Here is a 57,671-nt window from a genome sequence, read left to right on the forward strand (position 1 = left end):
TTTCTTTAATAATAAGCGGGTGTAGTTTAGTGGTAAAACTACAGCCTTCCAAGCTGTTGTCGCGAGTTCGATTCTCGTCACCCGCTTTGAACATTTGTTCATTACCAAGTTTTTAACTTGGGCGCGTAGCTCAGGTGGTTAGAGCGCACGCCTGATAAGCGTGAGGTCGGTGGTTCGAGTCCACTCGTGCCCATTTTGGAGAATTACTCAAGAGGCTGAAGAGGACGGTTTGCTAAATCGTTAGGTCGGGTAACTGGCGCGGGGGTTCGAATCCCCCATTCTCCGTACGGAATCAAGTTAGCTTTCTAGCTAACTTTTTTTGTTACTTTGATACATCAATAGAAATAAAATTGTAACAAAGGCGTAATATAAAATCTTTCATTTTCTGTTATACTAGTTAGTGTCTTATATGAAGGAGTCTTTTATTTTATGAAGAAAAAATTATTAACGACTATTTTACTTAGTACAGTTGCTTTATCACAAGTAGGTACAGTTATTTCTGTAGGAGCTGATTCTACTGATGATAAAATCGCAGTACAAGATAGTAAGATTGCTGATTTGAGTTCAAAAGAACAAAGTGCACAAGCAGAAGTTAATCAAATTCAATCTCAAGTTTCTGAAATCAAAAAACAACAAGAAAGTCTTAAAGCTGAGAATGAACGTTTGAATGAAGAGTCTGCTCGTCTTTCTGCTGAGATTGAAGAACTTTCTAAAAACATTGTAGCTCGTCAAGACTCATTGGCGAACCAAGCACGTAGTGCTCAAACAACAGGAACTGCTACAAGCTACATTAATGCTATTGTAAGTTCTGGTTCTTTGACTGAAGCTATTTCACGTGTTTCTGCAATGAACGAAATTGCTAGCGCCAACAACAAAATGTTGGAAGAGCAAAAACGCGATAAAGAAGCTATCGATGCGAAGCAAAAAGAAAACAACGATGCAATTAATACCGTTATTGCTAACCAACAACAGTTAAATGACGATGAACAAGCTTTGGCAACTAAGGAAGCTGAGTTGAAGGTTGCACAATTGAATTTGGCAGCTGAAAAATCAACTGCAGAAAATGAAAAGAATGCCTTACTTGCAGAAAAAGCGGCTGCAGAAAAAGCAGCAGCTGAAGCAGCAGCAGCTGAAGCAGCATATCGCGCACAACAAGAAGAGCAACGTAAGGCTGTAGAAGCATCTGCTAATACGAACTTGCAAGCACAAGTTCAGGCTGCTACTCAAACACCAGCAGCTGATCCAGCACAACCTCAAGCAACTGTTGCAACTCCTGCAGCACCAGCAGTTCAAACTCAAACTGTCGCTACACCTGCTGCAACTAGTCGTCCAACTTACAGCTCATCTGCAAGTTCATATCCAGTAGGTGAATGTACTTGGGGTGCCAAAGTATTGGCTCCTTGGGCTGGTGATTACTGGGGGAATGGAGCACAGTGGGCTGCAAGTGCAGCAGCTGCTGGATTCCGTACTGGTAGCCAACCACAAGTTGGAGCGATTGCTTGTTGGAATGATGGTGGATATGGACACGTAGCAGTTGTTACAGCTGTTCAGTCACCTACAAGTATTCAAGTATCTGAATCTAACTACTTAGGTATCCGTAGCATTGGGAACTACCGTGGATGGTTTAACCCAGTGAATGCACAAGGATCACTTACTTATATCTATCCAAACTAAGAATTTGAAACACCCGCTTTAGTGGGTGTTTTTTACTATAGTTACTATTTTAATTTTTGGTGGATTATGGATTGAAAAATCATGTAAAAAGGGTTACAATGGGTAAAGAGAAGATTTGTACAATTCGTACATTGTGGTTAAATTTATGTGGAGGAAATCATGTCGTTTTCGGATTTAATGCTGTTTGCTTTATCTTCTAACCAAGATTTGGCTGAACGTGTCTCTAAGGAGATGGGACTGCCACTTGGTAAGTCGACCGTACGTCAATTTTCAGATGGGGAAATCCAGGTCAATATTGAGGAGTCTATTCGTGGTAAAGAGGTTTATATTCTTCAATCTACGAGCTCTCCTGTTAATGATAATTTAATGGAAATTTTGATCATGGTAGACGCTCTAAAACGTGCCAGTGCTCAAACCATTAATGTTGTGATGCCCTATTATGGTTATGCTCGTCAAGACCGTAAAGCTCGTGCTCGTGAGCCGATTACATCCAAATTGGTTGCCAATATGTTAGAGATTGCGGGTGTGGATCGTCTCTTAACCATTGATTTGCATGCAGCTCAGATTCAAGGGTTCTTTGATATTCCAGTGGATCATTTGATGGGGGCTCCATTGATTGCAGACTACTTTGAACGTCGTGGCATGATTGGTTCTGACTATGTGGTAGTTAGTCCAGACCACGGTGGTGTGACTCGTGCTCGCAAGCTAGCTGAATTTTTGAAAACACCGATCGCCATCATTGATAAACGTCGGAGTGTTGATAAAATGAACACCAGCGAAGTCATGAATATCATTGGGAACGTTGAAGGGAAAACTTGTATCCTGATCGATGATATGATTGATACTGCGGGAACCATTTGCCACGCTGCGGATGCACTTGCTGAAGCAGGAGCAGTGGAAGTCTATGCAAGTTGTACGCACCCTGTATTGTCTGGTCCAGCTATGGACAATATTCAGAAATCAGCGATTAAGAAGTTGGTGGTGTTGGACACTATTTACCTACCTGAAGAGCGCTTAATCGATAAAATTGAACAAATCTCCATCGCAAAACTATTAGCAGAAGCGATTATCCGCATCCATGAAAAACGTCCTCTGTCTCCTCTATTTGAAATTGGAAATGCGAAAAAATCTTAAAAATATAAAAAGAGGTTATAAAAAACCTCTTTTTTGAAGAAAGGAAAGATATGTTTTTCAACTGGTTAAAAAAAGGAAGTAAGATCAATAATCAGAGGGAGGAGTTGCTGAAGGAAGCACAAAAAAATGAGGATAGATTGGATCCTTGTCTACCCAAAAAGGCCTTGCCAAAGAGTGGTGTAGTCAAATAGAGTAAGGAAAATGCCTTAGAAAATCAAATAGTTTGTTTCCTAAAAAAAAATTAAAAAAAGTTTTAAATTAGCTAAAAAATTTGTTGACAGATATATGATATAGTAGTATACTTAAACTAGTTACGAAGTAACGAAATATTTTTAAAATGAAAAAAGGAGATAAAACAATGAAAAAAGTTTTATTATCATCAGTAGCAGCACTTGCAGTATTTGCAGCAGCAGCACCAGTTTTCGCAGCAGACGATATCCCATTTGGTGGACCTAACGGCGTTCTTGCACCAGGTTATGTAGATACTGATAAACCAGCATCTCTTGAAGAAGCTAAAGCATTTGGTGATGTAGCTCAACAAGAAAACTCTAAAGCTAAAACAGGTGAAGCTAACAACGCAGTTGTAGAACCTAAGAAAGATGCAAAAGGAAACGTTATCGAAAACGAATTCGTACTTCGTGAAAAAGGTCCTAAAGCTGATAAAGCTGAAGGAAAGAAAGACGCTAAAAAAGAAGAAGGAAAAGCTCCAGCTGCTGGACAAAAAACTCTTCCAAAAACAAGCGCAGTTAAATAATTTAATTATTAATTAGCTCATAAAAATACACTGGGTCCTTGGGCTCAGTGTATTTTTTAGAAAAAATCGAATACTTATTAGGAGAATTCTAATTTATGAAACGAGCAGAGAAACAGACGACTTCAAAAGGAAAGGGATTGGGAATTCTTTTTGCCTTAGTAGCCGTTGTAGCACTTGTTCTTGGGTTTATTTTCTTCAATCCATTTGGTAAACAAAAATCCACATCAACACATCAGGAAACTGCGAAATCTACAAGCGGTTCGACTAGTTCTAAACAAGAGGTAAAATATACCCCTAGTCAAGAGGAGAAAGATTACTTAGCAAATCGTTTTGCTCAATTTACTGCAGTCAATCCAGAGACGATTGCTTATGTTTATGCTCCTGGTACGGAGTTAGATGAGCCAGTAGTTCAAACGGGTGATAATGCTACTTACTTGGATAAAACTTTTGATGGTGGCTATCAACCGTATTTAGGTACGGTCTTCATGGATACGGATAACAAAAAAGATTTTAGTGATCGGTTGACTTGGTTATTCGGTCATGCTCGTGGTAGCAAGGTTGCAGATCATCGGATGTTTAACGATGTTAACTTCTATGATAACCAAGAGTACTTTGACCAACATCCTTATGTAGTTATTGAAACACCTGAGCGTAAGTATTATTATGAAGCAATGTGTTTGGTCATTGTTCCTGAAACGACTGCTTTCTACCGTACAAGCTTTAAGGATGATGAAGATTTCACTACCCAATTGAAGCATAACTATGAAGGATCGCGGACAAAGAATCCAAATATTAAAATCAAAGCTTCTGATAAGTACTTAGTATTGTCTACTTGTCGTGAAGAAGATGAAACGATTCGTTCCAATCTCTACCTTCGTCAAATTCCGGATTCGGAAATGAAGGATTTCTTGGCGAAACATGGTGATCAGTTGAATTATGTTGCAACACGTGGTCAAGAATAGAAAAGATTTGGAAAATTTATTCAATGAGAGGATTTAGCATGTGCTAAGTCCTTTTTTGATGCGAAAGGTCATTATTGTATCAATTTAGTTGGGGCTAGCCCCTTTTTTGCGATGCTTTTCCATTTATAGTATAATGGTGATAGAACTTTTTTTGGAGGTGGCTATGGATTTAACAAAACGGTTTAATCAAAATTTGAATCGAATCGAGATTTCTTTGATTCGTCAGTTTGACCAAGCCATTTCTTCTATTCCAGGTGTCTTACGTTTGACCTTGGGTGAGCCAGACTTTACGACACCAGATCATGTAAAGGAAGCAGCAAAAGCGGCTATTGACGCCAACCAGAGCCATTATACGGGGATGAGTGGCTTGCTAGCTCTACGTGAAGCTGCTAGTCAGTTTGTAGCTGAAAAATATAACCTACAGTATCGACCAGAGGATGAAATTTTGGTCACGATTGGGGCAACGGAGGCCCTTTCTGCGACCTTGACGGCTATATTGGAACCGGGAGATGTAGTGCTATTACCAGCACCTGCTTATCCTGGTTACGAACCCATTATAAAACTGATGGGGGCTAGTGTCGTCGAAATCGATACGACAGACAATCGCTTTATCCTCAGCCCAGAGGCTTTAGAAAAGGCCTTAGAAGAGCAAGGGGATCGCGTCAAGGCGGTTATTCTCAACTACCCAGCTAATCCGACAGGTGTCACCTACTCTAAGGAGCAGATGCAGGATTTGGCTAGTGTTTTAAAGAAATATGAAGTTTTTGTCGTTTGTGACGAGGTCTATTCAGAATTAACTTACACAGGTCAGCCTCACGTTTCCTTGGGATCCTATCTACGGGACCAAGCCATTATTATCAATGGCTTATCTAAGTCTCATGCTATGACAGGCTGGAGACTTGGTTTTATCTTTGCGCCTGCTTCCTTGACAGCTCAATTAATCAAGAGTCATCAGTACTTGGTGACTGCGGCGGGGACCATGAACCAGTATGCAGCCATTGAAGCCTTAACGGTTGGTAAAGACGACGCAGAGCCGATGAAACGGGAATACATAGAGCGTCGAGATTATATCATCAAAGAAATGTCTGCCATGGGCTTTGATATTATCCGCCCGGATGGGGCCTTCTATATTTTTGCTAAGATCCCACAAGGATATAACCAAGACTCCTTCGATTTTTTGAAGCTCCTAGCCCAAGAAAAGGCTGTTGCCTTTATCCCAGGAATGGCTTTTGGCCCATATGGAGAAGGCTATGTGCGCTTGTCCTATGCAGCAAGTATGGAAGTGATCCAAGAAGCGATGAGTCGGTTGAAGGAGTTTATGAAAGAACATGCTGGAGAGCATTGAGAGTCGTGGCATCGTCCTCTACCATCGGGATTACCGAGAGGATGATAAGCTGGTTAAAATCTTTACAGAGCAAGCTGGCAAGCTCATGTTTTTCGTGAAACATGCCAATCGTTCTCGGTTGAATTCTATGATCCAACCTTTGACTTTAGCGGATATGTATCTGAAAATCAATGATGACGGACTCAGCTATATCGAAGATATTCATGAGGTTCAAAGTTTCCAAGTGATTAATCAAGATCTTTTTCGTCTTTCCTACGCAACCTATATACTGGCCTTGGCAGATGCTAGTATACAGGATCGTCAACCTGATCCAGCTTTATTTGCTTTTTTAGAGCAGACCTTGCAATTGATGGATCGGGGCTTGGATTATGAAATCTTGACCAATATTTTTGAAATGCAGATTTTATCCCGATTTGGTGTCGCCTTAAACGTCCATGAGTGTTGTGTCTGTCATCGAGTGGGGCTGCCTTTTGATTTTTCATTCCGCTTGGGTGGTGTCCTTTGCCCAGATCATTATGATCGTGACGAAAGACGGGCCCACTGGGATCCAAATGCCCTCTATTTGCTGGATCGTTTTCAAGCCGTGAAATTTAGTGAGTTAGAGACGATTTCCATCCATGATGCGATGAAGAAAGAGTTGAGAAAGTGCCTAGACCAACTCTATGATGAATATGTCGGCATTCATCTAAAAGCTAAGAAATTTATTGATTCCCTGGGAAGCTGGGGAGAGATCTTAAAAGATCAGTCTGGAGGTAAGAAATGAAAAAAATTGCAGTTGATGCAATGGGTGGAGATCATGCTCCACAGGCCCTAGTAGAAGGGGTCAATCAAGCCATACAAGAATTTAAGGATATTGAAGTCATTTTGTACGGAGATGAGGCTAAAATTAAGCAATACCTGACAGCAACTGAGCGGGTAACCATCGTCCATACGGATGAGAAAATCAACTCAGATGATGAGCCGACTCGTGCGATTCGTCGGAAAAAGCAAGCTAGCATGGTCTTAGCAGCTCATGCAGTTAAGAATGGGGAAGCGGATGCTATGCTTTCTGCAGGGAATACAGGTGCTCTTCTTGCCTCTGGTTACTTTATTGTTGGTCGGATCAAGGTCATCGATCGTCCAGGTTTGATGTCGACTCTTCCTACCCTTGATGGGAAGGGCTATGATATGTTGGATCTGGGGGCAAATGCTGAAAATACGCCAACACACTTGCACCAATATGCGATTATGGGAGCCTATTATGCAGAGAATGTCCGTGGCATTAAGCGGCCTCGTATCGGTCTCTTAAATAACGGAACAGAGGAAAGCAAAGGGGATCCCCTACGCAAGGAGACCTATCAACTATTAGCAGCGGATCCTTCTCTTAATTTTGTAGGAAATGTGGAAGCGCGTGACTTGATGGATGGAGTTGCTGACGTCATTGTGACAGATGGATTTACAGGTAATGCTGTCCTTAAGACTATGGAAGGAACTGCTCTGGGCCTATTTAAACAGTTGAAAACGGTCCTTAGTGGTGGTGGGTTGAAAGCTAAGATTGGAGCTTTCCTCTTGAAGAATGATCTACGAGGTTTGAAAAAGACCTTGGATTATTCAGATGTTGGAGGTGCGGTCTTGTTTGGCTTGCAAGCCCCTGTCGTGAAAACCCATGGTTCTAGTGATGCCAAGGCAGTCTATAGCACAATCCGCCAGATCCGGACCATGTTGGAAACAGATGTTATTCGTAAATCTGTGGTTGAATTATCAGAATTGGAGGAAGAGAAATGAGTCGTCATCAAGAAATTTTTAAACTAGTTGAAGGGTTGATTCAAGATAATAAGGGATCTGACTATGAGGTCTCTTTGGATTTGGATTTACGAAAAGACTTGGAAGTGGATTCCGTTGATCTCATGGAATACATTATTTATTTGGAAGAAGCCTATCAAATTAATATTCCAGACAAGGATATTGATGCCATGGCAACTGTTGGAGATATGGTAGACTACGTTTTGAAGAAAACAAGCAAATAAAGTTCGGATTTTACGAACAAACAAACATCTAAAAATAAGAGGTTGAATCTTTTTGATTCAATCTCTTATTATTTTTGTGTTACAAGCGAACAAGATACGGATTTAACTTGAAAAAACAACCTCTCTGTGATACACTGAAAGGGATAAAAGATGAAAGGCGAACAAGAAGATGTCCGATCAATTAATTTATACGGGGAAAGCAAAAGATATTTATAGTACAGAAGACGAACATGTGATTAAGTCCGTTTATAAGGACCAGGCCACCATGCTGAATGGAGCTCGCAAAGAGACCATTGAGGGGAAAGGTGTGCTGAATAATCAGATTTCGTCTCTTATTTTTGAAAAATTGAATGCTGCGGGTGTAGCGACTCACTTTATCGAGCGTATTTCTGATACCGAACAATTGAACAAGAAAGTGACCATCATTCCTTTGGAGGTTGTGCTTCGTAATGTGACTGCGGGTTCTTTCTCAAAACGTTTCGGTGTTGAAGAAGGTTTGGACTTGAAAACTCCAATCGTTGAATTTTACTACAAAAATGATGAGTTGGATGATCCATTCATCAATGATGAGCATGTGAAGTTTTTGGATATTGCCAATGATGAACAAATTGCTTATATCAAGGAAGAAACGCGTCGTATCAATGAGTTGCTGAAAGATTGGTTTGCACAAATTGGTCTGCGCTTGATTGACTTCAAATTGGAATTTGGTTTTGATAAGGATGGCAAGATTATCTTGGCAGACGAATTCTCACCAGACAACTGCCGCCTTTGGGATGCGGAAGGGCACCATATGGACAAGGATGTTTTCCGTAGGGACTTGGGCAGCCTAACGGATGTATATAAGGTTGTGTTAGAGAAGTTGCAAGACTTGAAATAATTTGGTTGAAACGGAAAACCTTCGTCTTCGATAACCTATTTGAATAGAAATAAAGGAAATAAAATGGATAAACGTATTTTCGTTGAGAAAAAAGCTGATTTTCGTGTGAAATCGGACTCTTTAGTAAAAGAATTACAGCATAATCTTCAGTTGAAAACCTTGAAGGATCTTCGGATTGTTCAGGTTTACGATGTCTTTGGTTTGGCAGAGGACTTGTTTGCGCGTGCGGAAAAACATATCTTCTCTGAGCAAGTGACCGATACTGTTTTGGATGAAGCTGAAGTTCAGGCTGATCTTGAGAAATATGCTTTCTTTGCGATCGAAAGTTTGCCTGGTCAATTTGACCAACGTGCAGCATCTTCACAAGAAGCTTTGCTTTTGCTTGGTAGTTCAAATGATGTAACAGTGAGCACAGCGCAATTATATTTAGTTAACAAGGATATTGATGCGAATGAGTTGGAAGCTGTCAAAAACTACCTTTTGAACCCAGTAGATTCTCGTTTCAAAGATATCACTGTTGGCATTGCGAAACAGGATTTCTCTGAGTCTGACAAGACCATTTCAACTTTGGATTTCTTTGAAACTTATACGGCAGAAGATTTTGCACAGTATAAGGCAGAGCAAGGATTGGCCATGGAAGTGGATGACCTTCTCTTCATTCAAGATTACTTCAAGTCTATTGGACGTGTGCCAACTGAGACGGAACTGAAGGTGTTGGATACTTACTGGTCTGACCACTGCCGTCACACCACTTTCGAGACTGAGTTGAAACACATCGACTTCTCAGCTTCTAAATTTGAAAAACAATTGCAGGCGACTTATGACAAGTATATTGCCATGCGTGATGAGTTGGGACGTACAGAAAAACCTCAAACTTTGATGGATATGGCGACTATTTTTGGCCGTTATGAGCGTGCTAATGGTCGTTTGGATGACATGGAAGTGTCTGATGAAATCAATGCCTGCTCAGTTGAAATTGAAGTGGATGTCAATGGTGTCAAAGAACCATGGCTTCTCATGTTCAAGAATGAAACCCACAACCACCCAACGGAAATTGAACCATTTGGTGGAGCGGCTACTTGTATCGGTGGTGCCATTCGTGACCCATTGTCAGGGCGTTCCTACGTTTACCAAGCCATGCGTATCTCAGGTGCTGGTGATATTACAGCTCCAATTTCAGCAACTCGTGCTGGTAAATTGCCACAACAAGTGATCTCTAAGACAGCAGCTCATGGTTATTCTTCATATGGGAACCAAATTGGTTTGGCGACAACTTATGTTCGTGAATACTTCCACCCAGGTTTCGTTGCAAAACGTATGGAGCTAGGTGCAGTTGTCGGTGCGGCTCCTAAGGGAAATGTTGTCCGTGAAAAACCTGAAGCAGGCGATGTGATCATTTTACTCGGTGGTAAGACTGGACGTGACGGTGTCGGTGGTGCGACAGGTTCATCTAAAGTTCAAACGGTTGAATCTGTTGAAACAGCTGGTGCTGAGGTTCAAAAAGGGAATGCCATCGAAGAACGTAAGATTCAACGTCTTTTCCGTAATGGGGAAGTAACACGTCTGATTAAGAAATCAAATGACTTTGGTGCTGGTGGTGTCTGTGTGGCTATCGGTGAATTGGCTGATGGTCTTGAAATTGATCTAGACAAAGTGCCATTGAAATACCAAGGCTTGAATGGTACAGAAATTGCTATCTCTGAATCTCAAGAGCGGATGGCTGTAGTGGTTCGTCCAGAAGATGTAGATGCTTTCGTTGCAGCATGTAACAAAGAAAATATTGATGCTGTTGTCGTTGCGACAGTGACGGAGAAACCAAATCTTGTCATGCACTGGAATGGTGAAACCATCGTTGATTTGGAACGTCGTTTCCTTGATACAAACGGTGTACGTGTGGTTGTAGATGCTAAGGTGGTTGACAAGGATGTCAAGCTTCCAGAAGAACGTCAAACATCTGCTGAAACCCTTGAAGCGGATACTCTTGAAGTCTTGGCTGACCTGAACCATGCCAGTCAAAAAGGGTTACAAACCATCTTTGATAGCTCGGTTGGACGTTCAACAGTCAATCACCCACTTGGTGGTCGCTATCAAATCACACCAACGGAAGCTTCTGTACAGAAATTGCCAGTCCAACATGGTGTGACTACAACTGCTTCTGTCATGGCGCAAGGGTTCAACCCTTATATCGCAGATTGGTCTCCATATCATGGTGCTGCTTATGCGGTCATCGAAGCAACTGCTCGTTTGGTTGCTGCTGGTGCCAACTGGTCTAAGGCTCGTTTCTCTTATCAAGAATACTTCGAGCGTATGGATAAACAAGCAGAGCGTTTTGGTCAACCAGTAGCTGCTCTTCTTGGATCCATCGAAGCTCAGATTCAACTTGGGTTGCCATCTATCGGTGGTAAAGACTCGATGTCTGGTACCTTTGAAGAATTAACCGTACCACCAACCTTGGTTGCTTTTGGGGTGACAACAGCAGATAGCCGTAAGGTTCTTTCTCCAGAATTCAAAGCTGCTGGTGAAAATATTTACTACATTCCTGGTCATGCTTTGGCACAAGAAATTGACTTTGGACTCATCAAGTCGAACTTTGCTCAATTTGAAGCTATCCAAGCTGACCACAAAGTGACAGCCGCATCAGCTGTTAAATATGGTGGTGTGGTTGAAGCTCTTGCCCTTGCAACATTTGGGAACCATATCGGAGCAAACGTCGAATTAGCTGACCTTGACACTAGCTTGACAGCCCAATTGGGTGGATTCGTCTTCACATCGACTGAAGAAATTGCAGGTGTTGCTAAGATCGGACAAACAGTAGCTGACTTTACACTTACTGTCAATGGTGTAACGCTTGATGGACACAAACTTGACAGTGCTTTCCAAGGTAAATTGGAAGAAGTTTACCCAACGGAATTTGCACAAGCAACTGAGTTGGAAGAAGTACCTGCTGTAGCAACAGATGCTGTGATTAAAGCTAAAGAAACAGTTGATACACCAGTGGTTTACATCCCAGTATTCCCAGGTACCAACTCTGAGTACGATTCAGCTAAGGCCTTTGAAAAAGAAGGCGCAAAAGTTAACTTGGTACCATTTGTCACACTGAATGAAGAGGTGATTGTCAAGTCTGTTGACACCATGGTTGACAACATTGAAAAAGCCAACATTATCTTCTTTGCAGGTGGCTTCTCAGCAGCGGATGAACCAGATGGATCAGCTAAATTTATCGTTAACATCTTGCTCAATGAAAAAGTTCGTTCGGCTATTGATAGCTTCATCGAACGCGGTGGCTTGATCATCGGTATCTGTAATGGATTCCAAGCTCTTGTCAAATCAGGTCTCCTTCCATACGGTAACTTTGAAGATGCAAGCAGTACCAGTCCAACCCTCTTCTACAATGATGCCAACCAACACGTGGCTAAGATGGTGGAAACACGGATTGCCAATACCAACTCACCATGGCTTGCGGGAGTAGAAGTTGGAGACATCCACGCTATCCCAGTATCACACGGTGAAGGGAAGTTTGTCGTGACAGCTGAGGAATTCGCAGAGCTTCGTGACAATGGTCAAATCTTTAGCCAATACGTTGATTTTGAGGGCCAACCAAGCATGGATTCTAAATACAATCCAAATGGTTCTGTCCATGCCATCGAAGGAATTACCAGCAAGAACGGTCAAATCATCGGGAAGATGGGTCACTCAGAACGTTTTGAAGACGGTCTCTTCCAAAATATTCCAGGAAATAAAGATCAACATCTTTTTGCATCAGCGGTTCAATACTTTACTGGAAAATAAAAGGTATACAACATGACATACGAAGTAAAATCTCTTAATGAAGAGTGTGGAGTCTTTGGGATTTGGGGACATCCAGACGCAGCAAAACTCACCTATTTTGGCCTTCACAGTCTCCAACACCGGGGACAAGAAGGGGCAGGCATCTTGGCCAATGACCAAGGAACCTTGAGACGCCATCGGGATACAGGTCTGCTTTCAGAAGTCTTTCGGAATCCTTTAAATCTTGAAAAATTGACAGGATCTTCTGCTATTGGACATGTTCGCTATGCGACAGCGGGGGAAGCGTCTGTGGATAACATCCAACCCTTCCTCTTCCGCTTTCACGATACGCAGTTTGGTCTGGCCCATAATGGGAATTTGACCAATGCCCAATCGCTCAAATCGGAATTAGAAAAAAATGGAGCCATCTTTAGCTCGACCTCTGACTCAGAAATTCTGGCCCACTTGATCCGTCGGAGCCACAACCCTTCCTTTATGGGGAAAATCAAGGAAGCACTCAATACGGTCAAAGGTGGGTTTGCTTATCTGATGCTGTTTGAAGATAAGCTGATCGCGGCGTTGGACCCAAATGGCTTCCGTCCTCTTTCTATCGGGAAAATGGCCAATGGTGCCTTGGTTGTTTCTTCGGAAACCTGTGCCTTTGAGGTGATTGGGGCAGAATGGATTCGAGATGTGCATCCTGGTGAGCTCGTGATTTTCGATGAAAATGGTATTACCTATGATCGCTATACGGATGATACTCAACTAGCGATTTGTTCTATGGAGTATATCTATTTTGCTCGTCCTGATTCCAATATCCAAGGAGTCAACGTCCATACGGCTCGCAAGCGGATGGGCGCTCAGTTAGCACGAGAATTTAAGAACCAAGCAGATATTGTAGTGGGGGTTCCCAACTCCTCTCTCAGTGCGGCCATGGGCTTTGCGGAAGAATCCGGTCTGCCAAATGAAATGGGCTTGATCAAGAATCAGTATGTCCAACGGACCTTTATCCAACCGACTCAGGAATTGCGGGAACAAGGAGTACGGATGAAGCTCTCTGCCGTATCTGGGGTCGTGAAAGGCAAACGGGTTGTCATGATTGATGATTCTATTGTACGTGGAACGACCTCTCGTCGGATTGTGAAATTGTTGAAAGAAGCAGGGGCTACTGAAGTCCATGTGGCAATTGCCAGTCCAGCTCTGGCTTATCCATGTTTCTACGGAATTGATATTCAGAGCCGCGAGGAGCTGATCGCAGCCAACCATACAGTAGAGGAAACTTGTGAGATTATTGGTGCGGATAGCTTGACCTACTTGTCCATTGATGGCTTGATTGATTCTATTGGTATTGATACCGATGCACCAAACGGTGGTCTTTGTGTAGCTTACTTCGATGGGAAATACCCAACACCTTTATATGACTACGAAGAACGCTATTTGGAAAGCTTGAATGAGCAGACCTCCTTTTATTAGGAATGTTTGCAAGTGAATCTGATCAATCACAGTAGACTCTAGGAAGAGAAAAAGGAATAAACAAATGACAAATAAGAATGCATACGCTCCACGTCTCACTACTGACTAAAAGCTAAAGCATTTGTCAGTAGACGCTTTGTCCTATGGGATCAAAGCTAGAGACCTGACTAGTATTTTTAGATAAAAAGATGGTTTATCTAAAAATACGTCGCAATCTTTCTCAAAAAAAGAAAAGGAATGAACAAATGACAAACAAAAATGCTTACGCGCAGTCTGGTGTAGATGTTGAAGCGGGTTATGAAGTTGTTGAACGGATCAAAAAACACGTGGCACGTACGGAACGTGCGGGTGTTATGGGAGCTCTTGGTGGTTTCGGTGGCATGTTTGACCTTTCAAAAACAGGTGTCAAAGAGCCTGTTTTGATCTCAGGTACGGACGGTGTCGGAACTAAGATCATGCTGGCCATCAAGTACGATAAGCACGATACAATCGGTCAGGACTGTGTGGCTATGTGTGTCAACGATATCATCGCTGCAGGTGCAGAGCCCCTCTACTTCTTGGACTACGTCGCAACTGGTAAAAATGAACCAGCTAAATTGGAACAAGTCGTTGCTGGTGTAGCTGAAGGGTGTGTGCAGGCTGGAGCAGCCCTCATCGGTGGGGAAACTGCTGAAATGCCTGGTATGTATGGCGAAGACGACTATGACTTGGCTGGGTTTGCTGTCGGTGTTGCAGAAAAATCTCAAATTATCGACGGTTCAAAAGTAGCTGAGGGGGATGTGATTCTTGGCCTTGCATCAAGTGGTATCCATTCAAATGGTTACTCACTCGTGCGTCGTGTCTTTGCGGATTACACAGGTGAAGAAGTATTACCTGAGTTAGAAGGCAAGAAACTTAAAGACGTTCTTCTTGAAGCAACTCGTATCTACGTTAAGGCTGTTATACCGCTCATCAAAGAAGAATTGGTCAACGGAATCGCCCATATCACAGGTGGTGGTTTCATCGAAAATGTACCACGTATGTTCTCAGATGACTTGGCTGCTGAAATTGATGAAAGCAAAGTGCCAGTTCTTCCGATTTTCAAAGCCCTTGAAAAATATGGCCAAATCAAACATGAAGAAATGTTTGAAATCTTCAACATGGGTATTGGTCTCATGCTTGCGGTCAAACTAGAAAATGTGGAACGTGTCAAAGAACTTCTTGACGAACCTGTTTATGAAATTGGTCGGATTGTCAAGAAGACAGATGCAAATGTGGTGATAAAATAATGGCTAAAAAAATTGCTGTTTTTGCTTCCGGAAATGGTTCAAACTTCCAGGTGATCGCGGAACAATTTCCAGTAGAATTTGTTTTTTCAGATCACCGGGATGCCTATGTCATAGAACGTGCCGAAAAGCTAGGGGTATTAACCTATGCCTTTGAACTCAAAGAGTTTGAGAACAAGGCAGACTATGAAGGAGCCATTGTCGAACTTTTGGATAAACATCAGATTGACTTGGTTTGCCTCGCAGGCTACATGAAAATCGTTGGCCCAACCTTACTAGCAGCTTATGAAGGTCGAATTATCAATATTCACCCAGCCTATCTTCCGGAATTTCCAGGTGCTCATGGTATTGAGGATGCTTGGAATGCAGGTGTAGCTGAGAGCGGTGTGACCATTCACTGGGTGGACTCTGGTGTTGATACCGGTAAGGTCATCAAACAAGTCCGTGTACCACGCCTTGAAGGGGATACCCTTGCTACTTTCGAAACGCGCATCCACGAAACAGAGTACAAGCTCTATCCGGAAGTCTTGGATAGTTTGGGAGTGGAGAGGAAGAAATGATTATGGACCAATACTATATGGAGTTAAAGAATAAGTTATCTAACAGACCAATCCTACTGGATAATACTAATGATTTTCTTTTTGTTTTAGTAAATACAGTGAAAGCTATGATAGAAAATACTGATAAAAGTCAGCTTTCAGTGTTAGATAAAATTTTAGACGGTGTCACAAGTCAAGAATTAAAACTTGCCTATGATTTTTGTCAAGGAAAATTCGGTCAAGCAGGTTTTTCTTATCGTCGGCACCCGAATTATTTTTATTTGTCCAGTTTAATTGCGACCTTTCCAGAATTTGAGTTGTCTAAAGCAGACCGAGATTACCTCAAAGGAATCATAAATTTTGATAACTACCTTTTATATGAGTTAGATTAGTCTTTAATCACCTCAAAATCCTATTTATTCAAAAGGAGAAAAATGATTAATCTGAAATTAGTAGATGAGAGCAGTTTTCAGGCAGTGCTGGATTTGAAAATATCTGATGCTGATGAACGAGCGCGTTTTGTAGCTCCCAATGTGCGTTCTTTAGCTGACGCATGGTTCTACCGAGAGAATGGGGATGTGTTTCCCATGGCAATCTATTGGAATGAGCTAGTAGTTGGTTTTCTACTGTTGGAAATAGATAAGGATGAGGCAGAATACTTTATCTGGCGGATAATGATTGGCCAGCAGTACCAAGGAAAAGGTTATGGACGAAAAGCCTTGGAAGTTCTGATCAAAGAGGCTCAGATGGATAGAGATTGCAATCATATTATCGCAGATTATGTGGTTGGAAATGAAAAAATGAAGTACCTGCTGACTAGTTTGGGTTTTCAGGAAACAGGATTTATAGAAGAAAATAACGAAGTCGCTATGCGGTTGGATCTAAAGAAAGAGGAATAGAATGACTAAACGCGCACTAATTAGTGTTTCAGATAAAGCGGGCATTGTTGAATTTGCCCAAGAACTCAAGAAACTTGGTTGGGACATCATCTCAACTGGTGGTACTAAAGTTGCCCTTGATAATGCTGGTGTTAATACCATTGCTATCGATGATGTGACTGGTTTCCCAGAAATGATGGATGGTCGTGTCAAGACTCTCCACCCAAATATCCATGGCGGTCTCCTCGCTCGTCGTGACCTCGATAGCCACCTAGAGGCTGCTAAGGACAACAAGATTGAGTTGATCGACCTTGTGGTGGTCAACCTTTACCCATTTAAGGAAACCATCCTCAAACCAGACGTGACTTACGCTGATGCAGTTGAAAACATCGATATCGGTGGTCCATCCATGCTTCGTTCAGCAGCGAAGAACCACGCTAGCGTCACAGTCGTGGTAGACCCTACTGACTATGCTGTTGTGCTTGACGAATTGGCAGCAAATGGCGAAACCTCTTATGAAACTCGCCAACGTTTGGCAGCAAAAGTATTCCGCCACACAGCAGCCTATGATGCTTTGATCGCAGAATACTTCACTGCTCAAGTGGGTGAAGAAAAACCTGAAAAACTTACTTTGACTTATGATCTCAAGCAAGCCATGCGTTACGGGGAAAACCCTCAACAAGACGCAGACTTCTACCAAAAGGCCTTGCCAACGGATTATTCGATTGCATCCGCGAAACAGCTCAACGGGAAAGAATTGTCCTTCAATAATATCCGCGATGCGGATGCTGCGATTCGGATCATCCGTGATTTCAAAGACCGTCCAACCGTTGTGGCTTTGAAACATATGAACCCATGTGGGATTGGTCAAGCTGATGATATTGAAACTGCTTGGGACTACGCTTATGAGTCTGACCCAGTATCCATCTTCGGTGGAATCGTCGTTCTCAACCGTGAGGTAGACGCTACGACGGCTCAAAAAATGCATGGAGTCTTCCTTGAAATCATCATTGCACCAAGCTACACAGATGAAGCGCTTGAAATCTTGACAACTAAGAAGAAAAACTTGCGGATTCTTGCGTTGCCGTTTGATGCTCAAGATGCTAGCGAAGTGGAAGCAGAATACACTGGTGTTGTTGGTGGTCTCCTCGTTCAAAATCAAGACGTTGTCAAAGAAAGTCCAGCTGACTGGCAAGTAGTGACCAAACGCCAACCAACGGAGACAGAAGCGACAGCTCTTGAGTTTGCTTGGAAGGCTATCAAGTACGTCAAATCAAATGGGATCATCGTGACCAACGACCACATGACACTTGGTGTTGGCCCTGGTCAAACCAATCGTGTGGCATCTGTCCGCATCGCTATTGACCAAGCTAAAGACCGCCTTGACGGTGCTGTCCTTGCTTCAGATGCCTTCTTCCCATTTGCAGATAACGTGGAAGAAATCGCCAAAGCAGGTATCAAAGCGATCATCCAACCAGGTGGTTCCGTCCGTGACCAAGAGTCGATCGAGGCTGCTGACAAATATGGCTTAACCATGATCTTTACAGGTGTTCGTCACTTCAGACATTAATCTAAAAAGGCTGGGCAAAAAATGTCCAGCCTTTGATGTTTGATAGGAATAGCTGCAAGACGCAGTGGTTGATTGGTATCTTTTTCGCTTTTTAAGCTCCAAAGATAACTTAATCAACTGTGCGGGGGTGGGAAGACGAACTCCTTTTAAATAGTCGGAGTTCTTTCCCACTCCCTTTCTACTGGTTAGGAATTCCTTAATTTGGATAGATATAGCTGACCGTTCCCCAGACAACATTCGTGGGGTCAAACCAGCCACGGAAATTGTTGATGGTCCGATTTCCATTGTAATTAGCTTCCTTCACTTGGATCTTTTGATCATGTTCGACCTCCGTCACGACTGCAACGTGGCCATAGCCTCCATTATCCCAACAGGCGATAGCGCCGACCTCTGGGGTATTTCCTGTCCGGAAGCCCGCAGCGCGTGCACTAGCTGCCCACATGCCACCGTTTCCCCACCAGTTTTGTGACCAAGGAGCTAGTTCTTTTGCCGCCCAGGTACATTCGCCGACGGGATAGTAATTATCCGATTGGGTGACCATTGGAGCAGGTTTAGCCCGCTCGACCTGAAATTCAGTGGCAAGTAAACCTTTTAAGTGCCCCTTGTCTTTTTGGTAGACGTGGAGATGAAAGGTTCCTTTCCCTGTATGTTTCTCGGCATTGAAGGATAATTGGTAGCGACCAGGTGCCGTCTTTTTTGCGGGATACCAGATCAAGTCGTCTTGGCCATCTTGTTCAGACCAGATGGGAAAGAAGACCTCCTCCACATCTTCAAAAAGCTGGAGTTGGATCTCAAATAGCTGTGTAGTGCTAGGTCGGACTGTAATCTTGGGTTGGGAAGAAGCCAGGTCTTTTTTTTCAACGATTGTCTGTAGAGGAAACAGTCCTTCAATATTTCCGTTAGAATGGATCCCGTAGACATGGATGTGATAAAGTCCTGCTTGATCCAAATGATTGGTCAGAGGCACTTGCAAATCAAATCCATTTTCACCTCGTTGAACAGGATACCAAATGAGGTCGTCCTGGCCATTTTGCTCGGACCAAATGGGGACGCTAACGCTTTGGAAGCGGTCTGGAACGGTCCCGAGGTGGACAACTAATTGTCCTTTTTCCTTGTAGATATAATTGACGTTTTGCTCTGCTCTTGCAACTTGTGAAGCCCCTGCCCAGAAAAGACAAGCTGCTAAGAGTAGTTTCTTTATTCTCTGCATAAAACTCCTTTTTAAAAAATATTAGAGGTCTCAATTATAATATTCGTAAAAAGGAGCAGAAATTTAAAAAATAATGAAAAAAGTTTGTTTTCTAATGAAAATCATCGGATATTCCTTGAAATATTAGAATAAAACGAACGATTATGATATAATTTAATAAAATAATTCGCAAAAGAGGTTCGAGATGAAACTTTTGGTTGTTGGATCTGGCGGTCGTGAGCATGCGATTGCCAAGAAGTTGTTGGAGTCTACAAACGTTGAGCAGGTTTTTGTGGCTCCTGGTAATGACGGGATGCGATTGGACGGTCTTGATTTGATCAATATCGGAATTTCCGAACATTCTAAGCTGATTGACTTCGCAAAAGTCAATGAGATTGCTTGGACCTTTATCGGTCCAGATGATGCCCTTGCGGCTGGAATCGTGGATGACTTCAATGCAGCTGGACTCAAAGCCTTTGGTCCGACTAAGGCTGCGGCTGAGCTGGAGTGGTCTAAGGATTTTGCCAAGGAAATCATGGTCAAATACGACGTTCCGACAGCAGCCTATGGGACCTTTTCAGATTTCGAGGAAGCCAAGGCCTACATCGAAGAAAAAGGCGCTCCAATCGTCGTCAAGGCAGACGGTTTGGCCCTTGGGAAAGGTGTCGTCGTTGCGGAGACAGTTGAGCAAGCCGTTGAAGCGACTCACGAGATGCTGTTGGACAATAAATTCGGTGATTCAGGTGCGCGTGTGGTCATCGAGGAATTCCTTGATGGAGAAGAGTTCTCTCTCTTTGCCTTTGTCAATGGGGACAAGTTCTACATTATGCCAACGGCTCAGGACCACAAACGTGCTTATGATGGCGACAAGGGTCCTAACACTGGTGGGATGGGGGCCTATGCACCAGTTCCTCACTTGCCACAAAGCGTGGTTGACACAGCGATTGACACCATTGTCAAGCCAGTTCTTGAAGGCATGATCAAAGAAGGGCGTCCGTATCTTGGTGTCCTTTACGCGGGGCTTATCTTGACAGCTGATGGACCGAAAGTTATCGAGTTCAACGCTCGTTTTGGTGATCCTGAAACGCAAATTATCTTGCCTCGTTTGACATCTGACTTTGCACAAAACATCACTGACATTTTGGATGGCAAAGAGCCGGCCATCACTTGGACGGACAAGGGGGTGACACTGGGCGTGGTTGTAGCATCCAACGGCTACCCACTCGCTTATGAGAAGGGTGTCAAGCTTCCAGCCAAGACAGATGGTGATATCATCACTTACTATGCCGGTGCCGAATTCGCTGAAAATGGACAAGAGCTTCTCTCAAACGGCGGACGCGTCTACATGCTGGTTACCACAGCAGACACCGTCAAAGACAGCCAAAACATTATCTACAACGAACTCAACAAACAAAACACAAAAGGCCTGTTCTACCGTAAGGATATCGGTAGCAAGGCGAATAAATAAAACTCTTTGAAAATCTTCGATTGACTGTGTTAAATCTCCTTGATGAACTTTAGTTCTATCTTCGTCGCTTTGCCTTGTCACTCTATGATTTTCTTCGAGTTTTCGAATATCAATGCTATATTAGGCGACGAAGTCGCCAAACACGATGATGGTCGCCGTGGTGAAAAGACCAGAACAGATCCTGTTCTGGTCGGGGGAAACTTTGAGACCTTAGGCTCAAAGTTTAGGAATGAAACCGAAGGTTTGCTTCCGTCCCCACCACCTAAGAACATTATCAAAAAAAGAAAAAGGAAAAATTATGACTAAACCAGTAATTTCCATCATCATGGGCTCAAAATCCGACTGGGCAACCATGCAAAAAGCTGCTGAAGTCCTCGATAACTTCGACGTCGCTTACGAAAAGAAAGTTGTTTCCGCACACCGTACACCGGACCTCATGTTCAAACATGCGGAAGAAGCACGTAGCCGTGGCATCAAGGTCATCATCGCGGGTGCAGGTGGCGCAGCTCACTTGCCAGGGATGGTTGCTGCCAAGACCACCCTTCCAGTTATTGGGGTACCCGTCAAATCACGTGCCCTTAGCGGTGTGGATTCACTTTATTCCATCGTTCAGATGCCAGGTGGGGTACCTGTCGCAACTATGGCGATCGGTGAAGCTGGAGCGACTAACGCGGCCCTCTTTGCCCTCCGCCTTCTTTCAGTAGAGGACCAGGATATCGCGACAGCCTTGGCGGATTTTGCAGAAGAACAAGGAAAAATCGCAGAGGAGTCGACAAATGAGCTCATCTAAAACAATCGGAATTATCGGTGGTGGTCAGCTGGGTCAGATGATGGCCATTTCTGCTATCTACATGGGGCACAAGGTTATCGCGCTGGATCCTGCGGCGGATTGCCCAGCCTCCCGTGTGGCGGAAATCATCGTGGCACCTTATAACGATGTGGACGCCCTCCGTCAGTTGGCGGAGCGTTGCGATGTTCTGACCTATGAATTTGAGAATGTAGATGCTGACGGTCTGGATGCTGTCATCAAGGATGGACAGCTCCCTCAAGGAACAGATCTACTTCGCATCTCCCAAAATCGCATTTTTGAGAAGGACTTTCTCGCAAATAAGGCCCAAGTCACTGTAGCACCATATAAGGTCGTAACTTCTAGCAAAGACTTGGCAGATATCGAACTGCCTAAAAACTATGTCCTCAAGACAGCGACTGGTGGCTACGATGGTCATGGACAAAAGGTTATTCGTTCAGAAGCAGACTTGGAAGAAGCCTATGCGCTAGCTGATTCAGCAGAATGTGTCTTGGAAGAATTTGTCAACTTCGACCTTGAAATCTCCATTATCGTGTCTGGAAATGGCAAGGACGTGACAGTTTTCCCAGTGCAGGAAAATATTCACCGTAACAACATTCTTTCTAAAACGATTGTGCCTGCTCGCATTTCTGATAAGTTAGCAGAAAAAGCAAAAACCATGGCAGTGCGAATTGCAGAACAACTTAACTTATCTGGAACGCTTTGCGTGGAAATGTTTGCGACCGCTGATGACATTATTGTCAACGAAATCGCCCCACGACCCCACAATTCAGGGCACTACTCGATTGAAGCTTGCGACTTCTCGCAATTCGACACGCATATCTTGGGTGTTCTGGGAGTACCACTTCCAGCAATCCACCTGCATGCCCCAGCTGTCATGCTCAACGTTCTCGGCCAACACGTCGAGGCTGCTGAAACATATGTGACAAAAAATCCAAGCGCACACCTCCACTTATATGGTAAACTAGAAGCAAAGCACAACCGCAAAATGGGACATGTGACTTTGTTTAGTATTGAACCAGATAAGGTTGAGGAGTTTGGGGAGTAAGACAGGACCCCAGCAATAAGGTCCGTCGTCTTACCCCTGCAAGGTTGACTAGGCTTGTCGCAGGTGAAAAATCGACAAGAGAAGCCAGACAACTACTGCTGGAAAGGAATTGATTTTTAAGTGAAAATAGCGATTCTAGGACTTGGAGTCATCGGGACCACTTATGCCTACGCCTTTCAAAAAGCAGGCCATCAAGTAGAGCACGTACTGAGAGATAGTAAGAAAAGCACTGCTCCGAAGGAATTGTCGGTTGATCTACTAGATGGTCGCTATCATTCCAAGGGTGAGAACAAACACGATACCTATGAGGTTCGTGTGGCAGAAGCTGATTCGGAATATGATTTTATTTTTCTGAGTGTGCGTCATGGGCTTGTCAAAGAGGCTGTGGAGACCTTGCTAAAAAATAATATCAAAGGCACCCTTGTTTTCTTCTGTAATTTTTGGGATACTCGAAAAGAGGTCCAAGAGTGGGCAGGAGATTATGACTATATTTTAGCTTTTCCAACAGCTGGAGGTCACATGCAGGAGGACCATTTGGATGGTGTCTTGTTCGACCATTTAATGCTAGAAGGTGAGCAAAAAGCACAGATTTCTAACTATGCTGATCTGACAACTTTACTGACTTCTGCAGATTTGAAGTGGGAAGTGCCTCATGATATGGTCGAGTGGATTTGGATTCACATGGCGATTAACGCAGGTGTTACTTCGACAGCCGCACGTTCGGGAAATCTGGAAAATCCAGAAGAATTGGCTTTGAACTTGATGAATAGTTCTTCGGAATTATCATTAGCCATCAAGGCCATTCGAGAGGCTTTGAAAGTTGTAGAAGCGCGTGGCGTGAATTTGAAGCTTTATAAAGCCGAGCTCTTGCCATACAAAATCCCTGCTTGGATAGCCGGAAAAGCCATGAAAATCATGTTTGCGAAAAATGAGCTGACTCGAAAAATTATGACCTTACACAATGATAAACAGGATATCTTCTATTGTTGTCAAAGTGTCTATCAGACTGGTCAGGAGTTAGGTGTGAAGATGCCTATTCTGGAAGCAAATATGAAGGGAATTTCGATTTAGGAGGTTTTATGATTCAACTCATCGTCAACGCATTTGTTGAAAAAGATAAGACTGGAGCAGTCGTCGAAGTCTTGTATGCTAGTAGTGATCATGAAAAAGTGAAAGCTAAGTATGAAGAGCTAGTTACACAATATCCTGAAAACTATTTAGCCATCTATGATCTACCGTTAGATACGGATTTGAATACACTGGATCATTATCCATCAGTGTGGATTGGGAAAGAAGAATTTTAATAAAACGACTTTTGTTCGTTAAACGGATGTTTCACGCCGTGGGGAAAGCGTAAGCGACGGAAATCTTGAGACTAGAGGCTCAAGATTTAGTCATGAGATTCCGGAGGAAGCTGCTGACGTCCGCCCCACATAAGTGAAACATCAAAAGAAAGGAAAATTAAACATGATTGATAGATATAGTCGCCCAGAAATGGCGAATATTTGGACTGAAGAAAATAAATACCGTGCTTGGCTTGAGGTGGAAATCTTGGCTGACGAAGCTTGGGCTGAATTGGGAGAAATCCCTAAGGAAGATGTGGCTTTGATTCGTGAAAAAGCAGACTTTGACATCGACCGTATTTTGGAAATCGAGCAGGAGACTCGCCACGATGTGGTTGCCTTCACACGTGCGGTTTCTGAAACGCTTGGTGAAGAGCGCAAGTGGGTCCACTATGGGTTGACTTCTACCGACGTGGTGGATACGGCCTATGGTTACCTCTACAAACAAGCCAACGATATCATCCGTAAGGATCTTGAAAACTTCCTTAACATCATCGCTGACAAAGCGAAAGAACACAAGTTCACTATCATGATGGGTCGTACCCACGGGGTGCACGCTGAGCCGACAACTTTTGGTTTGAAATTGGCAACTTGGTACAGCGAAATGAAACGGAACATCGAACGTTTCGAGCATGCGGCTGCTGGTGTGGAAGCTGGTAAGATTTCGGGTGCGGTTGGTAACTTTGCCAACATCCCACCATTCGTTGAAAAATACGTCTGTGATAAGCTTGGTATCCGTGCTCAAGAAATCTCGACACAGGTCCTTCCTCGTGACCTTCACGCTGAGTACTTTGCAGTTCTCGCTAGCATCGCAACATCGATCGAGCGTATGGCGACTGAAATCCGTGGTCTTCAAAAATCTGAACAACGTGAAGTAGAAGAGTTCTTTGCCAAAGGTCAAAAAGGATCTTCAGCAATGCCTCACAAACGCAATCCAATCGGTTCTGAAAACATGACAGGTCTTGCACGTGTGATCCGTGGTCACATGGTCACAGCTTATGAAAACGTAGCCCTTTGGCACGAACGCGATATCTCTCACTCATCAGCTGAGCGGATCATCGCACCAGATACAACCATCTTGATCGACTACATGCTCAACCGTTTCGGAAACATCGTTAAGAACTTGACAGTCTTCCCTGAAAACATGATCCGCAACATGAACTCTACATTTGGTTTGATCTTCAGCCAACGTGCGATGTTGACTTTGATTGAAAAAGGTATGACACGTGAGCAAGCTTACGACCTTGTTCAACCAAAGACAGCTCAATCATGGGATAACCAAGTAGATTTCAAACCACTTCTTGAAGCAGATCCAGAAGTGACATCACGTCTTACTCAAGAAGAAATCGATGAAATCTTCAACCCAACTTACTACACTAAACGGGTGGATGAAATCTTCGAACGCATCGGTTTAGGTGACTAAGCCCCTCATAAATTTGATAAAAAAAGAGGCTGGGACAAAAGTCCTAGCCTCTTAATTGTTTTTGGATTGTCGAGCAAGACGCAGTGGTTGAGTGGGCTCTACTACGCTGATTTCATCAGCTTTTACAGCCCTACTCAACTGTGCGGAGGTGGGACGACGAAATCGAATTCTAACGAATTACCGATTTCTGTCCCACTCTCTTTTTCTTTGCCGATATTAGGTGCTCTAGACACGGAATTTATCATAATAAATTTTGACTGATTAAACTATTTATAGGAAGTCTATCACTAATTATAGATTATTCGTTTTACATGTTTTAGGAACTATTTTTTCATGCTATAATTTGTATCATAAAAGTCTGAGGCCAAACCCCAGACTTTGAATGATCAATGATCACGATCACAAGAGATAAATTTGATTTTATAGTAGTCGCCGCGTTTATAGGTTTCGCTATATTCGAGAATTTGACCGGTCGCTTCCAATTTTGTCGTCTTCACTTGACGAACAGTTGGGAAGTTTTCATCGATATTCAACACAGAAGCGATTTTGCTTGGTGTTGGAAATACAATATCATTGATTTCTTCAAAGTGTTCATCATTCATATGGATATGATAATCTTCTTTAAAGCGATCATAAATCGAACTATAGTAATCTAAGCTCGGATAATTTGGGTTAATATATTGCTCTGGGACATAAGTCTGGTGGTAGATATAAGTATCTTCACCAATATGACGGGTCCGATCAATCTTATAATAGAATTGAGTTGGAGCAAGTCCTAGTTTATCCAAGATGTTCAGTGCGTTGCCACGCTTGATAGAGAGAACTTTTACGGTCGCTTTTTGGATAGGGAAGGTTTCAACGTCTGAAAACTCAACCAGCTTGTGTTTTCTAGCGCGCGAAACAAAGGTTCCTTTTCCTTGTTGGCGGACGATGTATCCATCACTAGCCAAATCGTTCAAAGCACGAACAACAGTAATCGAGCTAACATTATAAATCTTAATCAACTCGGCTTCTGTGTAAAATTTATCTCCATTTTCAAATTTACCTGAGATAATTTGTTGCTTCAAATCATCTTTGATGTGTTGGTATTTTGGGATTGCCATGTACTTCACCTCTTTTTTCGATATCTCTTGTTAATATTATTTTAACATATTTTTTTGAAAGTGGTTGACATTTTTTCGTTAATATATTATATTAATAAATGAAAAGGGTTTCTTAGAAGGAGGTTCTCAGTATGGGGGCATTTGAAATCCGTGAAGATTTTTATTTAAATGATCAACCTTTTAAGATTTTATCTGGTGCAATTCATTATTTTCGGATCGATCGTGAGGATTGGTATCATTCCTTATATAACCTAAAAGCTCTAGGTTTCAATACTGTTGAAACCTATGTTCCATGGAATGCTCATGAGCCGCAAAGAGGCCATTTTCACTTTGAAGGGAATTTGGACCTGGAGCACTTTATCCAAGTGGCTCAAGAGTTGGATCTGTATGTGATCCTCCGTCCATCACCGTTTATTTGTTCGGAGTGGGAATTTGGGGGCTTGCCAGCCTGGTTAATCGAAGAAGACCTTCGGATTCGTTCATCAGATTCGGCCTTTCTCGAGGAAGTGGCTCGCTATTACGACGAACTCCTGCCACGTGTGGCCAAGTACCAATTGGATCGTGGGGGCAATATCCTCATGATGCAGGTAGAAAATGAATACGGCTCTTACGGCGAAGACAAAGCCTATCTTCGGGCGATCAGAGATCTAATGATCGAGCGGGACATTACCTGTCCACTCTTTACTTCTGATGGACCTTGGAGGGCGACTCTTCGAGCAGGGACTTTGATTGAGGATGGACTCTTTGTAACCGGTAATTTTGGTTCGCGAGCAAATTACAATTTCTCTCAGATGAAAGAGTTCTTTGCGGAGCATGACAAAAAGTGGCCACTCATGTGTATGGAATTTTGGGATGGCTGGTTCAATCGTTGGAAAGAACCCATCATCAAGCGAGATCCAGAAGAGTTGGCAGAAGCAGTCCATGAGGTCTTACAAGAAGGCTCTATCAATCTCTACATGTTTCATGGTGGGACCAACTTCGGATTTATGAACGGTTGCTCAGCGCGAGGGACCGTGGATTTACCTCAAGTAACATCTTATGACTATGACGCTCTCTTAGATGAGCAGGGCAACCCGACTCCTAAGTACGATGCAGTCAAAAAGATGATGAAGACCTACTATCCAGAGTATCCACAGTCAGAACCACTTGTGAAGTCGAGTTTATCTGAACGAACATTGGAGTTGACCCAAAAGACTAGTTTGTTCGGCAATTTAAACGAGATTGCTCAAGTCACAGAAAGTCTTTACCCACAGACCATGGAAGAAATCGACCACCCATTAGGCTATCTGCTCTATGAGACAGAAGTGGAAATGGATGCGGAAGAAGAGCGCTTGCGTATCATCGATGCGCGTGATCGGGTGCAGGTTTATGCCAATGATCAGTTGATTGCCACTCAATACCAAGAAGAAATCGGTCAAGATCTTTTTTTAAACGGAGAAAAGAAAACGATTACAAACCTAAAATTCTTGATCGAAAACATGGGAAGAGTCAATTATGGGCACAAACTCTTAGCGGACACCCAACGAAAAGGAATCCGAACAGGAGTTTGTATCGATCTTCATTTCAAGCTTCATTGGAAACAATATGCGCTTGATTTTAGCCAGCTGGATCGCTTGGATTTTTCGAAAGAATGGCAAGAAGGTCAACCAGCTTTTTATCAATTTGCTTTTCATCTAGATCAGGTTGAGGATACCTTCCTTGATATGACTGGATTTGGAAAAGGGATCGTTCTTGTAAATGGCCACCATATCGGTCGTTTCTGGGAAGTCGGTCCAACACTCTCCCTCTACATCCCTCATGGTTTTCTCAAAGATGGGGAAAATGAGATCCTCGTCTTTGAGACAGAGGGCACTTGGAAGGAGACCTTAAAACTTGTTTCACAACCTACATTCAAAGAAGTAAAGGGGGAAAACTTATGACTATTGTAGGATGCCGTATCGATGGACGTTTGATCCACGGGCAGGTAGCCAACCTATGGACTACCAAACTTAATATTTCACGTATCATGGTGATCGATGATGAAGTCGCTCAAAATGATATCGAAAAAAGTGGCTTGAAATTAGCGACACCACCTGGTGTTAAGCTTAGTATCTTGCCAGTGGCAAAGGCTGCAGAAAATATCTTGGCTGGAAAATATGACAGCCAACGTCTCTTCATCGTAGCCCGCAAGCCAGACCGCTTCCTTGGTTTGGTAGAAGCAGGTGTACCACTTGAAACCTTAAACGTAGGGAACATGTCTCAATCAGATGAGACTCGTCCGATTACTCGTTCGATCAACGTAGTGGATGCCGATGTGGAAGCTTTCCACAAGCTAGCTGAAAAAGGAGTTAAGTTAACTGCTCAAATGGTTCCAAATGATCCAGTTGAAGACTTCTTGAAGTTGCTCAAATAGTTTATAAATAAAAAAGAAAAATTTTAGGAGGAAATTGTCATGATACAATGGTGGCAAATTTTACTACTTACTTTGTACTCAGCTTATCAAATCTGTGATGAGTTGACGATTGTTTCATCAGCAGGATCACCAGTCTTTGCTGGTTTCATTACTGGACTTGTCATGGGAGATTTAAAGACAGGTCTCTTTATCGGAGCTTCTCTTCAATTGACAGTACTCGGTGTTGGTACTTTTGGTGGAGCTTCTCGTATTGACGCGACTTCTGGTGCCGTTCTTGCGACTGCCTTCTCAGTAGCACAAGGGATTGATGCAGAGCTTGCTATTGCTACAATCGCTGTGCCGGTAGCAACTTTGTTGACCTACTTTGATATTCTTGGTCGTATGACTACAACTTACTTCGCTCACCGTGTAGATGCTGCAATCGACCGCTTTGACTACAAAGGTATCGAACGCAACTACCTTCTTGGAGCGATTCCTTGGGCTCTTTCTCGAGCTCTCCCAGTTTTCTTCGCTCTTGCTTTTGGTGGAGCTTTCGTAGAAACTGTTGTTACAGGTCTTGCTAATGTACAATGGTTGGCAAACGGTCTGAAACTTGCGGGTCAAATGCTTCCAGGTCTTGGATTTGCGATCTTGCTTCGCTACCTTCCTGTTCGTCGTAACCTTCACTACTTAGCACTTGGCTTTGGCTTAACAGCAATGTTGACAGTGCTTTATAGCAATGTTCAAAGTGTTGGTAACGCCGTTTCAGCAATGCTTGGAACAGATGCTTTTGCAAAACTTCCAAAAGAACAAATGGTTGCCTTCACAAACAACTTCAAATCTGTATCTATGATTGGTATTGCCATTATCGGTATCTTCCTTGCAGTACAACACTTCAAAAACAGCCAACGTACTGTTGTAGCTGCTCCAGTAACTGAATCAGAAAGCGGGGAAATTGAAGATGACGAATTCTAATTACAAACTAACAAAAGAAGATTTTAAACAAATCAACAAACGTAGCCTCTTCACCTTCCAATTGGGTTGGAACTATGAGCGGATGCAGGCTTCTGGTTACCTTTATATGCTTTTACCTCAGTTGCGTAAAATGTATGGTGATGGCACTCCAGAATTGAAAGAAATGATGAAATTGCATACGCAATTCTTCAATACTTCACCATTCTTCCACACTATTATCACTGGTTTTGATTTGGCCTTGGAAGAAAAAGATGGTGTGAAATCGAAAGATGCGGTTAACGGGATCAAGACAGGTCTCATGGGACCATTTGCCCCTCTTGGAGACTCAATCTTTGGATCATTGGTGCCAGCTATTATGGGTTCAATTGCAGCAACTTTGGCTGTTGCAGGAAACCCAGCCGGTATCTTATTGTGGATCGCTGTGGCAGTTGCTTATGACATTTTCCGTTGGAAACAATTGGAATTTGCCTATAAAGAAGGGGTTAACCTCATCAACAACATGCAAAGTACCTTGACAGCTTTGATCGATGCAGCTGCCGTTCTGGGTATCTTCATGGTTGGTGCCTTGATTGCCAGCATGATTGGTGTTGAAGTTTCTTGGACTCCACACATTGGGGACAAAGCGATTGAAATTCAAGATATGCTCAACCTTATCTTCCCACGTTTGGTACCAGCTATCATCACAGGTGTAATCTACTGGTTGCTTGGACGAAAGGGTATGAACTCTACAAAAGCTATCTTGCTCATCATCCTTGCAGCAATCGCATTCTCAGCATTTGGCCACTTCTTCTTTGGAATGGCATAATGGAGTAAGGTATGGCAAAACACCTAGTATTGGTCAGTCATGGTCGCTTCTGTGAAGAGCTCAAGGCCAGCACAGAAATGATTATGGGACCACAAGACAACATTCATGCCGTGGCCCTCTTGCCAGAGGAAGGTCCTGAGGAGTTTACAGCCAAGTTTGAAGCCTGTGTTGCAGACTTTGAGGACTACATCGTCTTTGCGGATCTTTTGGGAGGCACTCCTTGTAATACGGTTAGCCGTCTGATTCTTGAAGGGCGCGCCATTGACCTCTATGCAGGGATGAACTTGCCAATGGTAATTGAATTTATTAATAACAGCCTGGTCGGAGGAGAAGAAGCTTATCCAGCGCGTGCACAAGAAAGCATCGTGAAGGTTAATGATCTCTTATCCAACTTTGATGACGACGAGGATGAGTAAAATACGATAGCGAAAACCGCTTGAACATTCGGAATGGGGCTGGGACAATTGTCTCGGCCTCTTACCGCTTATAAGGCGGGTAGAAAAGAGGAGAAGCATGCTAGATTATACAAAAGAAGAACTGCTGGAACTGGGGGCTGAAATTACGACACGCGAAATTTACCAGCAACCGGAAGTTTGGAAAGAGACCTATCGTCTCTATCAAGAGAAAGCAAAAGAAATCCAAGAGTTTTTGGAGGCTATTGGGAAGCGTCATGGCTACATCAAGGTCATCTTGACAGGGGCAGGGACCTCAGCCTATGTGGGGGATACTTTGGTTCCGTATTTGCAGGAAGTGCACGATGAACGTCACTGGAATTTCCAATCCATTGCGACGACAGATATCGTGGCGCATCCACAAACCTATCTCAAAAAAGAAGTACCAACTGTCTTGGTTTCCTTTGCACGAAGTGGCAACTCCCCAGAAAGTGTCGCAACCGTGCAGCTGGCCCAAGACTTGGTCAATGAACTCTATCAAATCACCATTACCTGTGCGGAAGAAGGGAAGCTGGCTCAGCAGGCTCACGGAGATGAGCGCAATCTCTTGCTCTTACAGCCGAAAGAAACCAACGACGCCGGCTTTGCCATGACCTCCAGCTTTACCTCTATGCTCTTGACAGCCCTCTTGGTCTTTGATCCAAGTGAGGAAGCAATCAAGGCAAAACGAGTAGAAGAATTGATTCACCTGTCAGAACAGGTCTTGGAAAAAGATCGCGAGGTTAAGGAAGTTGTAGACTTAGACTTCGAGCGCGTCATCTATCTGGGGGCAGGACCTTTCTTTGGGCTCGCTCATGAAGCTCAGCTCAAGATTTTGGAATTGACTGCCGGTAAAATCGCGACCATGTACGAGAGTCCTGTCGGCTTCCGTCACGGTCCGAAATCCCTCATCAATGATCAGACTCTCGTCTTGGTATTTGGATCGATTGCCCCTTATACACGCCAGTACGATCTAGATTTGGTTGGAGAAGTAGCCGGAGATCAGATTGCCCGTCAGGTCGTCCTCTTGACGGACCAAGCTGCAGGCATTGAGCATGTACGAGAAATTTTGGTAGCATCTTCAGCCGATTCACTGGATATCTACCGTGCCTTCCCATACATTATCTATGGTCAATTGATTTCTCTCTTGACTTCGCTCAAGGTTCAAAATCGTCCAGACACGCCATCACCAACCGGTACCGTCAATCGGGTTGTACAAGGAGTGGTGATTCACCCTTTTCACTAGAATGAATGATCTTGGAGGAGACAACTTGTGAAACACTATCAAAAATATCTATTTGGTCAACTGGACGGCCAAGACGTAGAAGCTTATCGCCTCGAAAATGACTTAGGTTATCAATTGTCTGTCATGACCTATGGGGCGACGATCTTAGAGTATGTGACACCAGACAAGCATGATCAATTCGCTAATATTGTATTGGGCTTTGACAATTTTGATGCCTATGTCGGCAATAGCCCCAAGTATGGAGCTAGCATTGGCCCAGTCGCGGGCCGGATTGCGGAGGCAAGTTTTGAGCTCAATGGTCAAACCTATCACTTAGAAGCCAATAATGGTGCCAACTGCAACCACAGTGGACCGACTGGCTGGGACAGCGCCTTGTTTAGCGTGGAATCCGTGACAGACCAAGAAATCACCCTGTACACAGAGCGTGCGGATGGTACCGGCGGTTTCCCTGGAAATCTCAAGATCTGGGTGACCTATGGCTTGACGGAAGCAGGGGAGTTGGAAATCAGCTATCGAGTAGAAACGGACCAAGATACTCTAGTTAATCCGACCAACCACAGCTATTTCAACCTATCAGGCAACTTCACTCAGCCGATTAATGACCATGTCTTTCAGATCAACCATCAAGGGCTTTACCCTATCCATCCCGACGGTGTCCCTCTTCACACTGTGGACAAAGAAAGTCCGGTTGTTCAGCATCTCTACCAAGCTATGCTCTTAGAGGATCTCTTTAAGGATTCTGATCCGCAAATCCGCCTGGTAGAAGGCTTGGACCATCCATTTGCTCTTCCAGAAGGGCATGAGAATGCAGGCTTCTTCTATCATCAGCCGTCTGGACGCTTTTTGACCTTCAAGTCAGAAGCTCCCGCCTTGGTGGTGTATTCTGCTAACTTTGTGGATGAAACGGTTTATCTGGAAGGCAAACCAATGGTTCAACACAATGGCTTGGCTCTAGAATTCCAAATCGTACCAGATGCCATTCATAGCGACCAAGCTGAAAAGGTTATCTTGAGAGCGGGTCAAATCTTCACCAGCAAGACCAGCTACCATGCCATTGCTAAGAAATAGATAAGAAAGAGAGGGTGACAAACAAGGATGTGAAATCTTTGCTTGGAACCTCCTCTTTTTTTGAAAAAAATTTAAAAAATGACTATAAGGAAACTTTAAGCTTCCCGTCGTATACTAATACCATCATCAAAGACCTCCTAACTTTGAATGATAAAACTCCTAAAACTTTTTCATAATAATCTCCCTATAAGAGCCACCAAAACCGGTGGCTTTTTTTCTGGGAGTGAGACAGAACAATTTTTTAAAATTGTTCGTTGTCTCACCCCCGCACAGTTGATTAGGTAATCTTTGGAGCTATAAGAGCGAACAAAGATACCAATCAACCACTGCGTTATGTAATTATTACTAAACCTATTTCATCTAACCAAGCCTGATAGGGACGTAGACGAGTTTAGGTACGTTGACGCAGTTTGAGCGGAGCGAAAACTACGTTCCTTATTCTTTACGAGTATTAGCGAGTTTAGGTACATTCCTTAAAAAGAAACAAGGTAGTTTAAGAGGGGAATCGATTCCCAACACCCAACAATCAATAATTAGTGACATATTGAATAGAATATGATTTTAAATCATCAGAGGCATCATTTTTTGCTATAATAGACTGTATGAGTAGAATTTTAGACAATGAGATCATGGGCGATGAAGAGGCTGTTGAACGGACGCTGCGCCCGCAATATTTACATGAATATATCGGTCAAGATAAGGTCAAGGACCAGTTAAAAATCTTTATCGAGGCAGCCAAGCTTCGGGATGAGGCGCTGGATCATATCCTTCTTTTTGGTCCTCCGGGACTAGGGAAGACTACGATGGCTTTTGTTATTGCCAATGAACTGGGCGTCAATCTAAAGCAGACTTCCGGTCCTGTCATTGAAAAGGCTGGTGATTTGGTAGCTATCCTCAATGATCTAGAGCCAGGCGATGTTCTCTTTATTGATGAAATCCACCGTCTTCCTATGTCAGTCGAAGAAGTACTATACAGTGCCATGGAAGATTTTTACATCGACATCATGATTGGTGCTGGCGAGACCAGCCGGAGTGTCCATCTGGATCTTCCTCCCTTTACCTTGATTGGTGCGACGACTCGAGCTGGGATGCTGTCCAATCCCTTGCGCGCTCGCTTTGGAATTACCGGTCATATGGAATACTACGAGCAAGATGATCTGACAGAGATAGTCGAGCGGACCGCCGAGATTTTTGAGATGGAGATTACTCACGAGGCTGCCGAGGAGCTTTCTCTTCGTAGTCGGGGGACTCCTCGGATTGCCAACCGTTTGCTGAAGCGGGTGCGTGATTTTGCTCAGATTATGGGTGATGGCTTGATTGATGACACCATTACTGACAAGGCCCTCTCTATGCTAGATGTGGACCATGAAGGACTGGACTATGTCGATCAAAAGATCCTGAGGACCATGATTGAGATGTACGGTGGCGGCCCGGTTGGCCTTGGGACTCTATCGGTTAATATTGCCGAAGAGCGAGAGACCGTAGAAGATATGTATGAGCCTTACTTGATTCAGAAAGGCTTTATCATGCGGACCCGGACAGGGCGCGTGGCGACCCGCAAGGCTTATGAACACCTGGGTTATCCCTACAATGGAGACTAGAAGAAGATGCTAACGGAAAAAGCGATAGTAGAGCAAATCCAAGCGGATCAAGAGATGATGACTGTCTTGGCCATTATTCGGGATCTCAACCTGGCAGACGCTTGGCTTGCAGCTGGTGCGGTGCGCAATTTCGTCTGGAACCAGCTCTCTGGAAAACCAGGGTTTGATGCGACGACCGATATGGATCTGGTCTTTTATGACCCTACGATTAGCTATGAGGAGACTTTGCAGATCGAGCAGGGATTAAAGAAGACCTATCCTCAGTACGCTTGGGAAGTCAAAAATCAAGTCTATATGCACCAGCATAGTCCGGGGACGGCTCCTTATCGCAGTGCTTGTGACGCGGTTTCTAAATACCCCGAGCAGTGTACAGCAATTGCAGTTCGCTTAAGGAAAGATGGTCAGCTAGAGCTCTTTCTCCCCTATGGGACAAGGGATATCGAAGATTTCATCGTTCAGCCGACTCCACATTTTTTAGCCAGTCCCGAGCGTTTGGCGGTTTATACAGAGCGTATGCGGAAGAAAGATTGGAAACGAAAATGGCTATCCCTTCAGATCATCCTGCCTGAATAAAAAAAGAAAGTCAGCCCACCTCAACGATGGACAGGCTTTTTTCGTCTTGCCTCAAAAATATAATTTTAGCAGATTATATTTTTCTTACATTCTGTTATAATAGAAAGGAGGTGCTGTCATGAAAAAAATTGTATTTGTGTGTTTAGGAAATATTTGTCGGAGCCCCATGGCAGAGTTTGTCATGAAGGACTTGACCAACCAGTATGAGATTGAAAGTCGTGCCACTTCTAACTGGGAGCACGGGAACCCTATTCACCAAGGGACTCAAAAGATTTTTCGTAGTCATGGCGTGCCCTATGATGCTTCTAAAACATCCCTTCAAATCAGCGACCAAGATTTTCATGCCTTTGATCTGATCTTAGGAATGGATGAGAACAATGTAGCTGACCTCAAACGAATGGCACCTCCTGGAACAGAGCACAAGATTCATCTCTTTGCAGGAGAAAGTGTTCCAGATCCATGGTACACAGGAGATTTCGAAGAGACCTATCGCCGTGTTCTAGCTGGTTGTCAAGAGTGGTTGGATCGATTAGAAGATTAGTTTCGGACTGGCTCCTGAAATGAGTAACCGGCTGAAGATAAAAAGAATGAACAGAGTATGGAAAAAATAAAAGAATTATTTGAGACCTATAAGGTCTATGTTACGAGAGAGAATATTGAACGATTGTCCTTGGGGATTATTGTTCTGTCTGCTTTGTGGGTATTTCTTTCCTCCATTCCTTTCGGAGGTGTGTTGACCCTCGATAAGGGAGCTATTCGCTACGACGGAAGTGTCGTCCGAGGCAAGATGAATGGCCAAGGGACGGTGACCTTTGAGAATGGGGACACCTACAAGGGCAATTTTGTCAATGGAACCTTTAGTGGTTATGGAACCTTTACAGCCAAGGCTGGTTGGAAATATGAAGGTGAATTTGTCAATGGTCAACCAGAAGGACAGGGAACCTTGACGACAGAACAAAATGTCGTCTATAAGGGAACGTTTAAACAAGGAATTTATCAAAATGCGAATTAAATGGTTTTCATTGGTACGGATAACGGGACTTCTTCTCGTTCTTCTCTACCATTTCTTCCAAAAGGTTTTTCCTGGTGGATTTATTGGAGTAGATATCTTCTTTACTTTCTCAGGATTTTTGATCACGGCTCTTCTGATCGATGAGTTTGCCCGTCATCAAAAAATTGATCTCAAGGGCTTCCTTAGACGACGCTTCTACCGGATTGTCCCACCTTTAGTCTTTATGGTCTTGCTGGTCATGCCTTTTACCTTCTTGGTCAGACGAGACTTTATTGCTGGGCTTGGGACACAGATTGCTGCCGTCTTTGGCTTTGTGACCAATTTCTATGAGATGTTAAGTGGCGGAAGTTACGAAAGTCAGTTCATCCCCCATCTTTTCATTCATACTTGGAGTTTGGCTCTTGAAGTTCATTACTACGTCCTCTGGGCTCTTTTGGCTTGGTTTTTGGGTAAAAAAGCTAAGTCAGTTGGCCAATATAGAGGCTATATCTTCCTGTCGTCGACAGGTCTCTTTTTGGTGGCCTTCCTGACCTTCTTTGTCGGAGCGCTGGTCACCAAGAATTTGTCCAATGTCTATTTTTCTAGTATCGCTCACGTCTTTCCTTTCTTTGTGGGGAGTGCTTTAGCGACAGTGACAGGGATTACAACGACCAGCCCAAATCTTACTCAATTAGTGAAGAAGCTATCTCTACAGAAGACGTTAACGATTTTAGCGGGTGCTTTTCTAGTTTTGTTGGTCTTGACATTTATTCTTCCATTTGATAGTGTTTGGACCTATTTATTTGGATTTTTAGTAGCAACTCTTGCTGCATCTGTGATGATTGTGATGACGCGTGTCCTTCATGAAAAGACACCAGATCAAAAAGAACCAGCAGTGATTACCTTTATTGCAGATACAAGTTATGGGGTTTATCTCTTCCACTGGCCATTTTACATCATCTTTTCTCAATTAATGACCAATGGATGGGCTTCTCTACTAACAGCGCTTGTATCATTTAGTCTTGCTGCCTTGAGTTTCTATATTATTGAACCAACCTTAGCTGGACGTGAACCGAAGATTTTTGGAATCTCGATGGATCTCAGAAGTTTCACGAAACCACTCTTTTACAGCGCGATTCCCTTGACCTTGCTCATGTTTGGGATTGCACTCTTTGCGCCACGCGTCGGAGCCTTTGATGAAAATCTGATTACCGAAGGGCTTCGTCAATCCGACAGCAAGATGCAGATCACGCGTGCCCAAGTTGACAATGCTTCAGCGACTTCCTACAATGTATCAGATGGCGTGACCATGATCGGAGATTCTGTAAACCTCCGGGCATCAGATTATCTGAAACAAGTTCTGCCAGATATCCAACTAGATGCTTTGGTGAGTCGCAATCTGGACTCAGGCTTAAAGGTATATGAAACGGATATTGCCAATAGAGTCTTGCTCAAGAACGTGGTGATCGCACTTGGAACTAACTCTTCTAATAATTATCAAGAATTGTTGGATAAGTTTGTTCAAGAACTACCAAAAGGACATCGCTTAATCTTTGTGACCCCATATGATGGACGTGAAGCAAATGATAGCAAGAGCGTCACCGTTCAGACTCGAAAGTATGAGCTAGAGTTAGCTAAAAAATACGATTATGTCTATGTAGCGGACTGGCATCAAGTTGCTGTCGAAAATCCAGCTATCTGGGCTGGAACGGATAGTGTCCACTTTGGTTTAGAATCAGATGGCTCCATCGATGTTGGGGGAAATCTATACGCTAACGTCGTAAAAGAAGCAGTTGATCAAGCAAATCGGGGGCCAGTTAAGCCGTAAAAATTACTAAACGACTTAAGCAATTTTCACTTGAAGAAAATTGCTTTTTTTAGTAAAATTAAGAAAACGCTTACAAAAAATGCGTGAAAATATTTGTTTGTGAAATTGAAGTGCTTTCTCAAAAAAATTCTTCAATTTTTTCTTGAAAATACTCCTGTATAGAAGGAGAAGGAGGATTCATGATAAAAAGTTAAAAAAATCTTTGTGAAACTATTTACAAATTTTCTAAAATAGAGTACAATAATATTGTGAAAAAATTAACAAATCGAAATTTCTTACACTATTCTTGAAAGTTTCTGAAAACAGGAAAAAGTTCCGGAAAAGGATAAGGGTTTCAAACATTGGAGGAAAGCATCAAATGGCTGATAAAAAAACTCAATCACCTGAAGAAAAGAAACTCGCTGCTGAAAAACATGTAGACGAGTTGGTGCAAAAAGCGCTCGTAGCGCTTGAAGAAATGCGCAAATTGGATCAGGAGCAAGTAGACTACATTGTGGCGAAAGCATCTGTAGCTGCTCTTGACGCTCACGGTGAGCTCGCTCTTCATGCCTATGAAGAAACTGGTCGTGGAGTCTTTGAAGACAAGGCGACTAAGAACTTGTTCGCTTGTGAGCACGTTGTAAACAACATGCGTCACACCAAGACAGTTGGTGTCATTCAAGAAGATGATGTCACTGGTTTGACCTTGATTGCTGAGCCAGTCGGAGTAGTCTGCGGGATCACACCTACAACCAACCCAACTTCAACAGCAATCTTTAAAGCATTGATTTCCTTGAAGACACGGAACCCTATCGTCTTTGCTTTCCACCCATCAGCGCAAGAATCATCTGCTCATGCGGCACAAATCGTCCGCGATGCAGCGATTAAAGCAGGAGCTCCTGAAAACTGTGTGCAATGGATCACGCAACCATCTATGGAAGCAACCAGTGCCCTTATGAACCACGAAGGGATTGCGACTATCCTTGCAACAGGTGGTAACGCAATGGTGAAAGCTGCCTATTCTTGCGGTAAACCAGCTCTTGGGGTCGGTGCCGGAAACGTTCCTGCTTATGTCGAAAAATCAGCTAACATCCGCCAAGCTGCACACGATATCGTCATGTCTAAATCATTTGACAATGGTATGGTCTGTGCGTCTGAACAAGCGGTCATCATCGATAAAGAAATCTACGATGAGTTTGTTGAAGAATTCAAATCTTACCACACTTACTTCGTCAACAAAAAAGAAAAAGCCCTTCTTGAAGAGTTCTGCTTTGGTGTAAAAGCTAACAGCAAAAACTGTGCGGGTGCGAAATTGAATGCGGACATCGTTGGGAAACCAGCAGCATGGATCGCTGAACAAGCTGGCTTCTCAGTTCCAGAAGGAACCAATATCCTTGCGGCAGAATGTAAAGAAGTTGGCGAAAAAGAGCCTTTGACTCGTGAAAAATTGTCACCAGTCATCGCTGTCTTGAAATCTGAAAGCCGTGAAGACGGAATTAACAAAGCTCGTCAAATGGTTGAATTCAACGGTCTTGGTCACTCAGCTGCCATCCATACAGCTGACGAAGAATTGACCAAAGAATTTGGTAAAGCAGTTAAAGCCATTCGTGTGATCTGCAACTCTCCTTCGACTTTCGGTGGTATCGGGGATGTTTACAATGCCTTCTTGCCATCATTGACACTTGGATGTGGTTCTTACGGACGTAACTCTGTTGGGGACAACGTTAGTGCCATCAACCTCTTGAATATCAAAAAAGTCGGACGCCGGAGAAATAACATGCAATGGATGAAACTTCCTTCAAAAACATACTTTGAACGTGATTCAATTGAATACCTACAAAAATGTCGTGACGTTGAACGTGTCATGATCGTTACAGACCACGCTATGGTAGAGCTTGGTTTCCTTGATCGTATCATCGAACAGCTTGACCTTCGTCGCAACAAGGTAGTTTACCAAATCTTTGCAGACGTTGAACCAGATCCAGATATCACAACTGTTGAACGTGGTACAGAGATCATGCGTGCCTTCAAACCAGATACTATCGTCGCTCTCGGCGGTGGATCTCCAATGGATGCGGCTAAAGTAATGTGGCTCTTCTATGAACAACCAGAAGTGGACTTCCGTGACCTTGTACAAAAATTCATGGATATCCGTAAACGTGCCTTCAAATTCCCATTGCTTGGTAAGAAAACTAAATTCATCGCGATCCCAACAACATCTGGTACAGGATCTGAAGTAACTCCATTTGCCGTTATCTCTGATAAAGCAAACAACCGTAAATACCCAATCGCAGACTACTCATTGACTCCAACGGTTGCCATTGTAGACCCTGCCTTGGTATTGACAGTTCCTGGATCTGTTGCGGCTGATACTGGTATGGACGTATTGACTCACGCGACTGAAGCTTACGTATCACAAATGGCTAGCGACTACACTGATGGTCTTGCTCTTCAAGCCATCAAACTTGTCTTTGAAAACTTGGAAAGCTCAGTGAAGAATGCAGACTTCCATTCACGCGAAAAGATGCACAATGCGTCAACGATCGCAGGTATGGCCTTCGCCAATGCCTTCCTCGGTATTTCTCACTCAATGGCCCACAAGATCGGTGCGCAATTCCACACCATTCACGGACGGACCAATGCGATCTTACTTCCATACGTTATCCGTTACAACGGTACACGTCCAGCCAAGACAGCTACATGGCCTAAGTACAACTACTACCGTGCAGATGAAAAATACCAAGATATCGCTCGTATGTTAGGACTTCCATGCTCTACACCAGAAGAAGCCGTTGATGCTTACGCAAAAGCTGTGTACGAACTTGGTGAACGCTGTGGTATTGAAATGAACTTCAAAGCACAAGGGGTTGATGAAAAAGAATGGAAGAAACATTCTCGTGAATTGGCCTTCCTTGCTTACGAAGATCAATGTTCACCAGCTAACCCACGTCTTCCAATGGTAGACCATATGCAAGAAATCATCGAAGATGCTTACTATGGTTACAAGGAACGTCCAGGACGTCGTAAATAAGACGCCAAGGAACAACTGATGTTTATCAGCTACCCCCACTCGAAAGAGCGGGGGATTTTTGCTATTTGGGTCCAAAACTCGTTTTTTCATAAAAAATTAGACTTTTTTTCAGAAATTGTGTTATTTTTATAGCATTCCGAGCTATTTTATGTTACCCTATAGTGTGTGAATCTGCTTGTAGCTGAAGGGTTAGGATCCTTTTTCAGTTATAGGAAACGAAAAAACAAATCCAAGAAAGGAGGCCATCTCAAATGGAGTTAGAAGGTGAAGTGCAAGATCAGGCCCAGAAAATTATTGAAATGCCCCAACGAGATCGGGCAACGTCCGCTTCAGAAAATCAGCCATCATCTGCTTCGGTGGTCTCCATGTATGGGCAGGAAAGGCCCAGCATTCCGAGTCTCCATCAGCAATTGGCAGGAGCATCTGGTACCCAGACCATTCAATTGCGGGAGGAATTGGTACTGGCAGTAGCGCAAAATGCTTCAGCGCAAGCGACGGTCTTTGAGGCCGAGCTCAAAGATCAGCTAGAAGTGGCCAAGGAGACGGTTTCCCATAAGGTTGCTGAGGTGTCTCAAATGGCCCACAGCATGGCCCAATTTTTAACAGACGCAGAAGTGGAGCAACTATTAGGAGAGTTCTCCATGGATACTTGCTGGGACCAAGCGGTCGAGGCGGAAAACCTGGCCCAAGCAAAGGTCTACTCGACACGTCTGTCAGATTTGGCAGGCCAACTGGAAGCTGCATCAGCCCAATTGGTGGACTTGGATAAGGGACAAGCAGTGGCCTTTGATTTTCATAAGTAGGAGAAAAAGATGTTAGAGATCCTGGGAGAGGATAGAGAACGTATTGAGGAGCTCCATCGAGAGATTAAAAAGGAGCAAGAGCGGATTGCAATTCGGAGTTTGATTGCAACGCAAAAAGCCTTGATGATGTTGGAAGGGATGAGTTTGCAGGTGACTTTGAGCGGTCAATCCGAAAAAATGCGCTCTTTTGCTACAACAACTCTAGTTAATGATTTGAAAGATGGATTTACAGGAGGAGCAGCGGACGCGGCAGAAGCAGCACTGAAATCAGTGAAAAAGCCGATTTTATTGAGTCCGATTAAAGGAGGTATGTGATGTACCATTCAGGAAATAGTGAATTAGAACAACTAGAAGATCGACATTACCGCTTCAACCAGAAACTTAGCGAGTTGGAGTGGGATTATGCGGATATGCGTATGGATGTCCGCCAACATACAGAAAATTTAGTAGACTGGCTGAGTGCCCTGCATTTTCAAGCCCCAAGTGCGGAGGCTCAAAGTGGCTTGGAGCGTTTATTTGCCTTGCAAGAAGAGTTTGAGGCAGAACTAAAGCGCTATGAAGAGCGTTTAGAAGAAGAACGTGAGCGCGAGCAGCAAGAGTACTATAAGCAGCGCCAACAATTAGAACAAGGTGATTGAAACATTCCTCTGGTAGAGATAAGAGGAATGTTTTTGTTTGCTCAAAAAACTTTTAAAAATGTGCTCATAAAATCTTGTAAGCGTTTACTTAATATGTTATAATATTCACAAAGAAACGAAAATAAAATGGTTTTATCAAACCAACAAAGAAAAGGAGTCGCTTATGAAAGCTGCAACTTATGTATCTGCAGGCAATCTGCAACTGCTGGATCAACCAAAACCAATGATCAAAAATCCAACGGATGCCATTGTGCGTGTCTTGAAGACAACCATCTGTGGGACAGACCTTCACATCCTAGGAGGAGATGTGCCAGCTTGTAAAGAAGGCACGATTTTAGGCCACGAAGGAATCGGGATCGTCGAAGAAGTCGGCGATGCAGTGAATAACTTCAAGGTAGGCGACAAGGTCATCATCTCTTGTGTCACAGCTTGTAATACCTGCTACTACTGTAAACGTAATTTGCCTTCTCACTGTGAAGATGGTGGTTGGATTTTGGGTCACTTGATCAACGGAACCCAAGCAGAGTATGTCCACATTCCACATGCGGATGGTAGTCTTTATCATGCGCCTGAAACTGTGGATGACGAAGCCTTGGTCATGCTCTCAGATATTCTCCCAACCTCTTATGAAATCGGGGTCCTCCCATCTCATGTAAAACCTGGGGACAATGTCTGTATCGTTGGAGCTGGTCCGATCGGTCTTGCAGCTCTCTTGACTGTGCAGTTCTTCTCACCAGCTACGATTATCATGGTGGACTTGTCTGAATCTCGTCTTGAAGCGGCTAAGAAATTTGGAGCAACTCACACCATCTGCTCCAGCGATATCGCTGAAATCAAGGCCTTTATCAATGAAGTGACCGAAGGTCGTGGTGTCGATATCTCCATGGAATGTGTGGGCTATCCTGCTACCTTTGATGTCTGCCAAAACGTCATCTCTGTCGGCGGTCACATCGCCAATGTCGGTGTTCACGGAAAACCAGTTAGCTTCAATTTGGACGAATTGTGGATCAAGAACATTACCCTCAACACCGGTCTCGTCAATGCCAACACCACTGAAATGTTGCTCAATGTCCTAAAATCTGGTAAGATCGATGCAACCAAGCTCATTACCCACCACTTCAAACTCTCAGAAGTCGAAAAGGCCTATGATGTCTTTAAACATGCGGGTGAAAACAATGCACTCAAGGTTATTATCGAAAATGACATCAGTGAATGATGTGCTCATTACTCTTTGTTCATAGTTTTTTTAGTAGGGCCAGAGATATTCTGGTCCTATTTTCAGTTCCAGCTAACCGATTTCTCCTTGCAAAAAAATTTCTTTGTCTTATAATATAAGTGTAGAAAACGATTATATGGATAGAAAGGTGTGATCTTATGAAGGGCTTTCGTTACCATCGTGAATTCTGGTTGGACTTTCATTTCTGGATCTTGGTCTTGCTTTTAGCGGCTGTAGCTTTGACGATGCGGGCTCCGCTTTCGGTAGTTAGCCTCGCTTATCTTGCTTTTGTTGGGATTTTGATTCTGTTGCAGGTCTTTCAACCGCCTGTATCGACACGGAAGTACACGGAAGGTAGCTACCATTTCAATTGGACCTTCTATCGGGATATCAGACTCTATATCGATCTCTTTTTATTAGCAGGTCTCTTGGCAGGCCCAATTGCGTCATCAGATATGGCCTATTGGATCTTGCTTGGAGCTGTCGTTGGCTCTATCGGCTTTGTATTTGTCGTAAAGGAAAAAGCGACTCAAAAGATGGCCTAGTGAATCCTCACCATGTCGATCTCTGAAACTAGTTTCAGAGATCTTTTTATTTTTCCCAAAATGCGAAACTATAAACCAATTGCAAGAATAATATTGTAAGCGCTTTAAAAAAGAGCTATAATCAATTTACAAGTACTCGAGTTGCCTTAGTATCAAAGGAGAAGGAGTTATGTCAAAGATTACAAAAGATGAATTGATCCAGCAAATCAAAGATGGCATCATTGTTTCTTGTCAGGCTCTCCCTCACGAACCGCTCTATACAGAAACTGGAGGAGTCATTCCTCTCTTGGTTAAAGCGGCTGAGCAGGGTGGAGCTGTCGGGATCCGAGCCAATAGTGTCCGGGATATCAAGGAAATCAAGGAAGTGACCAAGTTACCGATCATTGGGATTATCAAGCGTGACTACCCACCGGAAGAACCCTTTATCACGGCTACCATGAAAGAAGTCGATGAATTAGCAGCTTTGGATATCGCGGTCATTGCTCTGGATTGTACCCAACGTCCCCGTCATGATGGCCTTTCGATCAGTGACTTTATCCATCAGGTCAAAGAAAAATATCCCGATCAGCTTTTGATGGCCGATATCTCGACCTTGGAAGAAGGATTGACGGCTGTTGAAGCGGGGGTAGACTTTGTCGGAACGACCTTATCTGGCTATACAGACTACAGTCCAAAGGTCGATGGACCAGATTTTGAACTGATCCATAGCCTCTGCCAAGCAGAAGTGGATGTCATCGCAGAAGGCAAGATCCACTCTCCTGATCAGGCCAAGAAAATCCATGATCTCGGGGTGCGCGGTATCGTCGTAGGTGGCGCTATTACCCGACCAAAAGAGATCACCGAGCGCTTTGTCGCAGCTTTAAATTGAGAAAACAAAACAGAAGATTGAAGGAGGAGACCCAATAGAGACTAGTCGAATTCATTTAATGAGAATGTTTCAGTGAAGGATAACGATGAAGATTTCAAGAAGGGAGTCATATTTGCTTAACTTTCTGCAACATAAATCTAGTGTAAAAGGAGAAATAGATGATATTTGATGATTTAACAAACATAAAATTGTACAAAGGGATTCATCCTAATCTGGATCAAGCGATTGATTTTCTCTATGAACACCGGAAAGATTCTTTTGAGCTAGGGAGATATGATATCGACGGTGACAAGGTCTTTCTCGTTGTTCAAGAAAACACCCTTAACAAAGATGAAAATGATCGCTTTGAACATCATCGCCGTTATGCCGACCTTCATTTATTAGTTGAAGGGCATGAATTCTCTAGCTACGGTTCCCGTATCCTAGATGAAGCTATTCCATTTGATGAAGCAAGTGATATTGGCTTTGTTCATTGTGAGAAATTCTATCCACTTCATTTGGGTTATCATAATTTTGCAGTCTTCTTCCCTGGGGAACCTCACCAACCAAATGGTTATTCAGGTCAGGAAGAAACAGTCAGAAAATATTTATTCAAAATTGCGATTGATTAGATGTCTTAAATAGAAAATGGAGGAGATAGGCAATATAGTTAGTTTTTTCGGAGAAGTTAAGTCTTCAAAGCGCTGATTACATATTTTGTATTTAAAACAGAAAGAGGAAAACAATGAAAAATAGTAAGAAAATTCTTTTCGCTTTGGTTCTCGCGTTATTCGCCTTGTTTGTCACTGCATGTTCATCTTCAAAAAATGATGCAGAAGGAAGTAATAAATCTGGAGAATTATCTGGTGAAATTGTAATGTGGCATTCATTTACTCAGGGACCTCGGTTAGAAAGTATTCAAAAATCAGCTGATGAGTTCATGAAGAAGCATCCAAAGGTTAAAATCAAGATTGAGACATTTTCATGGAATGACTTCTATACAAAATGGACGACTGGATTAGCAAATGGCAATGTTCCAGATATTAGTACAGCTTTGCCAAACCAAGTTATGGAAATGGTGAATTCAGATGCTTTGGTTCCATTGAATGATACTATTAAGACAATTGGAGAAGACAAATTTAATAAAACAGCATTAGATGAAGCGAAGGTTGATGGCAATTTTTATTCCGTGCCTTTGTACTCACATGCTCAAGTTATGTGGGTTCGCACTGATTTATTGAAACAATATAATATTGAAGTTCCAAAAACATGGGATCAGTTGTATGAAGCTTCTAAAAAATTAAAAGAAAATGGAGTTTATGGATTGTCTGTTCCTTTCGGGACAAATGATATGATGGGGACACGCTTCTTGAATTTCTATGTACGAAGTGGCGGTGGTAGCCTGTTGACTAAAGATTTGAAAGCTAACTTGACAAGCAAACTGGCTCAAGATGGAATTAAATATTGGGTGAAGATGTACAAAGAATTTTCTCCGAAAGACTCATTGAACTTTAATGTCTTGCAGCAAGCTACTTTGTTCTATCAAGGAAAGACAGCATTTGACTTTAACTCAGGCTTCCATGTAGGTGGTATTCAAGCAAATAGTCCTCAATTGATTGATGCGATTGACGCCTACCCTATTCCAAAAATAAAAGAATCAGATAAAGATTATGGTATTGAAACTTCTAATATTCCATTGGTAGTTTGGAAGAATTCCAAACATCCAGAAGTAGCGAAAGCATTCTTAGAATCTTTGTATGAAAAGAAAGATTATATTAGCTTCTTAGATTCAACTCCTGTTGGAATGTTGCCTGCCATCAAAGGAATTAGTGATGATCCAGCCTATAAAGATAATGACATCCGCAAGAAATTCCAACATGCAGAAGAAGTTATTACAAAAGCAGCGGAAAAAGGTACAGCTATTGGATATGAAAATGGTCCAAGTGTTCAAGCTGGAATGTTAACAAACCAACATATCATTGAACAAATGTTCCAAGATATTATTACAAATGGTAAAGACCCAATGGAGGCTGCTAAGGATGCAGAAAAACAATTGAACGATTTATTCGAAACTGTAGCAGTTGATGTTAAATAATAATAGCAGAGGCTACAATAATGTAGCCTCTGTTTTTAGAGAGGAAAAAGCATATGGTCAAAAATAGAAATTTGACTCGATGGGTGTTTGTGTTACCTGCTATTATCATTGTTGGACTATTATTTGTTTACCCATTTTTCTCCAGCATTTATTTTAGCTTTACAAACAAACATTTGATCATGCCGCGGTATAAATTTGTAGGATTAGCAAATTATAAAGCAGTTTTATCGGATCCTAATTTCTACAATGCCTTCTTCAACTCCCTTAAATGGACAGTCTTTTCTCTTTTGGGACAAGTGCTTGTTGGTTTTGTGTTAGCACTTGCATTGCACAGAGTTAGACGTTTTAAGAAGTTATATAGAACATTGTTGATTGTTCCTTGGGCCTTCCCAACAATTGTTATTGCCTTTTCTTGGCAATGGATTTTAAACGGGGTATATGGTTATCTACCTAACTTGATTGTGAAATTGGGACTGATGAATCATGTTCCTGGATTTTTGACAGAAAGTACCTGGGCCTTTATCTGTTTAGTATTTATTAATATTTGGTTTGGTGCCCCTATGATCATGGTCAATGTTCTATCTGCCTTACAAACGGTTCCGGAGGAACAGTTTGAAGCCGCTAGGATTGATGGGGCTTCCAGTTGGCAAGTTTTTAGATTTGTTATTTTACCTCACATTAAAGTAGTAGTCGGATTACTTGTTGTACTGAGAACAGTATGGATCTTTAATAACTTTGATATTATTTATCTGATTACTGGTGGTGGCCCTTCAAACGCAACAACAACATTGCCAATATTTGCATATAATCTCGGTTGGGGAACAAAACTTCTTGGGCGTGCCTCAGCGGTAACAGTCTTGCTATTTATTTTCTTATTGGCAGTATGTTTCATTTACTTTGGAGTAATTAGTAAATGGGAGAAGGAGGGTAGAAAATGATGAAGAGAAGAACAAATGTACTCCTTGATATTGGGTCACATGTTGTTTTAGTTATTTCAACTATTATCGCAATTTTTCCTTTAATTTGGATCCTTCTATCTTCTGTAAAAGGAAAAGGTGAATTAACCCAGTTTCCAACAAGATTTTGGCCTAAACAGTTTACTCTCGATTATTTTACGCATGTTATTAATGACCTACATTTTATAAATAATATAAAAAATAGCTTATTAATCGCATTAACGACAACTGTCATCGCTATTATTATTTCTGCAATGGCTGCTTACGGTATTGTTCGCTTCTTTCCAAAATTAGGGGCGATCATGTCTCGGTTGCTAGTCATTACCTATATCTTCCCTCCGATCTTGTTGGCAATTCCTTATTCTATTGCTATTGCAAAAGTTGGATTAACCAATAGTTTAATTGGTTTAATGATTGTTTATCTTTCATTTAGTGTCCCTTATGCAGTGTGGTTGTTAGTAGGATTCTTCCAAACCGTTCCAATTGGAATCGAGGAAGCAGCAAAAATAGATGGCGCGAATAAATTTGTTACCTTCTATAAAGTGGTGTTGCCAATTGTTGCACCAGGTATTGTTGCTACAGCGATCTATACCTTTATCAATGCATGGAATGAATTCCTTTACGCACTGATCTTGATCAACGATACAAGCAAGATGACGGTTGCAGTAGCTTTGCGTTCATTAAACGGTTCGGAAATACTGGATTGGGGAGATATGATGGCGGCATCTGTAATTGTGGTATTGCCTTCAATCATCTTCTTCTCAATTATCCAAAACAAAATCGCAAGTGGTCTTTCTGAAGGATCCGTAAAATAGTAAAAATAGAAACAGGAGAAAAACAATGGTTGTAAATTATGGTGTTGTTGGCACAGGATACTTTGGTGCTGAATTGGCAAGATATATGAAAGAAAATGACGGAGCAGTAATTACAGTTGTGTATGATCCAGAAAATGCAGAAGCTGTAGCAGAAGAATTAGGTGCCCGAGTGGCTTCATCACTCGATGAATTGGTTCAAAGTGATGATGTGGACTGTGTGATTGTTGCTTCTCCTAATAATCTGCATAAAGAACCCGTGATTAAAGCTGCTCAGAATGGAAAAAATGTATTTTGTGAAAAACCGATTGCTTTATCATATGAAGATTGTAAAGAGATGGTAGAAACATGTAAAGAAAATGGTGTGATTTTCATGGCTGGTCACATTATGAATTTCTTTAATGGTGTCCATCATGCTAAAGAATTGATCAATCAAGGGGTTATTGGGGACGTTTTATACTGTCATACAGCGAGAAATGGCTGGGAAGAACAACAACCATCCATTTCATGGAAAAAAATTCGTGAAAAATCAGGCGGGCATCTTTACCACCATATCCATGAGTTGGATTGCGTGCAATTTTTAATGGGAGGTATTCCTGAAACAGTTACAATGACAGGTGGAAATGTAGCTCACCAAGGAGAAAACTTTGGTGATGAAGATGACATGATTTTTGTCAATATGGAATTCCCTGGCAAGCGATTTGCCTTGCTGGAATGGGGTTCTGCCTATCGTTGGGGAGAACACTATGTCTTGATTCAGGGAACGAAGGGTGCTATAAAATTAGACCTATTTAATTGTAAAGGTACTCTGAAAGTAGATGGAAAAGAATCATATTTCTTAATTCATGAATCTCAGGAAGAAGATGATGACCGTACAAGAATTTATCATAGCACGGAGATGGATGGTGCTATTGCCTATGGCAAACCTGGGAAACGCACGCCATTATGGCTCTCATCCGTGATTGATAAAGAAATGAAATATCTTCATGATATTATGAATGGTGCTCCTGTATCAAAAGAATTTGAGAAATTATTAACGGGAGAAGCAGCATTGGAAGCAATTGCGTCTGCTGATGCCTGCACTCGTTCCATTAATGAGGACCGCAAAGTTAAATTATCAGAGATCATGGGGTAATGAACTCATTAGTGACAAAAGGAGAAAAAATGTCAGATTTAAAAAAATATGAAGGAGTCATCCCGGCTTTTTATGCCTGCTATGATGACCAAGGAGAAATTAGCCCGGAGCGGGTACGTGCGCTGGTAGAATATTTTATCGCGAAAGGTGTGCAGGGCTTGTATGTCAACGGATCCTCCGGCGAATGTATCTACCAGAGCGTAGCCGATCGCAAGTTGGTCTTGGAAGAAGTCATGGCAGTGGCTAAAGGAAAATTGACCATCATCGCTCATGTAGCTTGTAACAATACCAAGGATAGTGTGGAATTGGCACGACATGCGGAAGAACTAGGAGTGGATGCCATTGCGGCCATTCCACCGATCTATTTCCGCTTGCCAGAATACAGTGTGGCCCACTACTGGAATGAAATCAGTGCAGCCGCACCCAATACAGACTTTGTCATCTACAATATCCCGCAATTGGCAGGGGTCGCTTTGACACCGAGCCTTTACAAGGAAATGTTGAAAAACCCACGGGTGATTGGGGTCAAGAATTCTTCGATGCCTGTTCAGGACATTCAAACCTTTGCTTCTTTAGGAGGCGACGACCACATCGTCTTTAATGGTCCGGATGAACAATTCTTAGGTGGCCGTCTCATGGGAGCGCATGCTGGGATCGGTGGCACCTATGGTGCGATGCCAGAACTTTTCTTGAAGCTCAATCAGCTGATTGCTGAGAAAGACTTGGAGACTGCGCGTGCCTTGCAGTTTGCCATCAATGATATTATTGGAGTCTTGACATCTGCTCATGGTAATATGTATGCGGTCATCAAAGCGGTTTTGCGCATTAATGAAGGTTTGGACTTGGGATCTGTTCGCTCCCCTTTGACGCCAGTAGTAGAAGCGGATCAAGAAGTGATTCAACGTGCTGCTCAACTCATTCAGGACATAAAAGCCAGATTCCTTTAATCAAAGGAGGTCTAGATGAATCCATATGTTGTAATTGATATCGGAGGGACCAGTATCAAGTATGGTCTAGCCGATGCAAAAGGGCAACTCCTAGAGACCCATGAAATGCCAACGGAGGCCCAAAAAGGAGGACCTCACATTCTTAACACAACAAAGGAAATCGTAGCCCGTTATTTGAAGAAGCATCCCTTGGCAGGGGTTGCGATTTCTTCGGCCGGAATGGTAGATCCTGATAAGGGAGAAATCTTTTATGCAGGCCCACAAATTCCCAACTATGCAGGCACCCAATTCAAAAAAGAAATCGAAGAGACCTTTCAGATCCCTTGCGAGATTGAAAATGATGTCAACTGTGCTGGTCTCGCAGAGGTCACTACAGGCCATGCAAAAGGATCGAACAATGCTGTTTGCCTGACAATTGGAACGGGGATCGGCGGTTGCCTCTTGCTTGATGGTCAGGTCTTTCATGGTTTTAGCAATTCAGCCTGTGAAGTTGGCTATCTTCATTTGCCAGACGGTGCCTTTCAGGATCTAGCTTCAACGACGGCTTTGGTCGAGTACGTGGCAGAACATCATGGTGATCCTGTGGAACAGTGGAATGGTCGCCGGATCTTCAAGCAGGCAACTGAAGGAGATAAGATCTGTATGGCTGGAATTGATCGGATGGTGGCCTATCTCGGAAAAGGACTGGCCAATATCGCCTATGTGGTCAATCCAGAGGTCATCGTTCTTGGAGGGGGGATTATGGCTCAGGAAGCCATCCTCAAGCCAAAAATCTATCAAGCCCTGTGTGCCGAATTGGTTCCTAGCCTAGCAGATAAGATCCGTTTGGAATTTGCCCACCATCAAAACGCCGCAGGTATGTTGGGGGCTTACTATCACTTTAGACAAAAACATGAAACATAAAACAAGTCGCGTTGGCGACTTGTTTTTGATTCATCAAAAAAAGCATGAAAGATGAAGAAAGCCTGATCTTTCATGCTTTTTAAATAGGGAGACCATATTAGGATTTTCGAGAACGTTGACTAGAAAGCTTTTTGTTTTCCCAGTAGCTATTAAAGACAATTTCCTTTTGTTCTCGGCTTTTATTAAGGAAATGAGCATAGATCAAATCGACCACAATGAGGAGTGGTAAAATTGCGGAAATTCGATCGATATAGGTACTACTAGGAAGAGGTGCGGCCGGTAACACTTCTGTGAATCCTTGGTGGATGGCGGCCGGGTTAGCCGTCACAAGAACCGTTTTAGCCCCTTTTTCTTTGGCGTCCAGGAGACTGTCTGTAATGGAGTTGGTGCCTCCTGACAATGAGAAACCGATGACTAAACAAGAGGAATCGAGAATACTGGTCGTCCAAGCAAAGCCATCTTGATCAGTCAAGGCTTCACAAACGACGCCCAGTCGCATAAAGCGCAATTTCATTTCTCGAGCAACTAAACCGGAACTACCGATCCCGAAGAAATAGACTCGGTCTACTTGATCGATTAGTTCAGCTACCCGATCTAATTGAGAATCTTTTACCAGACTTTCAGTGACGTTACTGATATGGTGGTAGCGTTGCAAGACGCTCAGCGTCAGCTCGTCATGCTCTTGCACCTGTTTTTGATTTTTGGTTTCTTCGTTAAAGTGATAGACAAATTCCCGATAGCCGGAAAAACCACATTTTTGAGAGAAACGCGTCAAAGCTGCCTTTGAGACATGGAGTAACTCAGTTACACGAGAAGAGGACAGGGAGTGCTGTCGTGCTTCGGATGATAAAAAATATTGGGCAATGTCGCGTTCCATATCCGTTAACTCAGCTTCATGGCTGGCGATAATGGCGCGTAAATCTTGATCTTGTTTCACAGCAATCCTCCTTTCTCACGAGATGAAATAACAGGATACTCCTATAATATATTACACATTATAACATGGGTAACCGCTTTATTCAAGTAAAAGAAATCAAGAAATACTGAAACTAGGAACAGGATATGCGAAAAGAAGAGAACGCTACCAATCTTGGCAGTAGGGGCTTGCTGGCTGTCCAAAATTTTCTGAAAATTCCCGGTTGGGCCTGAACAAACGATATGAATTGTGGTATAATTTAAGATAATTGTACTGTTGTTGGAAGAACAATAGTTGAATAAGGAGGTGTGACGATGTCGAATGCAACACTCGAGATGATGCAAGAGATCGAGCAAGCTGCTCAGGGCGTGATCGTAGGCTATGAAGCTCAAGTCGAACAAATCCGAACGGATTCGCGCGATCGCCTTGCAACAGTGGCACAGCATTACGATGAGGAAACCAAGCAATTGGTCACAGAGGCAGAAAAAAACGCCCAGGAAAGACTCGTCCGTTTAACGAAAGATCTGGAAGAAACGGTTGCGCGCAATGATGCCAAGGTGCAAGAGGCGATGACCGACAAGCGAGCTGGGTTAGTTGAAGCCATTGTAGAAAAGGTGGTAGCAAGCTATGGCCGTTAGTCAGATGCAAAAACTGTCCCTCATCTTGCCCAAAGATGACTTGGACAGTCTCCTACTAGCGCTACAGTCTGAGGCAAAAATTCAGATTTATGACCTCAGTGAGCATGAAGAATGGCAGGCTGCCTTTGAGGCAAATACCTTGTCTCAACCCTTGACAGAGGACAATCGTCAAGCCTTGGTAGAGCTACAAAAACGTCAAGAACAAGTTGAAAAAATGATTCAGACTCTAGAGCCCTACATGCCTGAGAAGAAGGCCCTGCAAGCTCTGAAGGAAGAACCCTTAAGCTTGTCTTTTGATGACTTGCAGGCCCACGGGATGATTCGAGACGAGGATCTTCTATTGACCAAGTTGAAACGCCAATTGCGCGTGTTAGACAAGGCTCGTCAGAAGATTGCGGATGCAAAGGGAGAGATAGAGCGCTTAGAAAAATGGCGACCGTTAGAGGTGACGCCAGCTGCTCTCGCTACTTTTCACTATGTGCATGGCTTGATCGGGACGATCCCAAATAGCGATACAGACGCCGTTCGTTCTTCCTTAAAAGCTCATCCTGAGCTGGAGTTAGAAGAAGTCTTTACGTCTGAAATCGAACACGGTTATGTCATCTTGTATCGCTCGGGAGATCGTGTAGCTGTTCAGGAGCTACTGGAAGACCATGGGTTCAAAGAATTGGACTATGAAGAAGAGCAGGTCCCGGCCGCCTACTTGGATCGCCTAGAAGGGGAAATCAAAGAGCAAGAAGCTGTAGTTGCAGCAACCCTAGCCGAGTTACAAAACTCCCAGAAGGAGTTGGACCAGCTCAAGTACCAGATGGATTACTTGCTGAGTTCGGGAGCTCGTGAGGAAGCCAAGTCGCTTCTTGCCAGTACGCAAAGCTTGGTAGCCCTAGAGGGTTGGATTGAAACATCCCAAGTGGCCTCATTGCGAGACTTCTTGCAAGAAGGTTTTGGTTCTCGGGTCTTACTAGAGACGCGCGATGTGACGGAAAAAGATTGGGATGACGTTCCGATCCAGTTGCGAAATAATGCCTTGGTAGAGCCCTTTGAATTAGTCACAGAGATGTACGCCCTGCCTAAGTATTACGAGAAAGATCCGACACCGATCGTTTCTCTCTTCTACTTTGTTTTCTTTGGCATGATGGTCGCAGATATCGGTTATGGACTGTTGCTAACGGTAGCGACAGGCTTTGCCCTTAAAGCCTTCAAGCTCAAGCCTAGTACAGCCAAGAACCTTCGTTTCTTCAGCCTCCTCGGAATTTCAGTTGCCCTTTGGGGTGTGGTCTATGGCTCTTTCTTTGGATTTGAGATGCCTTTTGCCCTGATCAGTACGACCAGTAACGCCATGACCATCCTGATCCTCTCAGTGGTCTTTGGTTTTGTCACTGTCTTGGCGGGCCTCTTCCTAGGGGGAATGAAAAATGTCCGCCTCAAAGACTACACGGAAGCCTATAATGCGGGCTTTGCTTGGGTCCTGATCCTACTTGGCTTAATGCTTCTAGCAATAGGCAATATCTTGCCAGGGATGAGCCTTCTAGTTCCGATTGGCAAGTGGTTAGCTATTTTGAATGCCATTGGGATCTTGATTGTTTCCATTGTCAGCGCTAAGAAGCTATCCGGTCTAGCGTCTGGTCTCTTTAACCTCTACAATGTTAGTGGCTATGTTGGAGACTTGGTCAGCTTCACTCGTTTGATGGCCTTGGGCTTGTCTGGAGCCAGTATCGGTTCGGCCTTTAACCTCATTGTCAATCTCTTTCCACCGCTTGGGCGGTTTACGGTAGGGCTTCTGCTCTTTATCGTCCTACATGCCATTAATATGTTCCTGTCCTTCTTGTCGGGATATGTGCATGGAGCCCGTCTGATCTTTGTGGAGTTCTTCGGTAAGTTCTACGAAGGAGGAGGCAAGCCATTTCGTCCTCTCAAACCTTCTGAACGCTATATTAAAACAAAAAAATAAGTATTATCTTTAATAAATAGGAGTATATTCATGGAATCTTTAGCATCATATTTTTCAGCCCATGGGGGCGCCTTCTTTGCAGCATTTGGTGTGGCGATCGCCGTTGCACTTAGTGGAATGGGATCTGCCCTTGGGGTTGGTAAAACGGGTCAAGCAGCAGCAGCGCTCTTGAAAGAACAACCTGAGAAATTTGCCCAAGCCTTGATTTTGCAATTGTTGCCAGGTACACAAGGTTTGTACGGTTTCGTTATCGGGATCTTGATCTGGTTGCAAATTAAGCCAGATATGCCACTTGAAACAGGGGTTGCTTACTTCTTTACAGCTCTTCCAGTTGCGATCGTTGGTTATTTCTCAGCAAAACACCAAGGAAATGTTGCGACAGCAGGGATGCAAATCTTAGCCAAACGCCCTGAAGACATGATGAAAGGGGTTATCCTTGCGGCCATGGTTGAAACTTACGCCATCTTGGCCTTCGTTGTGTCCTTCCTATTGACCCTACGCGTCGGCTAAGAGCTAGCTTTGATGGATTCGCCTTACGAGGCGAAAAACACAAGACGCATGCAATAGGAGAAAAAACGATATGGATGAACAAACCCAATTAAAGGATTCGATCTTGGCCCAAGCCCACGAAAAAGGGCGTAAACTCTTAGAAGAGGCCAAGGAAACCATCCTAAAAGAAGAGACTGCGCAAGAAGAGCGTTTGATCCAAGACAAACTTAATCAACGCTCCGAGCAGCTCAAGCGGATTCAACGTCAATTGCAACGTGAAACCCAACAAATCGAAAATAAAAAACGCCAATCCACCCTTGTCACCAAGCAACGAGTCTTAAAGGATCTCTTTGCAGATGCTTATGAAGCGATGGTGGCTTGGCCCCTTGAAAAGGAAATGCAGTTTGTAGATGCGGTCTTAGAGCGCTATCAGGGACAAGTTGTGACCCTGACCTTTGGGGCGGTGAGCGCTGCTAAATTTGATTCAGCAGCTCTTGAGAGATTGAAGCAGACGCATCAGAATGTGACAGTTGCAGATGCAACGATCCCAGCTCAAGCAGGCTTTGTCCTGTCGGTTGGGAAGATTGATGACAACTATCTCTACTTTGATTTGGTGGATTCCATTTGGGAGCAAGAAAGCTACCAGATGGCAGCCAGCATTTTCACAGATGAAGAGAACTAGGAGGTTGCAATGAGCGAACGGACCTATTCTCAAGTCAATACAGGAATCAGCGTACGTGAGGCTAGTTTTGTCAGTCCCAGTCAGTTTGAGCAGTTGCTTGCAAGTCCCTCAAGCGAGAGCCGAGAAGGCTTGCTACAAGGGACACCTTATGCTTTAGATAGCCAGGAGATCAAGGATTTATCAGTCCTTGAAGCCCGTCTGATGGCAGCCTTGTTGGCAGAATACCAATGGGCTTTTGAGGTAAGCCCTCAGTCAGACCTGGTTAGCCTTTTTACCTTGAAGTACACCTATCATAATCTCAAGGTTTATCTAAAACACAAGGCGACAGAGCGCAAGTTGGGGCACTTATTGATCCCTATCGGTCCTTATTCTCTCGATGTGCTCGAGCATTTGGTGGCGACCTTTTCTGCAGAGCATTGCCCAGCCTTTATGGCGGAAGAAGTGGCTGCAACCTGGCAAGAATTCCAAGACTATCAGGACTTGCGGGTCCTCGAAATTGGGATGGACTTAGCTTATTTTAAACACCTGAGATACTTAGGGGACAGCCTAGATCATCCGATTCTGAAGCAGTT

The 57,671-nt window shown here is 43.3% G+C and carries 56 protein-coding genes and 3 tRNA genes (1 of these 59 running past the window's edge); 56 read left to right on the plus strand and 3 right to left on the minus strand.

Annotated features, from left to right (window positions below; genetic code table 11):
• Positions 1-15: 15 nt before the first annotated feature.
• From AC3E6G_RS08760 to purH, 19 genes are all read left to right on the plus strand, one after another.
• Positions 16-86, plus strand: a tRNA-Gly gene (locus AC3E6G_RS08760).
• Positions 87-119: 33 nt separating this feature from the next.
• Positions 120-193: transfer RNA gene (locus AC3E6G_RS08765), tRNA-Ile, on the plus strand.
• Positions 194-197: 4 nt separating this feature from the next.
• A tRNA-Ser gene (locus AC3E6G_RS08770) sits at positions 198-285 on the plus strand.
• 144 nt (positions 286-429) lie between these two features.
• The gene (gene pcsB / locus AC3E6G_RS08775) at positions 430-1,674 is read left to right on the plus strand and encodes a peptidoglycan hydrolase PcsB (RefSeq protein ID WP_490700834.1); all 1,245 of its coding nucleotides are present in this window, start codon (positions 430-432) and stop codon (positions 1,672-1,674) included.
• A gap of 159 nt (positions 1,675-1,833) precedes the next feature.
• Entirely contained in the window at positions 1,834-2,808 is a 975-nt protein-coding gene (locus tag AC3E6G_RS08780) for a ribose-phosphate diphosphokinase (protein ID WP_023027441.1), read from the plus strand.
• A gap of 358 nt (positions 2,809-3,166) precedes the next feature.
• Positions 3,167-3,562, plus strand: a complete 396-nt coding sequence (locus AC3E6G_RS08785; RefSeq protein ID WP_414289092.1) for an LPKTxAVK-anchored surface protein — start codon at positions 3,167-3,169, stop codon at positions 3,560-3,562.
• A gap of 95 nt (positions 3,563-3,657) precedes the next feature.
• Entirely contained in the window at positions 3,658-4,524 is an 867-nt protein-coding gene (srtB, locus tag AC3E6G_RS08790) for a class B sortase, LPKTxAVK-specific (protein ID WP_285338573.1), read from the plus strand.
• 163 nt (positions 4,525-4,687) lie between these two features.
• On the plus strand, positions 4,688-5,869 hold the full coding sequence (locus AC3E6G_RS08795) for a pyridoxal phosphate-dependent aminotransferase (protein WP_414281777.1): 1,182 nt from the start codon (positions 4,688-4,690) through the stop codon (positions 5,867-5,869).
• The gene (recO, locus tag AC3E6G_RS08800) at positions 5,853-6,632 is read left to right on the plus strand and encodes a DNA repair protein RecO (protein WP_285338575.1); all 780 of its coding nucleotides are present in this window, start codon (positions 5,853-5,855) and stop codon (positions 6,630-6,632) included. The genes AC3E6G_RS08795 and recO overlap by 17 nt, the downstream gene beginning before the upstream one ends.
• Positions 6,629-7,633 carry a phosphate acyltransferase PlsX gene (gene plsX, locus AC3E6G_RS08805; RefSeq protein ID WP_490700835.1) on the plus strand — a complete coding sequence of 335 codons (1,005 nt, stop codon included), beginning with the start codon at positions 6,629-6,631 and terminating at the stop codon, positions 7,631-7,633. Before recO ends, plsX begins: the two co-directional genes overlap by 4 nt.
• On the plus strand, positions 7,630-7,875 hold the full coding sequence (locus tag AC3E6G_RS08810) for a phosphopantetheine-binding protein (protein WP_048687889.1): 246 nt from the start codon (positions 7,630-7,632) through the stop codon (positions 7,873-7,875). The genes plsX and AC3E6G_RS08810 overlap by 4 nt, the downstream gene beginning before the upstream one ends.
• Before the next feature lie 169 nt (positions 7,876-8,044).
• On the plus strand, positions 8,045-8,752 hold the full coding sequence (gene purC, locus AC3E6G_RS08815; protein ID WP_490700836.1) for a phosphoribosylaminoimidazolesuccinocarboxamide synthase: 708 nt from the start codon (positions 8,045-8,047) through the stop codon (positions 8,750-8,752).
• Positions 8,753-8,815: 63 nt separating this feature from the next.
• Positions 8,816-12,541, plus strand: coding sequence for a phosphoribosylformylglycinamidine synthase (locus tag AC3E6G_RS08820; protein ID WP_490700837.1), 3,726 nt, complete (start codon positions 8,816-8,818; stop codon positions 12,539-12,541).
• Between the two features lie 12 nt (positions 12,542-12,553).
• Positions 12,554-13,993, plus strand: coding sequence for an amidophosphoribosyltransferase (gene purF / locus AC3E6G_RS08825; protein WP_048687883.1), 1,440 nt, complete (start codon positions 12,554-12,556; stop codon positions 13,991-13,993).
• Positions 13,994-14,238: 245 nt separating this feature from the next.
• Entirely contained in the window at positions 14,239-15,261 is a 1,023-nt protein-coding gene (gene purM, locus AC3E6G_RS08830; RefSeq protein ID WP_490700838.1) for a phosphoribosylformylglycinamidine cyclo-ligase, read from the plus strand.
• Entirely contained in the window at positions 15,261-15,818 is a 558-nt protein-coding gene (gene purN, locus AC3E6G_RS08835; protein ID WP_048789402.1) for a phosphoribosylglycinamide formyltransferase, read from the plus strand. Before purM ends, purN begins: the two co-directional genes overlap by 1 nt.
• A gap of 2 nt (positions 15,819-15,820) precedes the next feature.
• Positions 15,821-16,189 carry a hypothetical protein gene (locus AC3E6G_RS08840; RefSeq protein ID WP_490700839.1) on the plus strand — a complete coding sequence of 123 codons (369 nt, stop codon included), beginning with the start codon at positions 15,821-15,823 and terminating at the stop codon, positions 16,187-16,189.
• 42 nt (positions 16,190-16,231) lie between these two features.
• On the plus strand, positions 16,232-16,696 hold the full coding sequence (locus AC3E6G_RS08845; RefSeq protein WP_490700840.1) for a GNAT family N-acetyltransferase: 465 nt from the start codon (positions 16,232-16,234) through the stop codon (positions 16,694-16,696).
• A gap of 1 nt (position 16,697) precedes the next feature.
• Positions 16,698-18,245 (plus strand): bifunctional phosphoribosylaminoimidazolecarboxamide formyltransferase/IMP cyclohydrolase, encoded by a 1,548-nt coding sequence (gene purH / locus AC3E6G_RS08850; RefSeq protein WP_048789405.1) that lies wholly within the window; start codon positions 16,698-16,700, stop codon positions 18,243-18,245.
• A gap of 196 nt (positions 18,246-18,441) precedes the next feature.
• On the opposite strand, the gene AC3E6G_RS08855 is transcribed toward purH, so the two are convergent.
• A complete protein-coding gene (locus AC3E6G_RS08855; RefSeq protein WP_414280434.1) occupies positions 18,442-19,455 on the minus strand; it encodes a GBS Bsp-like repeat-containing protein in 1,014 nt (337 codons plus the stop codon).
• A gap of 184 nt (positions 19,456-19,639) precedes the next feature.
• Here AC3E6G_RS08855 and purD point away from each other — a divergent pair, with 184 nt between their 5' ends.
• From purD to purB, 6 genes are all read left to right on the plus strand, one after another.
• Positions 19,640-20,902: a phosphoribosylamine--glycine ligase gene (gene purD / locus AC3E6G_RS08860; protein ID WP_490700841.1), complete on the plus strand. Its 1,263-nt coding sequence runs from the start codon at positions 19,640-19,642 to the stop codon at positions 20,900-20,902.
• 298 nt (positions 20,903-21,200) lie between these two features.
• Complete coding sequence (gene purE / locus AC3E6G_RS08865; RefSeq protein ID WP_314837068.1) at positions 21,201-21,692, plus strand: 5-(carboxyamino)imidazole ribonucleotide mutase; 492 nt, start codon at positions 21,201-21,203, stop codon at positions 21,690-21,692.
• Positions 21,679-22,758, plus strand: a complete 1,080-nt coding sequence (purK, locus tag AC3E6G_RS08870) for a 5-(carboxyamino)imidazole ribonucleotide synthase (RefSeq protein WP_490700842.1) — start codon at positions 21,679-21,681, stop codon at positions 22,756-22,758. Before purE ends, purK begins: the two co-directional genes overlap by 14 nt.
• Positions 22,759-22,878: 120 nt before the next feature.
• On the plus strand, positions 22,879-23,829 hold the full coding sequence (locus AC3E6G_RS08875) for a ketopantoate reductase family protein (RefSeq protein WP_048789410.1): 951 nt from the start codon (positions 22,879-22,881) through the stop codon (positions 23,827-23,829).
• 8 nt (positions 23,830-23,837) lie between these two features.
• A complete protein-coding gene (locus AC3E6G_RS08880) occupies positions 23,838-24,062 on the plus strand; it encodes a hypothetical protein (protein ID WP_048687864.1) in 225 nt (74 codons plus the stop codon).
• A 163-nt stretch (positions 24,063-24,225) separates the two neighbouring features.
• On the plus strand, positions 24,226-25,524 hold the full coding sequence (gene purB, locus AC3E6G_RS08885; protein WP_048789411.1) for an adenylosuccinate lyase: 1,299 nt from the start codon (positions 24,226-24,228) through the stop codon (positions 25,522-25,524).
• A gap of 386 nt (positions 25,525-25,910) precedes the next feature.
• Here the strand turns inward: purB and AC3E6G_RS08890 are convergent, their stop codons facing one another.
• The gene (locus AC3E6G_RS08890; RefSeq protein WP_006595289.1) at positions 25,911-26,627 is read right to left on the minus strand and encodes a GntR family transcriptional regulator; all 717 of its coding nucleotides are present in this window, start codon (positions 26,625-26,627) and stop codon (positions 25,911-25,913) included.
• 131 nt (positions 26,628-26,758) lie between these two features.
• On the opposite strand from AC3E6G_RS08890, the gene AC3E6G_RS08895 reads away from it, so the two are divergent.
• The 26 genes from AC3E6G_RS08895 (at position 26,759) to AC3E6G_RS09020 (ending at position 52,423) form a co-directional block, all read left to right on the plus strand.
• Positions 26,759-28,546 carry a glycoside hydrolase family 35 protein gene (locus tag AC3E6G_RS08895; RefSeq protein WP_048788705.1) on the plus strand — a complete coding sequence of 596 codons (1,788 nt, stop codon included), beginning with the start codon at positions 26,759-26,761 and terminating at the stop codon, positions 28,544-28,546.
• Positions 28,543-29,019, plus strand: coding sequence for a PTS sugar transporter subunit IIB (locus tag AC3E6G_RS08900; protein ID WP_048788704.1), 477 nt, complete (start codon positions 28,543-28,545; stop codon positions 29,017-29,019). The genes AC3E6G_RS08895 and AC3E6G_RS08900 overlap by 4 nt, the downstream gene beginning before the upstream one ends.
• Positions 29,020-29,058: 39 nt before the next feature.
• A complete protein-coding gene (locus tag AC3E6G_RS08905; RefSeq protein WP_006595286.1) occupies positions 29,059-29,973 on the plus strand; it encodes a PTS mannose/fructose/sorbose/N-acetylgalactosamine transporter subunit IIC in 915 nt (304 codons plus the stop codon).
• Complete coding sequence (locus tag AC3E6G_RS08910) at positions 29,960-30,778, plus strand: PTS system mannose/fructose/sorbose family transporter subunit IID (RefSeq protein ID WP_006595285.1); 819 nt, start codon at positions 29,960-29,962, stop codon at positions 30,776-30,778. Before AC3E6G_RS08905 ends, AC3E6G_RS08910 begins: the two co-directional genes overlap by 14 nt.
• An 11-nt stretch (positions 30,779-30,789) precedes the next feature.
• On the plus strand, positions 30,790-31,194 hold the full coding sequence (locus AC3E6G_RS08915) for a PTS sugar transporter subunit IIA (protein WP_006595284.1): 405 nt from the start codon (positions 30,790-30,792) through the stop codon (positions 31,192-31,194).
• Positions 31,195-31,291: 97 nt separating this feature from the next.
• Positions 31,292-32,455, plus strand: a complete 1,164-nt coding sequence (locus AC3E6G_RS08920) for an SIS domain-containing protein (RefSeq protein WP_048788703.1) — start codon at positions 31,292-31,294, stop codon at positions 32,453-32,455.
• 27 nt (positions 32,456-32,482) lie between these two features.
• On the plus strand, positions 32,483-33,523 hold the full coding sequence (locus AC3E6G_RS08925) for an aldose epimerase family protein (protein ID WP_048788702.1): 1,041 nt from the start codon (positions 32,483-32,485) through the stop codon (positions 33,521-33,523).
• A 602-nt stretch (positions 33,524-34,125) separates the two neighbouring features.
• Positions 34,126-35,124: a Holliday junction branch migration DNA helicase RuvB gene (gene ruvB, locus AC3E6G_RS08930; RefSeq protein ID WP_082161844.1), complete on the plus strand. Its 999-nt coding sequence runs from the start codon at positions 34,126-34,128 to the stop codon at positions 35,122-35,124.
• Between the two features lie 6 nt (positions 35,125-35,130).
• Positions 35,131-35,697 (plus strand): nucleotidyltransferase family protein, encoded by a 567-nt coding sequence (locus AC3E6G_RS08935; RefSeq protein ID WP_048687844.1) that lies wholly within the window; start codon positions 35,131-35,133, stop codon positions 35,695-35,697.
• 118 nt (positions 35,698-35,815) lie between these two features.
• Positions 35,816-36,238, plus strand: coding sequence for a low molecular weight protein-tyrosine-phosphatase (locus tag AC3E6G_RS08940; protein WP_048687842.1), 423 nt, complete (start codon positions 35,816-35,818; stop codon positions 36,236-36,238).
• Between the two features lie 57 nt (positions 36,239-36,295).
• Positions 36,296-36,709 carry an MORN repeat-containing protein gene (locus tag AC3E6G_RS08945; protein ID WP_006595277.1) on the plus strand — a complete coding sequence of 138 codons (414 nt, stop codon included), beginning with the start codon at positions 36,296-36,298 and terminating at the stop codon, positions 36,707-36,709.
• Positions 36,699-38,516 (plus strand): acyltransferase family protein, encoded by a 1,818-nt coding sequence (locus AC3E6G_RS08950; RefSeq protein ID WP_048687840.1) that lies wholly within the window; start codon positions 36,699-36,701, stop codon positions 38,514-38,516. Before AC3E6G_RS08945 ends, AC3E6G_RS08950 begins: the two co-directional genes overlap by 11 nt.
• A 358-nt stretch (positions 38,517-38,874) precedes the next feature.
• Positions 38,875-41,526: a bifunctional acetaldehyde-CoA/alcohol dehydrogenase gene (gene adhE, locus AC3E6G_RS08955; RefSeq protein ID WP_490700843.1), complete on the plus strand. Its 2,652-nt coding sequence runs from the start codon at positions 38,875-38,877 to the stop codon at positions 41,524-41,526.
• A gap of 251 nt (positions 41,527-41,777) precedes the next feature.
• Complete coding sequence (locus tag AC3E6G_RS08960) at positions 41,778-42,329, plus strand: hypothetical protein (protein WP_227223475.1); 552 nt, start codon at positions 41,778-41,780, stop codon at positions 42,327-42,329.
• Positions 42,330-42,338: 9 nt separating this feature from the next.
• Positions 42,339-42,644, plus strand: a complete 306-nt coding sequence (locus AC3E6G_RS08965; protein WP_023920072.1) for a hypothetical protein — start codon at positions 42,339-42,341, stop codon at positions 42,642-42,644.
• The gene (locus AC3E6G_RS08970; protein ID WP_003009394.1) at positions 42,644-42,967 is read left to right on the plus strand and encodes a hypothetical protein; all 324 of its coding nucleotides are present in this window, start codon (positions 42,644-42,646) and stop codon (positions 42,965-42,967) included. The genes AC3E6G_RS08965 and AC3E6G_RS08970 overlap by 1 nt, the downstream gene beginning before the upstream one ends.
• A 163-nt stretch (positions 42,968-43,130) precedes the next feature.
• Entirely contained in the window at positions 43,131-44,183 is a 1,053-nt protein-coding gene (locus tag AC3E6G_RS08975; protein WP_155169884.1) for a zinc-dependent alcohol dehydrogenase family protein, read from the plus strand.
• A gap of 158 nt (positions 44,184-44,341) precedes the next feature.
• Positions 44,342-44,728, plus strand: coding sequence for an ABC transporter permease (locus AC3E6G_RS08980; RefSeq protein ID WP_154859253.1), 387 nt, complete (start codon positions 44,342-44,344; stop codon positions 44,726-44,728).
• A 169-nt stretch (positions 44,729-44,897) separates the two neighbouring features.
• Entirely contained in the window at positions 44,898-45,596 is a 699-nt protein-coding gene (locus tag AC3E6G_RS08985) for an N-acetylmannosamine-6-phosphate 2-epimerase (RefSeq protein ID WP_155169881.1), read from the plus strand.
• A gap of 158 nt (positions 45,597-45,754) precedes the next feature.
• Positions 45,755-46,207: a NanQ anomerase/TabA/YiaL family protein gene (locus AC3E6G_RS08990; protein ID WP_155169878.1), complete on the plus strand. Its 453-nt coding sequence runs from the start codon at positions 45,755-45,757 to the stop codon at positions 46,205-46,207.
• A gap of 113 nt (positions 46,208-46,320) precedes the next feature.
• A complete protein-coding gene (locus AC3E6G_RS08995) occupies positions 46,321-47,670 on the plus strand; it encodes an ABC transporter substrate-binding protein (RefSeq protein WP_154859259.1) in 1,350 nt (449 codons plus the stop codon).
• Positions 47,671-47,723: 53 nt separating this feature from the next.
• Entirely contained in the window at positions 47,724-48,608 is an 885-nt protein-coding gene (locus AC3E6G_RS09000) for a carbohydrate ABC transporter permease (protein ID WP_006595263.1), read from the plus strand.
• Positions 48,608-49,441, plus strand: a complete 834-nt coding sequence (locus tag AC3E6G_RS09005; protein WP_037599884.1) for a carbohydrate ABC transporter permease — start codon at positions 48,608-48,610, stop codon at positions 49,439-49,441. The genes AC3E6G_RS09000 and AC3E6G_RS09005 overlap by 1 nt, the downstream gene beginning before the upstream one ends.
• Before the next feature lie 25 nt (positions 49,442-49,466).
• Positions 49,467-50,573, plus strand: coding sequence for a Gfo/Idh/MocA family protein (locus AC3E6G_RS09010; RefSeq protein WP_490700844.1), 1,107 nt, complete (start codon positions 49,467-49,469; stop codon positions 50,571-50,573).
• A 29-nt stretch (positions 50,574-50,602) separates the two neighbouring features.
• The gene (locus AC3E6G_RS09015; protein ID WP_490700845.1) at positions 50,603-51,520 is read left to right on the plus strand and encodes a dihydrodipicolinate synthase family protein; all 918 of its coding nucleotides are present in this window, start codon (positions 50,603-50,605) and stop codon (positions 51,518-51,520) included.
• Between the two features lie 15 nt (positions 51,521-51,535).
• Positions 51,536-52,423: an ROK family protein gene (locus tag AC3E6G_RS09020; RefSeq protein WP_070586618.1), complete on the plus strand. Its 888-nt coding sequence runs from the start codon at positions 51,536-51,538 to the stop codon at positions 52,421-52,423.
• Positions 52,424-52,520: 97 nt separating this feature from the next.
• Here the strand turns inward: AC3E6G_RS09020 and AC3E6G_RS09025 are convergent, their stop codons facing one another.
• Positions 52,521-53,360 carry a MurR/RpiR family transcriptional regulator gene (locus AC3E6G_RS09025; RefSeq protein ID WP_070586617.1) on the minus strand — a complete coding sequence of 280 codons (840 nt, stop codon included), beginning with the start codon at positions 53,358-53,360 and terminating at the stop codon, positions 52,521-52,523.
• A 293-nt stretch (positions 53,361-53,653) separates the two neighbouring features.
• On the opposite strand from AC3E6G_RS09025, the gene AC3E6G_RS09030 reads away from it, so the two are divergent.
• From AC3E6G_RS09030 to AC3E6G_RS09050, 5 genes are all read left to right on the plus strand, one after another.
• Positions 53,654-53,977 (plus strand): hypothetical protein, encoded by a 324-nt coding sequence (locus AC3E6G_RS09030; RefSeq protein ID WP_003015405.1) that lies wholly within the window; start codon positions 53,654-53,656, stop codon positions 53,975-53,977.
• Positions 53,967-55,928: a V-type ATP synthase subunit I gene (locus tag AC3E6G_RS09035; protein ID WP_490700846.1), complete on the plus strand. Its 1,962-nt coding sequence runs from the start codon at positions 53,967-53,969 to the stop codon at positions 55,926-55,928. Before AC3E6G_RS09030 ends, AC3E6G_RS09035 begins: the two co-directional genes overlap by 11 nt.
• A gap of 30 nt (positions 55,929-55,958) precedes the next feature.
• Positions 55,959-56,438 (plus strand): V-type ATP synthase subunit K, encoded by a 480-nt coding sequence (locus tag AC3E6G_RS09040; RefSeq protein ID WP_003009435.1) that lies wholly within the window; start codon positions 55,959-55,961, stop codon positions 56,436-56,438.
• A 70-nt stretch (positions 56,439-56,508) separates the two neighbouring features.
• On the plus strand, positions 56,509-57,099 hold the full coding sequence (locus AC3E6G_RS09045) for a V-type ATP synthase subunit E family protein (RefSeq protein ID WP_070675926.1): 591 nt from the start codon (positions 56,509-56,511) through the stop codon (positions 57,097-57,099).
• A 9-nt stretch (positions 57,100-57,108) separates the two neighbouring features.
• On the plus strand, positions 57,109-57,671 hold the 5' portion of the coding sequence (locus AC3E6G_RS09050) for a V-type ATPase subunit (protein ID WP_490700847.1). Its footprint extends 457 nt past the window's final position; only the first 563 of its 1,020 coding nucleotides appear in the window; its start codon is at positions 57,109-57,111; the stop codon falls past the right edge of the window.

The organism is Streptococcus sp. SCPM-O-B-23252 (M501) (genome assembly GCF_058200355.1).

Coding starts and splice junctions, on each gene's coding strand:
- pcsB (WP_490700834.1), top strand. CDS start 430: ATGAAGAAAAAATTATTAACGACTATTTTACTTAGTACAGTTGCTTTA.
- AC3E6G_RS08780 (WP_023027441.1), top strand. CDS start 1,834: ATGTCGTTTTCGGATTTAATGCTGTTTGCTTTATCTTCTAACCAAGAT.
- AC3E6G_RS08785 (WP_414289092.1), top strand. CDS start 3,167: ATGAAAAAAGTTTTATTATCATCAGTAGCAGCACTTGCAGTATTTGCA.
- srtB (WP_285338573.1), top strand. CDS start 3,658: ATGAAACGAGCAGAGAAACAGACGACTTCAAAAGGAAAGGGATTGGGA.
- AC3E6G_RS08795 (WP_414281777.1), top strand. CDS start 4,688: ATGGATTTAACAAAACGGTTTAATCAAAATTTGAATCGAATCGAGATT.
- recO (WP_285338575.1), top strand. CDS start 5,853: ATGCTGGAGAGCATTGAGAGTCGTGGCATCGTCCTCTACCATCGGGAT.
- plsX (WP_490700835.1), top strand. CDS start 6,629: ATGAAAAAAATTGCAGTTGATGCAATGGGTGGAGATCATGCTCCACAG.
- AC3E6G_RS08810 (WP_048687889.1), top strand. CDS start 7,630: ATGAGTCGTCATCAAGAAATTTTTAAACTAGTTGAAGGGTTGATTCAA.
- purC (WP_490700836.1), top strand. CDS start 8,045: ATGTCCGATCAATTAATTTATACGGGGAAAGCAAAAGATATTTATAGT.
- AC3E6G_RS08820 (WP_490700837.1), top strand. CDS start 8,816: ATGGATAAACGTATTTTCGTTGAGAAAAAAGCTGATTTTCGTGTGAAA.
- purF (WP_048687883.1), top strand. CDS start 12,554: ATGACATACGAAGTAAAATCTCTTAATGAAGAGTGTGGAGTCTTTGGG.
- purM (WP_490700838.1), top strand. CDS start 14,239: ATGACAAACAAAAATGCTTACGCGCAGTCTGGTGTAGATGTTGAAGCG.
- purN (WP_048789402.1), top strand. CDS start 15,261: ATGGCTAAAAAAATTGCTGTTTTTGCTTCCGGAAATGGTTCAAACTTC.
- AC3E6G_RS08840 (WP_490700839.1), top strand. CDS start 15,821: ATGGACCAATACTATATGGAGTTAAAGAATAAGTTATCTAACAGACCA.
- AC3E6G_RS08845 (WP_490700840.1), top strand. CDS start 16,232: ATGATTAATCTGAAATTAGTAGATGAGAGCAGTTTTCAGGCAGTGCTG.
- purH (WP_048789405.1), top strand. CDS start 16,698: ATGACTAAACGCGCACTAATTAGTGTTTCAGATAAAGCGGGCATTGTT.
- AC3E6G_RS08855 (WP_414280434.1), bottom strand. CDS start 19,455: ATGCAGAGAATAAAGAAACTACTCTTAGCAGCTTGTCTTTTCTGGGCA.
- purD (WP_490700841.1), top strand. CDS start 19,640: ATGAAACTTTTGGTTGTTGGATCTGGCGGTCGTGAGCATGCGATTGCC.
- purE (WP_314837068.1), top strand. CDS start 21,201: ATGACTAAACCAGTAATTTCCATCATCATGGGCTCAAAATCCGACTGG.
- purK (WP_490700842.1), top strand. CDS start 21,679: ATGAGCTCATCTAAAACAATCGGAATTATCGGTGGTGGTCAGCTGGGT.
- AC3E6G_RS08880 (WP_048687864.1), top strand. CDS start 23,838: ATGATTCAACTCATCGTCAACGCATTTGTTGAAAAAGATAAGACTGGA.
- purB (WP_048789411.1), top strand. CDS start 24,226: ATGATTGATAGATATAGTCGCCCAGAAATGGCGAATATTTGGACTGAA.
- AC3E6G_RS08890 (WP_006595289.1), bottom strand. CDS start 26,627: ATGGCAATCCCAAAATACCAACACATCAAAGATGATTTGAAGCAACAA.
- AC3E6G_RS08895 (WP_048788705.1), top strand. CDS start 26,759: ATGGGGGCATTTGAAATCCGTGAAGATTTTTATTTAAATGATCAACCT.
- AC3E6G_RS08900 (WP_048788704.1), top strand. CDS start 28,543: ATGACTATTGTAGGATGCCGTATCGATGGACGTTTGATCCACGGGCAG.
- AC3E6G_RS08905 (WP_006595286.1), top strand. CDS start 29,059: ATGATACAATGGTGGCAAATTTTACTACTTACTTTGTACTCAGCTTAT.
- AC3E6G_RS08910 (WP_006595285.1), top strand. CDS start 29,960: ATGACGAATTCTAATTACAAACTAACAAAAGAAGATTTTAAACAAATC.
- AC3E6G_RS08915 (WP_006595284.1), top strand. CDS start 30,790: ATGGCAAAACACCTAGTATTGGTCAGTCATGGTCGCTTCTGTGAAGAG.
- AC3E6G_RS08920 (WP_048788703.1), top strand. CDS start 31,292: ATGCTAGATTATACAAAAGAAGAACTGCTGGAACTGGGGGCTGAAATT.
- ruvB (WP_082161844.1), top strand. CDS start 34,126: ATGAGTAGAATTTTAGACAATGAGATCATGGGCGATGAAGAGGCTGTT.
- AC3E6G_RS08935 (WP_048687844.1), top strand. CDS start 35,131: ATGCTAACGGAAAAAGCGATAGTAGAGCAAATCCAAGCGGATCAAGAG.
- AC3E6G_RS08940 (WP_048687842.1), top strand. CDS start 35,816: ATGAAAAAAATTGTATTTGTGTGTTTAGGAAATATTTGTCGGAGCCCC.
- AC3E6G_RS08945 (WP_006595277.1), top strand. CDS start 36,296: ATGGAAAAAATAAAAGAATTATTTGAGACCTATAAGGTCTATGTTACG.
- AC3E6G_RS08950 (WP_048687840.1), top strand. CDS start 36,699: ATGCGAATTAAATGGTTTTCATTGGTACGGATAACGGGACTTCTTCTC.
- adhE (WP_490700843.1), top strand. CDS start 38,875: ATGGCTGATAAAAAAACTCAATCACCTGAAGAAAAGAAACTCGCTGCT.
- AC3E6G_RS08960 (WP_227223475.1), top strand. CDS start 41,778: ATGGAGTTAGAAGGTGAAGTGCAAGATCAGGCCCAGAAAATTATTGAA.
- AC3E6G_RS08965 (WP_023920072.1), top strand. CDS start 42,339: ATGTTAGAGATCCTGGGAGAGGATAGAGAACGTATTGAGGAGCTCCAT.
- AC3E6G_RS08970 (WP_003009394.1), top strand. CDS start 42,644: ATGTACCATTCAGGAAATAGTGAATTAGAACAACTAGAAGATCGACAT.
- AC3E6G_RS08975 (WP_155169884.1), top strand. CDS start 43,131: ATGAAAGCTGCAACTTATGTATCTGCAGGCAATCTGCAACTGCTGGAT.
- AC3E6G_RS08980 (WP_154859253.1), top strand. CDS start 44,342: ATGAAGGGCTTTCGTTACCATCGTGAATTCTGGTTGGACTTTCATTTC.
- AC3E6G_RS08985 (WP_155169881.1), top strand. CDS start 44,898: ATGTCAAAGATTACAAAAGATGAATTGATCCAGCAAATCAAAGATGGC.
- AC3E6G_RS08990 (WP_155169878.1), top strand. CDS start 45,755: ATGATATTTGATGATTTAACAAACATAAAATTGTACAAAGGGATTCAT.
- AC3E6G_RS08995 (WP_154859259.1), top strand. CDS start 46,321: ATGAAAAATAGTAAGAAAATTCTTTTCGCTTTGGTTCTCGCGTTATTC.
- AC3E6G_RS09000 (WP_006595263.1), top strand. CDS start 47,724: ATGGTCAAAAATAGAAATTTGACTCGATGGGTGTTTGTGTTACCTGCT.
- AC3E6G_RS09005 (WP_037599884.1), top strand. CDS start 48,608: ATGAAGAGAAGAACAAATGTACTCCTTGATATTGGGTCACATGTTGTT.
- AC3E6G_RS09010 (WP_490700844.1), top strand. CDS start 49,467: ATGGTTGTAAATTATGGTGTTGTTGGCACAGGATACTTTGGTGCTGAA.
- AC3E6G_RS09015 (WP_490700845.1), top strand. CDS start 50,603: ATGTCAGATTTAAAAAAATATGAAGGAGTCATCCCGGCTTTTTATGCC.
- AC3E6G_RS09020 (WP_070586618.1), top strand. CDS start 51,536: ATGAATCCATATGTTGTAATTGATATCGGAGGGACCAGTATCAAGTAT.
- AC3E6G_RS09030 (WP_003015405.1), top strand. CDS start 53,654: ATGTCGAATGCAACACTCGAGATGATGCAAGAGATCGAGCAAGCTGCT.
- AC3E6G_RS09035 (WP_490700846.1), top strand. CDS start 53,967: ATGGCCGTTAGTCAGATGCAAAAACTGTCCCTCATCTTGCCCAAAGAT.
- AC3E6G_RS09040 (WP_003009435.1), top strand. CDS start 55,959: ATGGAATCTTTAGCATCATATTTTTCAGCCCATGGGGGCGCCTTCTTT.
- AC3E6G_RS09045 (WP_070675926.1), top strand. CDS start 56,509: ATGGATGAACAAACCCAATTAAAGGATTCGATCTTGGCCCAAGCCCAC.